Annotated in this window: 62 protein-coding genes (2 of these 62 only partly in view); 48 read left to right on the forward strand and 14 right to left on the reverse strand. The window is 67.1% G+C overall.

Features of this window, described 5'->3' with window-relative positions:
- The 3 genes in view from CDA09_RS20795 to CDA09_RS23425 are tightly spaced (at most 44 nt apart) and all read right to left on the reverse strand, a layout consistent with a single transcriptional unit that may run on beyond the window.
- Positions 1-118 carry the start of a helix-turn-helix domain-containing protein gene (locus CDA09_RS20795; RefSeq protein ID WP_121430387.1) on the reverse strand. It extends 335 nt beyond the left edge of the window, so the window shows 118 of its 453 coding nt (coding positions 1-118); its start codon is at positions 116-118; its stop codon lies beyond the left edge, outside the window.
- Positions 115-435, reverse strand: coding sequence for a DUF4258 domain-containing protein (locus CDA09_RS20800; protein WP_121430388.1), 321 nt, complete (start codon positions 433-435; stop codon positions 115-117). Before CDA09_RS20800 ends, CDA09_RS20795 begins: the two co-directional genes overlap by 4 nt.
- A gap of 44 nt (positions 436-479) precedes the next feature.
- Complete coding sequence (locus CDA09_RS23425) at positions 480-623, reverse strand: hypothetical protein (protein WP_164844451.1); 144 nt, start codon at positions 621-623, stop codon at positions 480-482.
- On the opposite strand from CDA09_RS23425, the gene CDA09_RS20805 reads away from it, so the two are divergent.
- From CDA09_RS20805 to ilvA, 18 genes are all read left to right on the forward strand, one after another.
- On the forward strand, positions 613-2,286 hold the full coding sequence (locus CDA09_RS20805) for a putative bifunctional diguanylate cyclase/phosphodiesterase (RefSeq protein WP_121430389.1): 1,674 nt from the start codon (positions 613-615) through the stop codon (positions 2,284-2,286). The genes CDA09_RS23425 and CDA09_RS20805 overlap by 11 nt on opposite strands.
- 185 nt (positions 2,287-2,471) lie before the next feature.
- Complete coding sequence (locus CDA09_RS20810) at positions 2,472-4,112, forward strand: acyl-CoA synthetase (protein WP_121430390.1); 1,641 nt, start codon at positions 2,472-2,474, stop codon at positions 4,110-4,112.
- A gap of 291 nt (positions 4,113-4,403) precedes the next feature.
- Positions 4,404-5,159, forward strand: coding sequence for an ABC transporter ATP-binding protein (locus CDA09_RS20815; RefSeq protein ID WP_121430391.1), 756 nt, complete (start codon positions 4,404-4,406; stop codon positions 5,157-5,159).
- Positions 5,152-5,880: an ABC transporter ATP-binding protein gene (locus CDA09_RS20820; RefSeq protein WP_121430392.1), complete on the forward strand. Its 729-nt coding sequence runs from the start codon at positions 5,152-5,154 to the stop codon at positions 5,878-5,880. Before CDA09_RS20815 ends, CDA09_RS20820 begins: the two co-directional genes overlap by 8 nt.
- A gap of 31 nt (positions 5,881-5,911) precedes the next feature.
- Positions 5,912-7,129 carry an ABC transporter substrate-binding protein gene (locus tag CDA09_RS20825; RefSeq protein WP_121430393.1) on the forward strand — a complete coding sequence of 406 codons (1,218 nt, stop codon included), beginning with the start codon at positions 5,912-5,914 and terminating at the stop codon, positions 7,127-7,129.
- Between the two features lie 86 nt (positions 7,130-7,215).
- Positions 7,216-8,100, forward strand: coding sequence for a branched-chain amino acid ABC transporter permease (locus CDA09_RS20830; protein ID WP_121430394.1), 885 nt, complete (start codon positions 7,216-7,218; stop codon positions 8,098-8,100).
- A 70-nt stretch (positions 8,101-8,170) separates the two neighbouring features.
- Entirely contained in the window at positions 8,171-9,100 is a 930-nt protein-coding gene (locus tag CDA09_RS20835) for a branched-chain amino acid ABC transporter permease (protein WP_121430395.1), read from the forward strand.
- 106 nt (positions 9,101-9,206) lie between these two features.
- The gene (thiL, locus tag CDA09_RS20840; protein WP_121430396.1) at positions 9,207-10,166 is read left to right on the forward strand and encodes a thiamine-phosphate kinase; all 960 of its coding nucleotides are present in this window, start codon (positions 9,207-9,209) and stop codon (positions 10,164-10,166) included.
- A gap of 21 nt (positions 10,167-10,187) precedes the next feature.
- On the forward strand, positions 10,188-10,667 hold the full coding sequence (locus CDA09_RS20845) for a phosphatidylglycerophosphatase A family protein (RefSeq protein ID WP_121430397.1): 480 nt from the start codon (positions 10,188-10,190) through the stop codon (positions 10,665-10,667).
- Between the two features lie 5 nt (positions 10,668-10,672).
- Entirely contained in the window at positions 10,673-11,152 is a 480-nt protein-coding gene (locus tag CDA09_RS20850; RefSeq protein ID WP_121430398.1) for a CinA family protein, read from the forward strand.
- 85 nt (positions 11,153-11,237) lie between these two features.
- On the forward strand, positions 11,238-12,272 hold the full coding sequence (gene recA, locus CDA09_RS20855; protein WP_121430399.1) for a recombinase RecA: 1,035 nt from the start codon (positions 11,238-11,240) through the stop codon (positions 12,270-12,272).
- A gap of 14 nt (positions 12,273-12,286) precedes the next feature.
- A complete protein-coding gene (gene recX, locus CDA09_RS20860) occupies positions 12,287-12,736 on the forward strand; it encodes a recombination regulator RecX (RefSeq protein ID WP_121430400.1) in 450 nt (149 codons plus the stop codon).
- Positions 12,723-13,445 (forward strand): LPS export ABC transporter ATP-binding protein, encoded by a 723-nt coding sequence (gene lptB, locus CDA09_RS20865; protein ID WP_121430401.1) that lies wholly within the window; start codon positions 12,723-12,725, stop codon positions 13,443-13,445. The genes recX and lptB overlap by 14 nt, the downstream gene beginning before the upstream one ends.
- 17 nt (positions 13,446-13,462) lie before the next feature.
- The gene (locus CDA09_RS20870) at positions 13,463-14,905 is read left to right on the forward strand and encodes an RNA polymerase factor sigma-54 (RefSeq protein WP_121430402.1); all 1,443 of its coding nucleotides are present in this window, start codon (positions 13,463-13,465) and stop codon (positions 14,903-14,905) included.
- A 17-nt stretch (positions 14,906-14,922) separates the two neighbouring features.
- Positions 14,923-15,249 (forward strand): ribosome hibernation-promoting factor, HPF/YfiA family, encoded by a 327-nt coding sequence (gene hpf, locus CDA09_RS20875; protein WP_121430403.1) that lies wholly within the window; start codon positions 14,923-14,925, stop codon positions 15,247-15,249.
- A 136-nt stretch (positions 15,250-15,385) separates the two neighbouring features.
- A complete protein-coding gene (gene ptsN / locus CDA09_RS20880) occupies positions 15,386-15,871 on the forward strand; it encodes a PTS IIA-like nitrogen regulatory protein PtsN (RefSeq protein ID WP_121430968.1) in 486 nt (161 codons plus the stop codon).
- Entirely contained in the window at positions 15,840-16,781 is a 942-nt protein-coding gene (gene hprK, locus CDA09_RS20885; protein WP_121430404.1) for an HPr(Ser) kinase/phosphatase, read from the forward strand. Before ptsN ends, hprK begins: the two co-directional genes overlap by 32 nt.
- Positions 16,782-16,876: 95 nt before the next feature.
- Positions 16,877-18,397, forward strand: a complete 1,521-nt coding sequence (gene ilvA / locus CDA09_RS20890; protein WP_121430405.1) for a threonine ammonia-lyase, biosynthetic — start codon at positions 16,877-16,879, stop codon at positions 18,395-18,397.
- Here ilvA and CDA09_RS20895 read toward each other — a convergent pair.
- The gene (locus CDA09_RS20895; protein ID WP_121430406.1) at positions 18,376-18,993 is read right to left on the reverse strand and encodes a 5-formyltetrahydrofolate cyclo-ligase; all 618 of its coding nucleotides are present in this window, start codon (positions 18,991-18,993) and stop codon (positions 18,376-18,378) included. The two genes, ilvA and CDA09_RS20895, sit on opposite strands and share 22 nt — an antisense overlap.
- Positions 18,994-19,032: 39 nt before the next feature.
- On the opposite strand from CDA09_RS20895, the gene CDA09_RS20900 reads away from it, so the two are divergent.
- From CDA09_RS20900 to CDA09_RS20915, 4 genes are read left to right on the forward strand one after another with little or no spacing between them, the layout of a single operon-like run.
- On the forward strand, positions 19,033-20,964 hold the full coding sequence (locus tag CDA09_RS20900) for a lytic transglycosylase domain-containing protein (protein WP_121430407.1): 1,932 nt from the start codon (positions 19,033-19,035) through the stop codon (positions 20,962-20,964).
- A 31-nt stretch (positions 20,965-20,995) separates the two neighbouring features.
- On the forward strand, positions 20,996-21,964 hold the full coding sequence (locus CDA09_RS20905; protein WP_121430408.1) for a complex I NDUFA9 subunit family protein: 969 nt from the start codon (positions 20,996-20,998) through the stop codon (positions 21,962-21,964).
- A gap of 43 nt (positions 21,965-22,007) precedes the next feature.
- A complete protein-coding gene (locus CDA09_RS20910) occupies positions 22,008-22,664 on the forward strand; it encodes a glutathione S-transferase family protein (RefSeq protein WP_121430409.1) in 657 nt (218 codons plus the stop codon).
- Entirely contained in the window at positions 22,664-23,914 is a 1,251-nt protein-coding gene (locus CDA09_RS20915; protein ID WP_121430410.1) for a multifunctional CCA addition/repair protein, read from the forward strand. Before CDA09_RS20910 ends, CDA09_RS20915 begins: the two co-directional genes overlap by 1 nt.
- A gap of 21 nt (positions 23,915-23,935) precedes the next feature.
- Here the strand turns inward: CDA09_RS20915 and CDA09_RS20920 are convergent, their stop codons facing one another.
- Entirely contained in the window at positions 23,936-24,130 is a 195-nt protein-coding gene (locus tag CDA09_RS20920) for a DUF2905 family protein (RefSeq protein ID WP_121430411.1), read from the reverse strand.
- Between the two features lie 220 nt (positions 24,131-24,350).
- Here CDA09_RS20920 and CDA09_RS20925 point away from each other — a divergent pair, with 220 nt between their 5' ends.
- The gene (locus CDA09_RS20925; RefSeq protein ID WP_121430412.1) at positions 24,351-25,157 is read left to right on the forward strand and encodes an alpha/beta hydrolase; all 807 of its coding nucleotides are present in this window, start codon (positions 24,351-24,353) and stop codon (positions 25,155-25,157) included.
- A 231-nt stretch (positions 25,158-25,388) separates the two neighbouring features.
- Positions 25,389-25,577: a hypothetical protein gene (locus CDA09_RS20930; protein ID WP_286164271.1), complete on the forward strand. Its 189-nt coding sequence runs from the start codon at positions 25,389-25,391 to the stop codon at positions 25,575-25,577.
- 90 nt (positions 25,578-25,667) lie between these two features.
- Here the strand turns inward: CDA09_RS20930 and CDA09_RS20935 are convergent, their stop codons facing one another.
- Positions 25,668-26,828, reverse strand: coding sequence for a class I SAM-dependent methyltransferase (locus tag CDA09_RS20935; RefSeq protein WP_121430414.1), 1,161 nt, complete (start codon positions 26,826-26,828; stop codon positions 25,668-25,670).
- 116 nt (positions 26,829-26,944) lie between these two features.
- Here CDA09_RS20935 and CDA09_RS20940 point away from each other — a divergent pair, with 116 nt between their 5' ends.
- The 6 genes from CDA09_RS20940 (at position 26,945) to CDA09_RS20965 (ending at position 34,553) form a co-directional block, all read left to right on the forward strand.
- Positions 26,945-27,691, forward strand: coding sequence for a pteridine reductase (locus tag CDA09_RS20940; RefSeq protein WP_121430415.1), 747 nt, complete (start codon positions 26,945-26,947; stop codon positions 27,689-27,691).
- Positions 27,692-27,748: 57 nt separating this feature from the next.
- Positions 27,749-28,699, forward strand: a complete 951-nt coding sequence (ttcA, locus tag CDA09_RS20945; protein ID WP_121430416.1) for a tRNA 2-thiocytidine(32) synthetase TtcA — start codon at positions 27,749-27,751, stop codon at positions 28,697-28,699.
- 124 nt (positions 28,700-28,823) lie between these two features.
- A complete protein-coding gene (locus tag CDA09_RS20950) occupies positions 28,824-29,678 on the forward strand; it encodes an FHA domain-containing protein (protein ID WP_121430417.1) in 855 nt (284 codons plus the stop codon).
- Between the two features lie 46 nt (positions 29,679-29,724).
- Complete coding sequence (locus tag CDA09_RS20955; RefSeq protein WP_121430418.1) at positions 29,725-30,144, forward strand: YqaA family protein; 420 nt, start codon at positions 29,725-29,727, stop codon at positions 30,142-30,144.
- A gap of 16 nt (positions 30,145-30,160) precedes the next feature.
- Positions 30,161-30,520, forward strand: a complete 360-nt coding sequence (locus CDA09_RS20960) for a RidA family protein (RefSeq protein WP_174718466.1) — start codon at positions 30,161-30,163, stop codon at positions 30,518-30,520.
- 145 nt (positions 30,521-30,665) lie between these two features.
- On the forward strand, positions 30,666-34,553 hold the full coding sequence (locus CDA09_RS20965; RefSeq protein ID WP_121430420.1) for a DUF3683 domain-containing protein: 3,888 nt from the start codon (positions 30,666-30,668) through the stop codon (positions 34,551-34,553).
- 21 nt (positions 34,554-34,574) lie between these two features.
- Here CDA09_RS20965 and CDA09_RS20970 read toward each other — a convergent pair whose 3' ends face one another.
- The 4 genes from CDA09_RS20970 to pyrE all read right to left on the reverse strand — a co-directional run bounded on the left by CDA09_RS20970 (position 34,575) and on the right by pyrE (position 38,804).
- A complete protein-coding gene (locus tag CDA09_RS20970) occupies positions 34,575-35,363 on the reverse strand; it encodes an NAD-dependent deacylase (protein ID WP_121430421.1) in 789 nt (262 codons plus the stop codon).
- Positions 35,360-37,435: a molybdopterin-containing oxidoreductase family protein gene (locus CDA09_RS20975; RefSeq protein WP_121430422.1), complete on the reverse strand. Its 2,076-nt coding sequence runs from the start codon at positions 37,433-37,435 to the stop codon at positions 35,360-35,362. Before CDA09_RS20975 ends, CDA09_RS20970 begins: the two co-directional genes overlap by 4 nt.
- Positions 37,436-37,552: 117 nt before the next feature.
- A complete protein-coding gene (locus CDA09_RS20980; RefSeq protein WP_121430423.1) occupies positions 37,553-38,179 on the reverse strand; it encodes a hypothetical protein in 627 nt (208 codons plus the stop codon).
- Positions 38,157-38,804 (reverse strand): orotate phosphoribosyltransferase, encoded by a 648-nt coding sequence (gene pyrE / locus CDA09_RS20985; RefSeq protein ID WP_121430424.1) that lies wholly within the window; start codon positions 38,802-38,804, stop codon positions 38,157-38,159. Before pyrE ends, CDA09_RS20980 begins: the two co-directional genes overlap by 23 nt.
- A 31-nt stretch (positions 38,805-38,835) precedes the next feature.
- On the opposite strand from pyrE, the gene CDA09_RS20990 reads away from it, so the two are divergent.
- From CDA09_RS20990 to CDA09_RS21020, 7 genes are all read left to right on the forward strand, one after another.
- The gene (locus tag CDA09_RS20990) at positions 38,836-39,618 is read left to right on the forward strand and encodes an exodeoxyribonuclease III (RefSeq protein ID WP_121430425.1); all 783 of its coding nucleotides are present in this window, start codon (positions 38,836-38,838) and stop codon (positions 39,616-39,618) included.
- A 160-nt stretch (positions 39,619-39,778) separates the two neighbouring features.
- The gene (locus CDA09_RS20995; protein WP_121430426.1) at positions 39,779-40,090 is read left to right on the forward strand and encodes an ElaB/YgaM/YqjD family protein; all 312 of its coding nucleotides are present in this window, start codon (positions 39,779-39,781) and stop codon (positions 40,088-40,090) included.
- A 4-nt stretch (positions 40,091-40,094) separates the two neighbouring features.
- Positions 40,095-40,478, forward strand: coding sequence for a phage holin family protein (locus tag CDA09_RS21000; protein WP_121430427.1), 384 nt, complete (start codon positions 40,095-40,097; stop codon positions 40,476-40,478).
- A complete protein-coding gene (locus CDA09_RS21005; RefSeq protein ID WP_121430428.1) occupies positions 40,475-40,792 on the forward strand; it encodes a YqjK family protein in 318 nt (105 codons plus the stop codon). Before CDA09_RS21000 ends, CDA09_RS21005 begins: the two co-directional genes overlap by 4 nt.
- Positions 40,793-40,921: 129 nt before the next feature.
- Positions 40,922-41,479: a hypoxanthine-guanine phosphoribosyltransferase gene (locus CDA09_RS21010; protein ID WP_121430429.1), complete on the forward strand. Its 558-nt coding sequence runs from the start codon at positions 40,922-40,924 to the stop codon at positions 41,477-41,479.
- An 11-nt stretch (positions 41,480-41,490) separates the two neighbouring features.
- The gene (locus tag CDA09_RS21015; RefSeq protein WP_121430430.1) at positions 41,491-41,826 is read left to right on the forward strand and encodes a DUF1840 domain-containing protein; all 336 of its coding nucleotides are present in this window, start codon (positions 41,491-41,493) and stop codon (positions 41,824-41,826) included.
- A gap of 97 nt (positions 41,827-41,923) precedes the next feature.
- The gene (locus CDA09_RS21020; RefSeq protein ID WP_121430431.1) at positions 41,924-42,742 is read left to right on the forward strand and encodes an EAL domain-containing protein; all 819 of its coding nucleotides are present in this window, start codon (positions 41,924-41,926) and stop codon (positions 42,740-42,742) included.
- Positions 42,743-42,754: 12 nt separating this feature from the next.
- On the opposite strand, the gene maiA is transcribed toward CDA09_RS21020, so the two are convergent.
- Genes maiA through CDA09_RS21035 form a run of 4 tightly spaced genes read right to left on the reverse strand, consistent with a single transcriptional unit; the run spans position 42,755 to position 45,334 of the window.
- Entirely contained in the window at positions 42,755-43,237 is a 483-nt protein-coding gene (gene maiA, locus CDA09_RS21025; RefSeq protein WP_502697079.1) for a maleylacetoacetate isomerase, read from the reverse strand.
- Between the two features lie 14 nt (positions 43,238-43,251).
- On the reverse strand, positions 43,252-43,392 hold the full coding sequence (locus CDA09_RS23845) for a thioredoxin domain-containing protein (RefSeq protein WP_502697080.1): 141 nt from the start codon (positions 43,390-43,392) through the stop codon (positions 43,252-43,254).
- A gap of 23 nt (positions 43,393-43,415) precedes the next feature.
- The gene (locus CDA09_RS21030) at positions 43,416-43,655 is read right to left on the reverse strand and encodes a DUF2783 domain-containing protein (protein ID WP_121430432.1); all 240 of its coding nucleotides are present in this window, start codon (positions 43,653-43,655) and stop codon (positions 43,416-43,418) included.
- Positions 43,652-45,334, reverse strand: coding sequence for an FAD-dependent oxidoreductase (locus CDA09_RS21035; protein WP_121430969.1), 1,683 nt, complete (start codon positions 45,332-45,334; stop codon positions 43,652-43,654). The genes CDA09_RS21030 and CDA09_RS21035 overlap by 4 nt, the downstream gene beginning before the upstream one ends.
- Before the next feature lie 212 nt (positions 45,335-45,546).
- Between CDA09_RS21035 and CDA09_RS21040 the strand changes: the two genes are divergently transcribed.
- From CDA09_RS21040 to cas1e, 11 genes are all read left to right on the forward strand, one after another.
- Positions 45,547-46,341 (forward strand): IclR family transcriptional regulator, encoded by a 795-nt coding sequence (locus CDA09_RS21040; RefSeq protein WP_286164273.1) that lies wholly within the window; start codon positions 45,547-45,549, stop codon positions 46,339-46,341.
- 119 nt (positions 46,342-46,460) lie between these two features.
- Positions 46,461-47,447, forward strand: a complete 987-nt coding sequence (locus tag CDA09_RS21045) for a helix-turn-helix transcriptional regulator (RefSeq protein ID WP_121430434.1) — start codon at positions 46,461-46,463, stop codon at positions 47,445-47,447.
- Positions 47,448-47,513: 66 nt separating this feature from the next.
- Positions 47,514-50,123, forward strand: coding sequence for a CRISPR-associated helicase/endonuclease Cas3 (gene cas3 / locus CDA09_RS21050; protein WP_121430435.1), 2,610 nt, complete (start codon positions 47,514-47,516; stop codon positions 50,121-50,123).
- Positions 50,120-51,607, forward strand: coding sequence for a type I-E CRISPR-associated protein Cse1/CasA (casA, locus tag CDA09_RS21055; protein ID WP_164844452.1), 1,488 nt, complete (start codon positions 50,120-50,122; stop codon positions 51,605-51,607). Before cas3 ends, casA begins: the two co-directional genes overlap by 4 nt.
- A complete protein-coding gene (gene casB, locus CDA09_RS21060; protein WP_217351266.1) occupies positions 51,604-52,068 on the forward strand; it encodes a type I-E CRISPR-associated protein Cse2/CasB in 465 nt (154 codons plus the stop codon). Before casA ends, casB begins: the two co-directional genes overlap by 4 nt.
- A 12-nt stretch (positions 52,069-52,080) precedes the next feature.
- Entirely contained in the window at positions 52,081-53,322 is a 1,242-nt protein-coding gene (gene cas7e / locus CDA09_RS21065; RefSeq protein ID WP_121430437.1) for a type I-E CRISPR-associated protein Cas7/Cse4/CasC, read from the forward strand.
- Positions 53,323-53,331: 9 nt separating this feature from the next.
- Entirely contained in the window at positions 53,332-53,997 is a 666-nt protein-coding gene (gene cas5e, locus CDA09_RS21070) for a type I-E CRISPR-associated protein Cas5/CasD (RefSeq protein WP_121430438.1), read from the forward strand.
- A complete protein-coding gene (gene cas6e, locus CDA09_RS21075; RefSeq protein WP_121430439.1) occupies positions 53,984-54,577 on the forward strand; it encodes a type I-E CRISPR-associated protein Cas6/Cse3/CasE in 594 nt (197 codons plus the stop codon). The genes cas5e and cas6e overlap by 14 nt, the downstream gene beginning before the upstream one ends.
- 74 nt (positions 54,578-54,651) lie before the next feature.
- On the forward strand, positions 54,652-54,993 hold the full coding sequence (locus CDA09_RS21080) for a DUF7317 family protein (RefSeq protein WP_121430440.1): 342 nt from the start codon (positions 54,652-54,654) through the stop codon (positions 54,991-54,993).
- Entirely contained in the window at positions 54,977-55,459 is a 483-nt protein-coding gene (locus CDA09_RS21085; RefSeq protein WP_121430441.1) for a PIN domain-containing protein, read from the forward strand. Before CDA09_RS21080 ends, CDA09_RS21085 begins: the two co-directional genes overlap by 17 nt.
- Positions 55,460-55,461: 2 nt before the next feature.
- Positions 55,462-55,649 carry the 5' portion of a type I-E CRISPR-associated endonuclease Cas1e gene (gene cas1e, locus CDA09_RS21090; protein WP_121430442.1) on the forward strand. It continues 739 nt past the right edge of the window, so the window shows 188 of its 927 coding nt (coding positions 1-188); it begins with the start codon at positions 55,462-55,464; its stop codon lies off the right edge, out of view.

Below are 55,649 nucleotides of genomic sequence, written 5' to 3' on the forward strand. Positions count from 1 at the left end.
GTCCGTCGATATCATCGATTTCGAGGCAACGGCCGACGCCCTCGACTTCCTCGAACCGGTAGCCACTCGCCAGCCAGATGCCTTTCAATCCGCAGTCCTTGTATTCCAGCATCTTCATTCACCCTCGAAGGCGGTAGCGACGACGACCCATGCACCGTCTGGTTTTTGCTTGAGCACAACGCCGACCGTCAATCGCATCCCGGCACTGCGTCCGCTCACGTTGCATCGCCAGTCTCCGCGCACGTCCTGATGCAGCGGCTCGGACACGGTCCCGGTACGCAGCACCTGAATAATCTGACGCCGGCCGATCTTTCGCTGCTGCATCCGTTCTTCGGCGTGCAGCGAGAACAGCAGGCGGCGGCGCCCTTCCGCGGCCTCCTGCATCCATTGTCGAGCCTGGTGCTCGGAGGGCGGAAACGATTCAATCGGCGTCATACACCGTACATTGTATTGGTTAATCGACCAAATTCAAGATTGCTTCATGCACTGCGCAGCTGCACCACATTGGCGGGCGCAGTCACCTTCCGCGCCTCGATGCCGACGTATGACGTTAAGCAAATCCCGCCCTCGCCGCATTCGGCATAATGTCCGGATGTGTACGAGAGGCGGATCATGACGGTCATTCAAGACACCGAACAACTTGCCCACATCGTCTTCAGGAATGCGGCGGAAGGCATCGCGGTCACCGATGCCCGGGGACTCATCCTGGCGGTCAATGGCGCATTCACCGCGCTGACCGGATACACCGCGAGCGAGGCCGTGGGCCGCACGCCGGCGATACTGCGGTCGGGACGGCACGGGCGCGAGTTCTATGCGCGCATGTGGCTCGCGCTGCACGACGAGGGGCGCTGGCAGGGCGAGATCTGGAACCGCCGCAAGAACGGCGAGATCTATCCGGAGTGGCTGTCGATCAGCACCGTGCGAGACGAGGCCGGCGCCGTCCTTCACTACGTCGGCGTGTTCACCGACATTTCCCACATCATGGCGGAGCAGGAAAAGCTGCGCGACCTTGCCTACCACGACCCGCTGACGCGGCTGCCCAACAGGATGCTGCTGCGCGACCGCTTCGAGCAGGCGGCACGGCGCACCCTGCGTGACGCGCGCCAGCTTGCGGTGCTCATGATCGAGGCGTCGCCGCAGGGCAAGGTGTCGAACGACGCCTTCCTGATCGGCGCGGCGCAGCGCCTCGCCGCGCACGTGCGGGAAACGGACACGATCGCACGCTACGGCGAGAACGAGTTCCTGGTCCTGATCGAAGGCATCGACGGCCCGCGCGACGCCAGCGTGACCGCCGACCAGCTGCTCGCGGCACTCGAGAAGCCGCTCGCGGTGGACGGCCTCGACGTGTACGCGGCCGCCAACGTCGGCATCAGCCTGTACCCGCTGGACGGCTACACGCTCGACGACCTCGCCACTGCGGCCGACGCCGCGATGCTGCAGGCGCGCGCTCACCAGCGCCACGGCTACCACTTCTATTCGGCGGAAATGACCGCGTTCGCCAACGAACGCGCTGCCATCGAACGTCAGTTGCGCCGCGCCCTCGCCGACAACGCGCTGGAACTGCACTTCCAGCCGCAGTTCGAAGTCTCGGACGGTTCGGTGGTCGGCGTCGAGGCGCTGGTGCGCTGGACCGATCCCGAACTGGGGGTCGTCGATCCTGAACGCTTCGTCCCGATCGCCGAGGACAACGGCCTCATCCACCCGCTCGGCGAATGGGTGATGCGCAAGGCCTTCGCCCAGCATGCGGCCTGGCAGGCGGCAGGCATTGCGCCGCCGGTGCTCTCGATCAACATTTCGGCGCGCCAGCTGGCACGCATCGACTTCGTCGACAGCGTCGCCGCCCTCGTTGCCGAGACGGGCGTCTCGCCGCACACCCTGGAGTTCGAGTTCCGCGAGTCGGTGCTGTCGGATGTCGCGTACGTCGTCCCGGCGCTGGAGGCGCTGGACGGCATGGGCATCCGGCTGTCGATCGACGGGTTCGGCACCGGCTTCTCGCCGCTCGGCAACCTCAAGACGCTGCCGATCTCGAAGCTCAACATCGACCGCAGCTTCGTGAGCGGCATCGGCAGCGACCAAGGCAACGACACGATCGTGCGCACGGTGCTGGGCGTCGCCCATACGCTGGGCCTGCGCGTGATCGCGGAAGGCGTGGAGACGGAAGCCCAGGCGGAGTTCCTGCGCGAGCAGGGCTGCGACGAATTCCAGGGACATCTGTTCGGCGAAGCCGTGAGCGGCGACGACTTCGCACGCAACTTTGCGCGCAACTTCGCTCGCCCTCACGACTGAGGGCAGTCCGGCTCAGCCGGGCGGAAAGCCGCCGGTTCGAGGCGGAAGCGTTTGGCGGGCTCGGCAGATTTGGGTACATTTGCGCCCATCTGCTTCAGGACTCGGGCGGCCGGCAACCGGCAGCCCCTTCGGACAGGCGCCGGTGACGGCGTCATCGATCAACTATTCCAACAAAGAGGAAAATCGTGTCGAACAGTCCATATGACCAAGGCCTGGGCAAGAACGCGGCGAACTACGTGCCGCTCTCGCCCCTGAGCTATCTCGAGCGCTCGGCCTACGTGTATCCGCGGCGGACGTCGGTGGTCCACGGCGACCGCTCGTTCACCTGGGCGCAGACCTACGAGCGCTGCCGCCGGCTCGCGAGCGCGCTGGTGCAGAAAGGCATCGGCCGCGGCGACACCGTGGCGGTGATGCTGCCCAACGTGCCGGCGATGTACGAGGCGCATTTCGGCGTGCCGATGACCGGCGCGGTCCTGAACACGCTGAACACGCGCCTCGATCCGGATGCGATCGCCTTCATGCTGACGCACGGCGAAGCGAAGGTGCTGATCACCGACCCCGAGTTTGCGGCCATTGTCCGCCCCGCGCTCGAACGGCTCGAGGGGCCGAAGCCGCTCGTCATCGATGCGCTGGATGCCGAGTACCCCGGCACCGAGCGCTGCGGCGGGATCGAGTACGAGGACTTCATCGCCGGCGGCGACCCGAACTACGAATGGCACCTGCCGCGGGACGAATGGGACGCGATCGCGCTGAACTACACCTCGGGCACGACCGGCAACCCGAAGGGGGTGGTGTACCACCACCGCGGCGCCTACCTCAACGCGGCATCGAACATCATCAGCTGGGGCATGCCGCAGCATTCGGTGTATCTGTGGACGCTGGCGATGTTCCACTGCAACGGCTGGTGCTTCCCGTGGACGATGGCGGCCAATGCGGGCGTGAACGTCTGCCTGCGCAAGGTCGACGTCGCGCTGATCTGCGAGCTGATCCGCAAGCACACGGTCACCCACTTCTGCGGCGCGCCGATCGTGCACGGCATGCTGATCAACGCCCCCGAAGGGATGCGCGCGGGCATCGAGCACAAGGTGTCGGCGCTGGTGGCCGGTGCGGCGCCTCCGGCCGCGATCATCGAGGGCATGGAGCGCATCGGCTTCGACATCACCCATGTGTATGGCCTGACGGAAACCTACGGTCCGGCGTCGGTGTGCGCGAAGCATCCGGAATGGGACGATCTGCCGATCGACCGCCGCGCCGAGCGCAACGGCCGCCAGGGGGTGAGCTACCATCTGCAGGAGGCGATCACGGTGATCAACCCCGAAACGATGGAGCCCGTGCCGGCCGACGGCGAAACCATGGGCGAAGTGATGTTCCGCGGCAACATCGTCATGAAGGGCTACCTCAAGAACGACAAGGCGAGCGAGGAAGCCTTCGCGGGCGGGTGGTTCCACACCGGCGACCTCGGCGTGATGCAGCCCGACGGCTACGTCAAGATCAAGGACCGCTCCAAGGACGTGATCATCTCCGGCGGCGAGAACATCTCCTCGCTGGAGGTCGAGGACGTGCTGTACCGCCACCCCGCCGTGATGACCGCGGCGGTGGTCGCGAAGCCCGATCCGAAGTGGGGCGAAGTGCCGGCAGCCTACATCGAAGTGAAGGAAGGCGCGACGGTGACCGCGGAGGACATCATCGCCCACTGCCGTGAGCACCTCGCGCGCTACAAGGTGCCGAAGTACATCGAGTTCTGCGTACTGCCCAAGACTTCGACCGGCAAGATCCAGAAATTCGTGCTGCGCGAGCAGGCGAAATCGACATCCGCGATCGAGTGATCGACGACGACCGGATCGTGTCCGGGCAAGCCGCCGTTGCGTCCGCGACGGCGGCTTTTTTCTGCCTCGCCCGCCCGCAGATCAAGCAGGCATGCGGGTTCACCCCTAGTCCGCACACATTGACGCACCGATGCACGGGTGCTAACTTGTGACCGCAACAATCAATAATACATATTGATGCAACACGAATATTAATTGCCCGTTTCCCCGCCCGCGGGGCGTGCTTCAAGCGGCAACCCCGGCGGCAGTTTCAGCTTCGACCTATCGGAGAGGCAGGACCTGGAAGACGCGATGAGCACGGATTACATCCTTCAAACCCGTGATTTGACCAAGCAGTTCAAGGGGTTCGTTGCGGTCGACAGGGTCAATCTGCAGGTGCAGCGCGGGACGATCCATGCGCTGATCGGCCCCAACGGCGCGGGCAAGACGACGGTCTTCAACCTGCTGACCAAGTTCCTCACCCCGACGCGCGGCACGATCCACTTCAACGGCATCGACATCACGCCCGAGAAATCGGCGCAGATCGCACGGCGCGGCGTCGTGCGCTCCTTCCAGATCTCGGCGGTCTTCCCGCACCTGTCGGTGCTCGAGAACGTGCGCGTCGCGCTGCAGCGCAAGCTCGGCACGAGCTTCCATTTCTGGCGTCCAGCCAGCAGCCTTGACGTGCTGAACGGACGGGCGATGGAGTTGCTCGAATCGGTCGACCTGCAGTCCTTCGCGGACACCGTGACGGTGGAGCTGCCCTACGGGCGCAAGCGTGCGCTGGAAATCGCGACGACGCTCGCGCTGGAGCCGGAACTGATGCTGCTCGACGAGCCCACGCAAGGCATGGGGCACGAAGACGTCGGACGCGTCGCCGATCTCATCAAGCGTGTCGCGGCGGATCGCACGGTGCTGATGGTCGAGCACAACCTCGGCGTGGTGTCGACCCTGTGCGACACGATCACCGTCCTGCAGCGCGGCGCCGTGCTCGCGGAGGGGCCGTACGAGGTCGTGTCGGCCGATCCGCGCGTGCTGGAGGCCTACATGGGTACCGCACATGGCTAAGGCGAGCGCATTCCGGCCGGATTCCGAGATGCTGCGGGTGCACGACCTGCACGCCTTCTACGGCGAGTCGCACATCCTGCACGGCATCGATTTCCAGGTGAACCGCGGCGAGCTGGTGACGCTGCTGGGGCGCAACGGCGCCGGCCGCACCACCACGCTGAAAGCCATTCTGGGACTCGTCGGCAGGCGCACCGGCTCGATCATGATCAACGGCCACCAGGTCATCGACCTGCCGACCCACCGCATCGCGCACCTGGGCATCGGCTACTGCCCCGAAGAGCGCGGCATCTACGCGAGCCTGTCGACCGAGGAGAACCTGCTGCTGCCGCCCGCCGTGAATAGCGCCGGGATGTCGCTCGACGAGATCTACGAGATGTTCCCCAACCTCGAAGAGCGCCGCCACAGCCCCGGCAGCCGGCTGTCGGGCGGCGAGCAGCAGATGCTCGCGATGGCGCGCATCCTGCGGACCGGCGCGCACCTGCTGCTGCTCGACGAGATCACCGAGGGGCTCGCACCGGTGATCGTGCAGGCGCTCGGCCGCGTCATCGCCCAGCTCAAGGAGAAGGGCCTGACCATCATCCTGGTCGAACAGAATTTCCGCTTTGCGGCGCCGCTCGCGGACCGCCACTACGTCATCGAACACGGACGCATCGTCGAGAGTGTGAGCAAGGACGAACTCGACTCGAAGATGCCCCTGTTGCAGAAACTGCTGGGCGTTTGAACCGGCGGCACATAAAAGGAGGAGAGAGAGGATGAAGCGCAAGATTCTGGGTTCGGCGGTCGCAGCGGCGGTCGCCATGGTGCCGGCGCTGTCGCCCGCGGCGACGAAGGTCAGTGACGGCATCGTGAAGCTGGGCGTGCTCACCGACATGTCGGGCACCTATTCCGACCTGTCGGGTCCCGGCGCCGTCGAGGCGACGAAGATGGCAGTCGAGGATTTCATCGCGAAGGAGAAGCCCGACTTCAAGATCGAGGTGATCTCCGCCGACCACCAGAACAAGGCCGACATCTCGGCGAACAAGGCGCGCGAGTGGATCGACACCGCGAAGGTCGACGCGATCGTCGACCTCGTGACGACTTCGACCGCGCTCGCGGTGATGAAGGTCGCCAACGAAAAGAACCGCATCTCGCTCGTGAACGGCGCCGGCTCGACGCCGATCACCAACGAGCAGTGCAACGACACCACCGTGCACTGGGCCTACGACACCTACGCGCTGCCGGTCGGCACCGCGCGCGCGGTGGTCAAGCACGGCGGCAAGACCTGGTACTTCATCACCGCCGACTACGCCTTCGGCCACTCGCTCGAGAAGAACACTTCGGACGTCGTCATCAAGAGCGGCGGCAAGGTGCTCGGCAGCGTGCGCCACCCCTTCCCCGGCAGCGACTTCTCGTCCTTCCTGCTGAGCGCACAGGCCTCGGGCGCGCAGGTGATCGGCCTCGCCAACGCCGGTGCGGACACGATCAACTCGATCAAGCAGGCCAAGGAGTTCGGCATCACGCCCAAGCAGACGCTCGCGGGCCTCCTGATGTTCATCTCCGACGTGCATAGCCTCGGCCTCGATGCCACGCAGGGCATGTACCTGACGACCGGCTTCTACTGGGACCGCAACGACGAGACGCGCGCCTGGTCGAAGCGCTACTTCGAACGCATGAAGCGCATGCCGACGATGGTGCAGGCGGGCGACTACTCGGCCGTCTATCATTACCTGAAGGCGATCAAGGCTGCCGGCACCGACGAGGCCAAGGCGGTGATGGCGAAGATGCGCGAGATGCCGGTGAACGATTTCTTCGCGAAAAACGGCAAGGTGCGCATCGACGGCCGCATGGTGCATGACATGTACCTCGTGCAGGTGAAGAAGCCGTCCGAGTCGAAGTATCCGTGGGACTACTACCACATCCGCGAGGTGATCCCCGGCGACGAGGCCTATATCCCGCTGTCCGAGAGCAAGTGCCCGCTGGTCAAGAAGTAGGCACGCCAGCCCGGCCATGACCGCGGGATCGTGAGCGCCGCGCGCGCAAGACCCCGCGGCCGGCACCGATACCCGAGCGCGAGACCATGGACATTTTCGGCATCCCGATCCAGGCCCTGATGGGGCAGCTGCTGATCGGGCTCATCAACGGCTCGTTCTACGCGATCCTCAGCCTCGGGCTGGCGATCATCTTCGGCCTGCTCAACATCATCAACTTCGCGCACGGCGCGCTGTACATGATGGGGGCCTTCGGCGCGTGGATCGGCCTGACCTGGCTCGGACTCAACTACTGGGTCGCGCTGGTCGCCGTCCCCATCGTCGTCGGGGCGTTCGGGATGCTGATCGAGCGCACGATGCTCAAGCACCTGTACAAGCTCGACCACCTGTACGGGCTGCTGCTCACCTTCGGCCTCGCGCTGATCATCGAAGGGCTGTTCCGCTACCGCTTCGGCATCTCCGGCGAGAGCTACCCGGTCCCCGAACTGCTGTCGGGCGGCTTCAACCTCGGCTTCATGTTCCTGCCCAAGTACCGCGCCTGGGTCGTCGCGGTGTCGCTAGTCGTGTGCTTCGGCAGCTGGTTCATCATCGAGCGCACCAAGCTCGGCTCCTACCTGCGCGCGGGCACCGAGAACGCGCAGCTGCTGCAGGCCTTCGGCATCAACGTGCCGCTGATGATCACGCTCACCTACGGCTTCGGCGTCGCGCTCGCGGCCTTCGCCGGCGTGCTCGCGGCACCGGTGTTCCAGGTGAACCCGGTAATGGGCTCCAACCTCATCATCGTCGTGTTCGCGGTGGTCGTCATCGGCGGCATGGGCTCGATCATGGGCTCCATCGTCACCGGCCTCGGGCTGGGCCTCGTCGAAGGGCTGACGCGCGTGTTCTATCCGGAGGCCTCCGCGGTCGTGATCTTCGTCATCATGGGCATCGTGCTGCTGCTGCGGCCGGCCGGACTCTTCGGACGGGAGCGCTGACCGCCATGCCCCATCACCGCGCCCACCCGATCATTCCGGCGCACGGCGCCGCCGCACCGGGAATCGCTCCATGACAGGCAAACACATCGGCTGGATCGTCCTGCTCCTGCTCGGGCTGGCCGCGCCCTTCGTCGTCTACCCGGTGCTGGTGATGAAGATCCTGTGCTTCGCGCTGTTCGCCTGCGCCTTCAACCTGCTGCTCGGCTACACGGGCCTGCTGTCCTTCGGCCACGCCGCCTTCCTCGGCTCGGCCGGCTACCTGTGCGCCTACACCGTGCAGGGCCTCGGCCTGCCGCCCGAGCTGGGCCTGCTCGCCGGCACGGCCGGCGCCGCGGCGCTGGGCTTCATCTTCGGCAGCCTCGCGATCCGCCGTGCCGGCATCTACTTCGCGATGATCACGCTCGCGCTCGCGCAGCTCGTGTATTTCCTCGCGCTGCAGTTTCCCTTCACCGGCGGCGAGGACGGCATGCAGGGCATTCCGCGCGGCCACCTGTTCGGCTTCCTCGACCTTTCCGACACGCTGAACATGTACTACTTCGTGCTCGCAGTGTTCCTGTTCGGCTTCTGGGTCATCGACCGCGCGATCGACTCGCCCTTCGGCCAGGTCCTGCAGGCAATCCGCGAGAACGAGCCGCGCGCGATCTCGCTCGGCTACGACGTCGACCGCTACAAGCTGCTCGCCTTCGTGCTGTCGGCCGCGCTCGCCGGCCTCGCCGGCGCGACCAAGACCCTCGTGTTCCAGCTCGCGTCACTCACCGACGTGCATTGGCACATGTCCGGCGAAGTCGTGCTGATGACCCTGCTGGGCGGCGTCGGCACCGTCTTCGGCCCCATCGTCGGCGCAACGGTCCTCGTCAGCCTGCAGGACTACGGCGCGGAACTGGGCCAGTGGGTCACCGTGCTGACCGGCGCGATCTTCGTCGTGTGCGTGCTCGCCTTCCGCCGCGGCATCGTCGGCGAAGTCGCACTGCTGATCAAACGCTCCGGCATTCGCCCCTAGCGGCGGCTTTGCGGGGTCCCGCAGGCAAACCGTCACATGCGGGATTGGTCGCACCGGACCGGCCTGCGGTAAGCTTGCGCGCGATCCACCGCGCCGCATACCGCCCATGCCCTCCGAGTTCGACCTGATTCGTCGCCACTTCACGCGCCCCGCGCGCCACACCGATCTCGCGGTGGGCGACGATGCGGCGCTGCTCGCACCGCGCCGCGGCATGCAGCTCGCGGTGTCGACCGACATGCTGGTCGCCGGCACGCATTTCTTTGCCGACACCGACCCCGAAGCGCTCGGCTGGAAAACGCTCGCGGTGAACGTCTCCGATCTCGCCGCGATGGGCGCCGAACCGCGCTGGGCCGTGCTGGCGCTGGCGCTGCCCGCCGCCGACGAAGCCTGGATCGACGCCTTCGCACGCGGCTTCTTCGCCTGCGCCGACGCATTCGGCGTTGACCTCGCCGGCGGCGACACCACGCGCGGGCCGCTCACCCTGTGCGTCACGATCTTCGGCGAAGTCCCGGCCGGCGGCGCGATCACGCGCAGCGGCGCGCGCGCGGGCGACGACCTGTGGATCACCGGCGCCCCCGGACAGGCCGCGCTCGGGCTCGCGCACCTGCGCAATGAAGTCGCGCTCGGCCCGGATGCCGCACGCGCCTGTCTCGCCGCGCTGCACCGCCCGCAGCCGCGCGTCGCCTTCGGACAGGCCCTGCGCGGCCTCGCCGGCGCCATGCTCGACGTGTCCGACGGCCTGCTCGGCGACCTCGGCCACATCCTCGAATGTTCCGCCTGCGGCGCGCGCATCGACGTCACTGCCCTGCCGCTCGCCGCGCTGCATGCGCTGGGCGCCGACGACGCGCTGGCACGCCGTTGCCTGCTGTCGGGCGGCGACGACTACGAGCTCCTGTTCACCGCCCCCCCGGCACGGCGCGACCGCCTCGCCGCGCTCGCGCAGGAACATGGCCTGCCGCTTTCCCGCATCGGCAGCATCACCGCCAACACGGGCGAGCTGCTGCTGCGCGAAGCGGACGGGCGCGAACACCCCACGGCCCACCGCGGCTACGACCATTTCGCCTGACCTCCGCCTCGAAGGCCATCCATGCGCCCCACCTTCCGTCTGCTCCTGAGCCACCCCGCCCACTTCATCGCGCTGGGGTTCGGCGCGGGCCTTGCTCCGCGCGCGCCGGGCACCTTCGGCACGCTCGCGGCCTGGCTCCTCTTCCCGCTGCTGCGCACGCCGATTTCCGACTTCGTTTTCCTCGCGCTGCTCACGAGCTTCTTCGTCGCCGGCATCCTCGCCGCAGACCGCACCGGCCGTGCCCTCGGCGTGCCCGACCACGGCGCCATCGTGTGGGACGAGATCGTCGCCTTCTGGCTCGTGCTGTTCTTCGCCCCGACGGGCTTCACGTGGCAGGCCATCGCCTTCGTGCTGTTCCGCTTCTTCGACATCGTCAAGCCGCAGCCCATCCGCTGGGCCGACCGCCACGTCGGCGGCGGCTTCGGCGTGATGCTGGACGACCTCATCGCCGCCGGCTACGCGATCCTCGCGCTCGCGGTCCTCAAACGTTTCCTCGGATGACCTCCATGCCCGATGACGAACTCGAAGCGCTGTCGCGCCGGGTCGGCGACTGGCTCGCCGCGCGCGGCGCCACCCTCGCCTGCGCGGAATCCTGCACCGGCGGCTGGGTCGCCCAGATCGTGACCGCCACCGCCGGCAGCTCCGGCTGGTTCGACTGCGGCTTCGTGACCTATTCCAACGAGGCGAAGCAGGATCTCCTCGGCGTCGCCGCCGCGACCCTCGCCCGCAACGGTGCCGTCAGCGAGGAGACCGTGCGCGAGATGGTCACCGGCGCCCTCGCGCGCAGCCGCGCCCGCTTCGCGCTCGCCGTCTCGGGCGTCGCGGGCCCCGGCGGCGGCACGGCGGCCAAGCCGGTCGGCATGGTGTGTTTCGCCTGGGGAGAACGCGACGGAAAGCTGCGCAGCGAAACCGCCCACTTCGCCGGCGATCGCACCTCGATCCGGCGCCAGGCGGTGATCCACGCGCTCGCCGGATTGATGACATAATCATTTTCCGACCGTTACACGGGCGACCTGCAACACTCCAGCAATCTCTGTGCCATAATTCCCCAACGTTTTGAAAGGACAGGACATGGACGACAACAAGGCCAAGGCCCTCGCCGCCGCGCTCTCGCAGATCGAGAAGCAGTTCGGCAAGGGTTCGATCATGCGAATGGGCGACGGCAACGTCGAAAAGGACATCCAGACGGTCTCGACCGGCTCGCTCGGGCTCGACATCGCGCTGGGCCTCGGCGGACTGCCGCGCGGCCGCGTCGTCGAGATCTACGGCCCGGAATCGTCCGGCAAGACCACGCTCACGCTGCAGGTCATCGCCGAGATGCAGAAGATCGGCGGCACCGCGGCCTTCATCGACGCCGAACACGCGCTTGACGTCGGCTACGCCGAGAAGCTCGGCGTGAACATCCAGGACCTCCTGATCTCGCAGCCCGACACCGGCGAACAGGCGCTCGAGATCGCCGACATGCTGGTGCGCTCGGGCGGCGTCGATATCGTCGTCATCGACTCGGTCGCGGCACTCACGCCGAAAGCCGAAATCGAAGGCGAGATGGGCGACCAGCTGCCCGGCCTGCAGGCCCGCCTGATGAGCCAGGCGCTGCGCAAGCTCACGGCGAACATCAAGCGCACCAACACGCTGGTGATCTTCATCAACCAGATCCGCATGAAGATCGGCGTGATGTTCGGCAACCCGGAAACCACCACCGGCGGCAACGCGCTCAAGTTCTACGCCTCCGTGCGCCTCGACATCCGCCGCACCGGCGCGATCAAGAAGGGCGACGAGGTCGTCGGCTCCGAAACGCGCTGCAAGGTCGTCAAGAACAAGGTCTCGCCCCCGTTCAAGGAAGCGCACTTCGACATCCTCTACGGCGAAGGCATCTCGCGCGAAGGCGAGATCATCGACCTCGGCGTGCAGCACAAGATCGTCGACAAGTCGGGCGCGTGGTACGCGTACAACGGCGACAAGATCGGTCAGGGCAAGGACAATTCGCGCGAATTCCTGCGCGCGAACCCCGCGCTCGCGCGCGAGATCGAGAACAAGGTGCGCGTCACCGTCGGCCTCAAGGAATTGCCAGCCGAACCCGCGCAACCGGCCGTCGAAGCGGCCTGACGCCGGCCTCGCCCATGGCGGAGACCGGCCTGCGGGAACGCGCGCTGCGGCACCTCGCGCGGCGGGACCACTCGCGCGCGGAACTCGCCCGCAAGCTCGCCCCGCACGGCTCGGCCGAAGAGATCGGCGACGTGCTCGACCGCATCACCGAACTCGGCCTGCTCAGCGACGACCGCTTCGCCGAAGCGTGGGTGCGCGGCAAGGCCGCACGCTTCGGCACCTCGCGCCTGCGCAGCGAGCTCGCGCGGCGCGGCGTGGCGCGCGACACGATCGACGCCGCCATTGCCGCGGAGTCGGGCGAGGACGACACCGAGCGTGCGCGGGCCGTGTGGCGCGGCAAGTTCGGCGCGCCGCCCGGCGATGCGCGCGAATGGGCGCGGCAGGCGCGCTTCCTGCAAAGCCGCGGCTTCGGCACCGACGTGATCCGCAAGATATTGAAAGAGAATCCCGATGAATCTGCTTAAGGTCGCCGGACTGCAGAAGCGCTACAAGGCACGCACCGTCGTGCACGACGTCGGCTTCGAGGTCGGCAGCGGCGAAGTCGTCGGCCTGCTCGGGCCGAATGGCGCCGGCAAGACCACCTGTTTCTACATGATCGTCGGGCTGGTGCGCGCCGACGGCGGCGACATCCGCCTGGACGACGCCGAGCTCACGCACCTGCCCGTGCATTCGCGCGCGCGCCTCGGCCTCTCGTACCTGCCGCAGGAAATGAGCGTCTTCCGCAAGCTCACCGTCGCCGAGAACATCCGCGCCGTGCTGGAGCTGCAGGGCCTCGGCCGCGACCGCATCGACGAGCGCCTCGAAGAGCTGCTCGATGAGCTCGGCATCGCCCACCTGCGCGACAACACCGCCGTCTCGCTGTCCGGCGGCGAGCGCCGCCGCTGCGAGATCGCCCGCGCGCTCGCGACCGACCCGCGCCTGATCCTGCTCGACGAGCCTTTCGCGGGCGTCGACCCGATCGCCGTGCTCGACATCCAGAAGATCATCCGCTTCCTGCGCGACCGCGGCATCGGCGTGCTGATCACCGACCACAACGTGCGCGAGACGCTCGGCATCTGCAACCGCGCCTACATCATCAGCGAAGGGCGCGTGCTCGCGAGCGGGCGCCCGGACGACATCGTCGCCAACGAACAGGTTCGCCGCGTCTATCTCGGCGAGCATTTCCGTCTCTGAGCCACCGAAGCAGCGCCATGAAACCGTCCCTCCAGCTCAAGATCTCCCAGCACCTCACGCTGACGCCGCAGCTGCAGCAGTCGATCAAGCTGCTGCAGCTGTCCACGCTGGAGCTGAACCAGGAGCTGGAACGCTTTCTCCTCGAAAACCCCATGCTCGAACGCGAGGACGGCGACGGCAGCGACTTTTCGCCCGGCGCAGCGCAGGCCCCGAGCGGCACCACCGATTCCGGCAGCCAGTCAGAAACCCCTGCCGCCAGCGAGGAGCCCCAGGGCGAGAGCGAACCGGCCAACTTCGACGAGGCCGGCGAGTGGTCGAGCGCGAGCAGCGGTTCGTCGAACCGCGACGACGACGATACCGACTTCCAGGAGCTGCAGGCCGCCGGCACCAGCCTGCGCGACCACCTCGACCAGCAGGTGAGCCTGTCGCCGCTCTCCGATCGCGACCGCGCCCTCGTGCGCTTCCTCATCGAGGCGCTCGACGAGGACGGCTACCTCAACCAGTCGCTCGAGGAACTGCTGCCGCTGCTGCCGCCGGAACTCGAGTACGACCTCGACGACCTCACGATCGCGCTGCGCCACGTGCAGCACCTCGACCCGGCCGGCATCGGCGCGCGCAATCCGCAGGAATGCCTGAGCCTGCAGCTGCGCGCGATGCTCCCGGGGGCGACGCGCGACCTCGCGCTCAGGATCGTCGACGAATACCTCGACCTGCTCGCCGAGCGCAATTTCGTGCGCATCAAGCGCGCCACCGGCTGCGACGACGACGCGCTGCGCGCCGCGCACGCGCTGATCTGCGGCCTCGACCCGCACCCGGGCTCGCAGCACTCGGTGCAGGAGACGCGCTACATCCTGCCGGATGTCATCGTGCGCAAGCTGCGCGGCCGCTGGACGGTGTCGCTCAACCCCGAGGCGATGCCCAAGCTGCGCATCAATTCGCTCTATGCCAGCATCCTGCAGCAGAACCGCGGATCGGGTGGCGCGCTTACCAGCCAGCTGCAGGAGGCGCGCTGGCTGATCAAGAACGTGCAGCAGCGTTTCGACACGATCCTGCGGGTTTCGCAGGCCATCGTTGACCAGCAGCGACAGTTCTTCGATTATGGCGATGTGGCAATGCGACCTTTGACGTTGAGGGAGATCGCGGACCAGCTCGAGCTGCACGAATCGACGGTCTCGCGAGTCACAACGCAGAAGTTCATGGCCACACCGCGTGGCGTATTCGAGTTGAAGTACTTTTTCGGCAGTCACGTTGCCACCGACACCGGTGGGGCGGCTTCCTCCACGGCGATTCGCGCACTGATTCGCCAGCTGGTGGAGGCCGAAGACAGGAAAAAGCCCCTGTCCGACGCGAAAATTGCCGAATTGCTCGGTCAACAGGGTATCGTGGTAGCGCGGCGGACGATTGCCAAGTATCGCGAGTCCCTGAATATTCCGCCGGTCAGCCTGCGCAAGACGATCTGACAATACGAGGAAACATCATGAATCTCACCATCACCGGACATCACGTCGAAGTCACTCCCGCGATCCGCGAGTACGTGAACACCAAGCTTGACCGCGTCATCCGCCACTTCGACAACGTGACCAGCGTCAGCGTGATCCTGTCGGTGGATAAACTGCGGCAGAAGGCCGAAGTGACCCTGCATGTGCGCGGCAAGGACATCTACGTCGAGAGCGACGACGCGGACATGTATGCCGCGATCGACAGCATGGTCGACAAGCTCGACCGCCAGGTCCTCAAGTACAAGGACAAGAACTACGATCACGGCCACGACACGCTGAAGCATCAGCAGCCGACCGAACTGTGATCGTTTAACTCGCACCGGGGGTCCGGGGTGTGTTTATAATTCGCGCGTTTTCAACCCGCGCCTGCCGCACACCCCGAGCCTCCTCCCGCACCATCCCGGCAGCGGCAAGGGCCCTGTCGCGCAGGTGGTGATCCGCATGAGCCTCATCGCCGAACTCCTGCCCCCCTCGAACGTGGTCATCGACCTGGACGCGAGCAGCAAGAAACGCGTCTTCGAACAAGCCGGACTCCTGTTCGAAAACAATCAGGGCGTCGCCCGCAGCGTCGTCTTCGACAGCCTGTTCTCGCGCGAGCGCCTCGGCTCGACCGGACTGGGCCAGGGCATCGCGATTCCCCACGGCCGCATCAAGGGCCTGAAGGACGCCGCCGGCGCCTTCCTGCGCCTGTCGGCACCGGTGCAGTTCGACGCGCCCGACGGTCGCCCCGTCACCATGCTGTTCGTGCTGCTGGTGCCCGAACAGGCCAACGAGACCCACCTGCAGCTGCTGTCGGAGCTCGCGCAGATGTTCAGCGACCGCGACTTCCGCGATCAGCTGCAGAGCGCACCCGACGCCGCGACCATCCACTCGCTGTTCGCCTCCTGGGGCCCGCATGCGGCAGACCAGCGTCGCGCGGCTGTATGACCTGCACCGGGAACAGCTGGAGCTGACCCACGTCAGCGGCCGGCTCGACCGCGTCATTTCGGTCAACGAAGAACGCATCTGGCCGGCCGACCTCGTCGGCCACCTCAACCTGATCCACCCGACGCGCATCCAGATCCTGGGTGCCGCCGAACTCGCGTGGGCCGGCCGCCACTCGAGCGACAAGGTTGCCCACCACCTCACCGAGATCATCGGCGCGCGTCCCCCGGCCATCATCGTCGCCGACGGCTGCGCGATCCCCGAGCTGCTGCGCGGCATCTGCGAATACGCCGACGTCGCGCTGATCACGACGCCACAGCCGTCGGCGAGCGTGATCGACCAGTTGCGCCTTTACATGTCGCGCGAACTGGCCGAGAAGGTGTCCCTGCACGGTGTGTTCATGGACGTGCTGGGCATCGGCGTGTTCATCACCGGCAGCTCCGGCGCCGGCAAATCCGAACTCGCGCTGGAGCTGATCTCGCGCGGCCACGGCCTCGTCGCCGACGACATCGTCGAGTTCTCGCGCATCGCCCCGACCGTGCTCGAAGGGCGCTGCCCGGAGATGCTCAAGGATTTCATCGAGGTGCGCGGCCTGGGTATCCTCAACATCCGCACGATCTTCGGCGAGACCGCGTGCCGGCGGAAGATGCGCCTGCGCCTGATCGTGCATCTCGAGCGCCGCCTGCCCGGCCAGTCCGACCCCTCGCGCCTGCCGGTGCACCGCGAGACGCAGGGCATCCTCGGGGTGCAGGTGATCCGCACGACCCTGCCGGTCGCCGCCGGACGCAACATCGCGGTGCTGCTCGAGGCCGCCGTGCGCTCGACCATTCTGCAGCTGCGCGGCATCGACTCGACGCAGGAATTCATCGACCGCCAGCAGCGCCTGCTCGACGCCGACGGCGAAACCCTCTGATCGCCGGAAGGCCCTGCGCCGGCAGGGCTCTTGCCGCACTGCCGCATCGGCTGATACGCTCAAGGTCTTTGCGCCTCCCCGCAAAGGCTCCCCCCATGACTGCCGCAACACCGGATTACCTGGAGAAGATCCTCAATGCCCGCGTCTACGACGTGGCCGAGGAAACCCCGCTCGATCTCGCCACGAACCTCTCGGAGCGCGTGCATAACCGCATCTACCTGAAGCGCGAGGACATGCAGCCGGTGTTCAGCTTCAAGCTGCGCGGCGCGTACAACAAGATGGCACGCCTGCCGCCGCAGGCCCTCAAGCGCGGCGTGATCTGCGCCTCGGCCGGCAACCACGCCCAGGGGGTCGCGCTGTCGGCGCAGAAGATGGGCGTGCGCGCGGTGATCGTGATGCCGACCTCGACGCCGCAGATCAAGATCGACGCGGTCAAGGCGCGCGGCGGCGAGGTGGTGCTCGCGGGCGACTCGTATTCCGACGCCTACGCCCACGCGGTCGAGCTCGAGAAGGCCGAGAAGCTGACCTTCGTCCATCCCTACGACGACCCCGACGTGATCGCCGGCCAGGGCACGATCGGCATGGAGATCCTGCGCGCGCACCCGGATCCGATCCACGCGGTGTTCTGCGCCGTCGGCGGCGGCGGCCTGATCGCCGGTGTCGCGGCCTACATCAAGCGCCTGCGCCCGGAAACGAAGATCGTCGGCGTCGAGACCGTGGACGCCGACGCGATGACCCGCTCGCTCGCCGAGGGCCGGCGCGTCGCGCTCGACCAGGTCGGGCTGTTCGCCGACGGCACCGCGGTGAAGCAGGTCGGCGAGGAGACCTTCCGCCTGTGCCAGCAGTACGTCGACGAGATGATCCTGGTCGACAACGACGCGATCTGCGCGGCGCTCAAGGACGTGTTCGAGGACACGCGCTCGATCCTCGAGCCCTCGGGCGCCCTCGCGGTGGCCGGCGCGAAGGAGTACGCCAAGCGCCACAACCTGCACGGCAGGAGCCTCGTCGCGGTCGCCTCCGGCGCGAACATGAACTTCGACCGCCTGCGCTTCGTCGCCGAGCGCGCCGAGGTCGGCGAGCAGCGCGAGGCCGTGTTCGCGGTGACGATCCCGGAACGCCCGGGCTCCTTCCGCAAGTTCTGCAGCCTGGTCGGCAACCGCCACATCACCGAGTTCAACTACCGCTACGCCAACTCGCAGCAGGCGCACATCTTCGTCGGCGTCGCGGTGCATAACCGCGCGGAGGCGGCGCGCGTGGTCGAGATGCTGGAGCGCCACGAGCTGCCCGCGGTGGATCTCACCGACGACGAGATGGCGAAGAGCCACATCCGCTACATGGTCGGCGGGCGCGCGCCGCACGTGAACAACGAGCTGGTGTACCGCTTCGAATTTCCCGAGCGCCCCGGCGCGCTGATGAATTTCCTCACCAGCCTGCATTCGGACTGGAACATCAGCCTGTTCCACTACCGCAACCACGGCTCGGATTCCGGCCGCGTCCTGGTCGGCATGCAGGTGCCGCCCGAGGACAAGGGCGCCTTCCAGGGCTTCCTCGACCGCCTCGGCTACGACTACGCCGACGAGTCGGCCAACCCGGCCTACCGCATGTTCCTCGGCTGAGCGGCGAAGGCGCCGGCCTCGGTGACGATCCAGTCCATCGGGCGATCATGCGGCTGGGGCCAGACATCGTCGACACGGGCGAACTCGAAGCCCAGGCCCACCGCGACGGGATTCATCACCGCCAGCGTGCGGTCGAAGTATCCGCCGCCGTAGCCGACCCGGTAGCCGGCGGCATCGAAGGCATTGCACGGCACGAGAATCACGTCGGGCACGATCGGCGCGCCTGCCGCGGGATGCGGAATGCCGTGCCGGTCGAGCGGCATCGGCATGCCCGGCACCCAGCGGCGGAACACCATCGGGCCGGCCTGGTGCGGCACGACGGGCAGCACGGCGACGCGCGACGCATCGGCGGCCAGCCAGTGCGCGACCCACGCGCGCAGGTCGGGTTCGCCGCGGTAGGGCCAGCAGAAGCCCAGCGTCGTCGGTGCGAGGCGCGCGACGAGTCCGGAGAGATGCGCTTCGAAGTGGCGCATCAGCGCCGTGCGGTGCGTCGCCGTGAGCGCCTGGCGCGCGGCGATGGTGCGGGCGCGCAGCGCGCGGCGCTGCCCGGCGGGGTCGATGTCGGGGGCGGATTCGGGTGCGTGGGCGGGATTCACTGTGGTATGGTCGGGTAGATTGAAAGGGGATGTTAAGGGATGGCAAAGGGTTTGTGGGCCGCGCTGGCACTGGTGCTGGCGGGCCTGACGCAGGGGGCCCACGGGCAGGGCGGTGACGACCGCATCCTCGCGGCGCGCGACGCGGTGCGCAGCGGTGACCGCGCGACGCTGGAGCGTCTCGCCGCGGAACGCGAGCCGCACGTGCTCGATCCCTACGTGCGCTACTGGCGGCTCGTGAACATCCTCGGCCGCCCCGAAGCGCCGCCGGTCGACGAACTCAACGAATTCCTGCTGCGCGAAGCCGACAGCGTGCTCGCCGAGCGCCTGCGCAGCGACTGGCTGCGGCGCATGGCGCGCGAGTACGACTGGAGCGGCTTCCTCAAGGTCTACCCGGACCTGCGCGAGCCCGACGCCGAACTGCGCTGCGTGCAGCGCAACGCCCGGCTCGAACTGGGCGACCTGACGGTGGTCGACGAGGTGCGCGCGCGCTGGATGGAACTCGCGGACAGCCACAGCGCCTGCGAGCCGGTGTTCCGCACGCTGGTGCAGGCCGGCTACCTCGGCAGCGACGACCTGTGGTGGCGGGCGCGGCGCCAGATCGACAGCCGCAGCCCGTCGAATGCGCGCACCACCCTGTCGTGGATGAACGCGGCCGACGCGCCGGCGCTGGCCGATTTCGACCGCATGATGAAGAGCCCCGCCGCGTGGCTCGACCGCCTGCCGCCGAATTTCGCCGTCTCGCGAGCGAGTCGCGAACTCGCGCTGGCCGCGCTCGTGCGCATCGCACGCGAGGATGCCTCCTCCGCCTACGCGCGCTTCGCGCGCATCGAGGAGCGCTTCGGTGCGGACGAGCGGGCATATGTCTATGCGGTGCTCGGCCACCACGGCTCGCTGCAGGGCGTCCCCGCCGCCGTGCGCTGGTTCCGCGCCGCGGGCAAGACGCCGATGAGCGCCGAGCAGCGCGCGTGGCGGGTTCGCGCGGAGCTGCGCGTCGAGGACTGGCGCGGCGTGCAGGCGGCGGTCGAAGGCATGACTGCGGCCGAACAGGCGCAGCCGGAATGGACCTACTGGCTTGCCCGCGCATATGCCGCACAGAACCGTTCCCCGGAAGCCGCGGCGTTGTACGGCCGTATCGCGACGCTGCCGAATTTCTACGGCATGCTCGCCGCCGAAGAGCTGGGCAGCCTGTTCGCGCCTCCCGTGCGCAACGGCAACGTCACCGCCGAGGACATCGCGCGCGTCGACGCCGACCCGGGCCTGCGCCGCGCGCTCGCGCTGTACCGGCTCGATATGCGCACCGAGGGCATGCGCGAATGGAACTGGTCGCTGCGCGGACAGGACGACGGCTTCCTGATCGCCGCCGCACGCCTCGCGCTGCGCAACGAGATCTACGACCGCGCGATCAACACCGCCGAACGCACCGATCCGCAGGCGAACTACGACCTGCGCTTCCTCACGCCCTACCGCCAGCTGATCGAGCCGCAGGTGCGCCAGCAGGGCCTCGACATGGCCTGGGTGTACGGCCTGATGCGCCAGGAAAGCCGCTTCATCGCGCCGGCACGCTCGAGCTCGGGCGCGCAGGGCCTGATGCAGGTGATGCCCGCCACGGGCAAGTGGGTCGCGCGCAAGATCGGCCTCTCGGGCTATAACCAGGGCATGCTGGCCGACCCCAACACCAACGTGCTGCTGGGCACGAGCTACATGCGCCTGATCCTCGAAGACCTCGACGAGCATCCGGTGCTGGCATCGGCCGGCTACAATGCCGGACCGGGGCGCGCACGCAAATGGCGTGACGAACGTCCGCTCGAAGGCGCGATCTATGCAGAGACGATCCCCTTCGACGAGACCCGCGACTATGTGAAGAAGGTCATGACCAACGCCGTCATTTATGCGGCGATGCTGGAATCGAAACCGCAGTCGCTGAAGGCCCGGCTCGGGACGATCTCGCCGCGGCTCGGCACGGAACGCTAGACCCGCCACTCCTCGACTGGGAGGCAGCAGCATGAAAATGGAACGCGTCGTACTCGTCGGCGGCTCCGGCTTTGTGGGCCGCGTCATTGCGAACCGCCTGTCGCGCGAGGGCATCGACGTGCTGGTACCGACGCGGCGTTATGTCCATGCGGGCGAGCTGCTGCTGATCCCGACGGTCGAAGTCGTCGAGGCGGATGTCCATGATCCGGCCACGCTGGAGCGGCTCTTCGCCGGCGCCGATGCCGTGGTCAATCTCGTCGGCATCCTGCATTCGCGCCCGGGCAGCCCGTGGGGGCCGGATTTCGCACGCGCCCACGTCGAGCTCCCGCGCCGGATCGTCGCCGCCTGCCAGGCGGCCGGCGTCGCGCGCCTCGTCCACGTCAGCGCGCTGGGTGCTTCGGCGAACGGCCCGTCCGAATACCAGCGCTCGAAAGCCGCCGGCGAGGAAGCGATCCGCGCGGCGGGCGACGCGCCGGCGTGGACCATCCTGCGCCCGTCCGTCATCTTCGGGCGCGATGACAGCTTCCTCAACCTGTTCGTGCGCCTCGCGCAGCGCTTTCCGGTACTGCCGCTCGCCGGCGCCGACGCGCGCTTCCAGCCGGTGCATGTCGAGGACGTCGCCGAAGTCGTGTGCCGTTGCCTGACCGAGCCGTCGGCGCGCCGCCAGACCTTCGAGCTCGCAGGACCCAGGATCTACACGCTGCGCGAGCTCGTCGAGTATGTCACCGGGCTGTCGGGCCGGCCCCGCCCGGTGATCGGCCTGCCGGAGTGGCTCGCGATGCTGCAGGCACGGCTGATGGAGCTCGCGCCGCGGCCGCTGATGAGCCGCGACAACGTGCGCTCGATGCGCGTCGACAACGTCGCCGGCGGCCCCCCGCTGCCCTTCGGCATGACGCCGGCCGGACTCGAGGCGCTCGCACCGACCTGGATCGGCGACCGCCACCAGCGTGCCCGCTACTACCCGATGCGCAGCCGTGCGCGCCGCCCGCGCCACGGCTGAGCTTTTTCCGCAGCACCGAGCAGCACCCTACGGAGACGAGCGCATGAAACTGATCATCGGCAACAAGAATTATTCATCCTGGTCCCTGCGCCCCTGGCTCGCCGCCCGCGCCAGCGGACAGGTTTTCGACGAAATCCGCATCCCGCTCTTCATCGAAGGCAGCCGCGAACGCATCCTGCAGCACTCGCCCTCGGGCAAGGTGCCCTGCCTGATCGACCACGGCGTCGCGGTGTGGGACTCGCTGGCGATCTGCGAGTACCTGGCCGAGAAGGCGCCGAAGCTGTGGCCGGCCGATCCTGCGGCACGCGCGGTGGCGCGCGCGATCAGCGCGGAAATGCACTCGAGCTTCCAGGACCTGCGCCAGGCCATGCCGATGAACATCCGCAAGGATTACGCCGGCAAGGGCCGCTCGCCTGCGGTCGATGCCAACATCGCGCGCATCGAGGCGATCTGGAACGACTGCCGCGCACGCTTCGGCACGAAGGCAAATGCGGGCGGCCCCTATCTCTTCGGCGCCTTCTCGATCGCCGACGCGATGTACGCGCCGATCTGCTTCCGCTTCAAGACCTACGGCGTGCAGCCTGCGGGCGCGGCCGGCGAATACCTCGCCGCGATGCTCGCGCACCCGGCCATGCAGGAGTGGGAAGCGGCGGCGCGCGCCGAGAGCGAATCCATCCCTGCCGAGGACCTGTACGGCTGATGCGCTGCTATGTTGTCGGCGGGGCGGTACGCGACCGCCTGCTTGGCCTGCCGGTGCAGGACCGCGACTGGGTCGTCGTCGGCGCAACGCCCGACGAGATGCTCGCGCGCGGTTTCCGCCCGGTAGGCAAGGATTTCCCGGTCTTCCTGCATCCGCAGACCAACGAGGAGTACGCGCTCGCGCGCACCGAGCGCAAGAGCGGGCGCGGCTACACCGGCTTCGTCGTGCACGCCGCGCCGGACGTGACGCTCGAAGACGACCTGCTGCGGCGCGACCTCACGATCAACGCGATCGCCACGGACGAGGACGGCACGCTGATCGACCCCTACGGCGGCCAGGCCGATCTCGCCGCCCGCGTGTTCCGCCACGTGAGCCCCGCCTTCGCCGAGGACCCGGTGCGCATCCTGCGCGTCGCCCGCTTTGCCGCGCGCTTCGGCGATTTCAGCGTGGCGCCGGAGACGCTCGCGCTGATGCGCGCGATGGTCGACAACGGCGAGGTCGACCACCTCGTCGCCGAACGGGAGTGGCAGGAGCTCGCACGCGGGCTGATGGAAGACCGCCCCTCGCGCATGCTGCGCGTGCTGCGCGACTGCGGCGCGCTCGCGCGCATCCTGCCGGAAGTCGAGCGCCTGTTCGGCGTGCCGCAGCCGGTGGAGCACCACCCCGAGGTGGACACCGGTGAGCACGTGCTGCTGGTGCTCGATTACGCGGCGAAAACGCGGCAACCGCTCGCGGTGCGCTGGGCCTGCCTGATGCACGACCTCGGCAAGGGCGACACGCCCGCCGACATCCTGCCGCACCACTACGGCCACGAAGCGAAGAGCGCCACCCGCGCGCGCGCGGTGTCCGAGCGCCTGCGCGCGCCGGTCGACTGCCGCGACCTCGCGGTGATCTTCGCACGCGAGCACGGCATCCTTCACCAGGTGGACAAGCTGCGCCCGGAAACCATCGTCAAGGTACTCGAAACGGCCGATGCGCTGCGCCGGCCGGAGCGTTTCGCGCTGCTGCTGGAAGCGGCGGCCTGCGACTACCACGGCCGCCCCGGCCGCGAGGCCCCCTACACGCCGCGCGCGGACCGCTGGCGCGCCGCGCTCGCCGCCATCCAGGGCCTCGACGCCGGCGCAATCGCACACGCCTGCACCGACAAGGCGCAGATTCCGCAGCGCGTGCACGCCGCCCGCGTCGCCGCCGTCAAGGCGCTGTCCGCCCCGCCCCGCCCGGCTGCCGGGCGGAAACCGCCGACCGGATGAAACAATCGGTGCCCCGCGCAGTCACAAAATCTTCAAAAGCGCCCACGCGAGCAGCGACAACAGGATCGTGCTGGTAAACGGCAAATGGAAAGCACGCCCGAACAGGCGAAAATGCAGGTCGCCGGGCAGATGGCCGATTCGCAGCCGCGTCAGCCCGGGCTGGAACAAGCCGGTGACCAGCACCATCATGACGACCACCACGACCCACTTCAGCACGGACGCTCCAGCGCAAAACGAACATTAGACCCGGCCCGCCGCGCGCTCGCAATGCGCAGTCCGCACGCGGCTGCCTCATCTCCGACACCACGATGCCAAGAATGACCGACCACCCTTCCCGAGCGACACCCGCGCGGCATGACGCCGCCTCCGTCATCCCGCGCGGCGCGCGCAAACTCGCGCCCCTTTCGTCCGCGGCCGGTACGCCGGGGGTTCGCGCATGAACGCCCAGCGCTTCGGGGACCTCGAAGTCCTCGCACGCAGTCCGGCAGGCAAGCCGGCGTTCGCGACGCCGCTGCTGTTCATCCACGGAGCCTACACCGGGGCGTGGTGCTGGAACGAGCACTTCCTGCCGTATTTCGCCGACGCCGGCTATTCCTGTTACGCGGTATCGCTGTCGGGGCACGGCGGCAGCCGCAAGCGCGCCGCACTCGACACGCATTCGATCGACGACTACGTGCGCGACGTCGCCGAAGTTGTTTCAAGACTTCCGGCCGAACCGGTGCTGATCGGCCACTCGATGGGCGGCATGGTCGTGCAGAAATATCTGGAACGGGCAAGCGCGCCGGCCGCCGTGCTGCTGTGCTCGGTGCCGCCGCAGGGGCTCATGGGCTCCGCGCTCGGGCTGATGTTCACCCGCCCCAGTCTCATCAACGACCTCAACACCATGCTCAACGGCGGCCACCCCGAGCCCGAGAGCCTGCGCGAGGCGCTGTTCCACCAGCCCATCGCCGACGACGCGCTGATGCGCTACTACCGCCAGTGCCAGCCGGAGTCCCACCGTGCGATCTGGGACATGACGCTGTTCAACCTTGCCCAGCCCACCCGCATGCACCGCCCGCCGCTGCTGATCCTCGGCGCGGAGCACGACCACCTCATCCCGCCCGCGCAAGTGTCCATGACCGCGGCAACCTACGGCGAGCCCGCGCACATCTTTCCCGGCCTGGGGCACGGCGTGATGCTGGAGCAGGACTGGCGCCGGGTTGCCGACCACATCGCGGCGTGGCTTCCGACACAAATTGTTTGATCGCGCACTGGAAATCGTGTTTATTCCCATTCATGATGAAAGCAAGGATGGGAGGAGGCATCCTTGGCAGCTTCGGCGCGACGCCTGATTCCGCGGCACGCCGGAGTTGAAAACCAGGCACACGTCCGCACATACGGAGCACAGGGGTTCAGGAATCGGAGGCGGCTGCCGATAGATCACCCGGGTAGCCGATCACCCGAGCACGCAGCGGAGGCCAACATGGTGACCATCATGGATATGATGACGGGCAAGGCGATCGCGGAGCCGCCGGAAGAGTACGGCGACGAGGTGCTGAACGCGAACTGGCTGCCGCCGCAGCCGGAAGCGGCAGTGCAGTTGCAGGAAGTCGAACACGCCCCGGACGAGCCGGTCATCGACGTCGAGAGTTTCCTCGCAGCGGTGTACCGCTACCAGGAATGAACGACGCAGGGGTTGCGCGCGCGACCGGCCGGAACGGCGCGCGCGGCGGATTTCCCGCGCCGCAACGCGCGGGCGGCCTGCCTCATGCCGCTACAGCGCGTGCAGGCGGTCGCCGCGCATGAAGCCCAGCAAGGGCGCGTCGATGCCGCGCCCCAGCGCGAGCACCTTGAAAAGCTCCCCCATCTCCTGCGGCGTCGTCAGGCGCTGCACCGCGCGCGCGGCGCGGATGTAATCGGCGCTTTCCTCCGGCGCGCGCCGCGCGAGGCACTCCAGCACCCCGCAGTTGAACAGGAAGGCCGCCTGGTTCGTGTAGCCCATCACGTCCAGCCCGGCGTCGAAGGCGGCTTCGGCGGCCGCGGTGAAATCGACGAAGGCGGTGATGTCGTTGAGCCCCGGCCACAGGAAGGGATCGGCGTGCGCGTTGTGGCGGTAGTAGCACAGCAGCGTGCCGCTCGAACGCGAAGGCAGGTAGTACTCGGCGCGCGGATAGCCGTAGTCGATCAGCAGCAGCGCGCCGCGTTCGAGCCGCGCGGCCCATTCGCCGATCCACGCGCGCGCGGCCAGGTTGATCTCGGTGACATACTCGGCGCCGTCCGCGCGCGGCAGATCGAGCGCCGCCGCGGCCTTGGCGACCGCCCCGGTGGCGGGCGAATCGGCCCAGCGCAGCACGCCCTCGCCATCGACCGCGACGCCGCGCTCGAACAGGGCATCGCCGCGCGTCGCGACCAGATGCACCGGCATCACGTCGAGCACCTCGTTCGCGACCACCGCGCCGGCAAAGCGCTCGGGCAGCGCATCGAGCCATTTGACGCGCGACGCGAGATGCGGCGCGCGCGCCGCCAGCGTATCGAACTGGCGCTCGCGCAGCTCGCCCGAGACCTCGAGGATGCCGTAGCTTTCCGGCACGCAGCCGCGACGCTCGAGTTCCAGCAGCAGGTCGGCGGCGAGCAGCCCCGTGCCGGCGCCGACCTCGATCACGTGCGGCGCGGACGCGCGCATCACCTGTTCGACCTGCGCCGCAAGCGCCTGACCGAATAGCGGCGTGAGCTCCGGCGAGGTGATGAAGTCGCCGCCGGGGCCGAACTTTCGCGCCCCGCCGCTGTAATACCCGAGGCCGGGCGCGTAGAGCGCCAGCTCCATGTAGCGCGAGAACGGGATCCAGCCGCCCGCTTCGGCAATCGCGGCGGTGATCGTACGGAGAAGGCGCGTGCTCTGGTCGAGCGCGTCGACCGAAGGTTCGGGCAGGGACATGGGCGAAGTGAAACGGAAAACGCGTATTCTAACCGGCACACTGCAGTCCTCGTGCCCGCGGGCGGCCCGGCCGCAGGACCCGGAGCGCAGCAGGGCATTCTGAAACGCAACTCAAGATGAACGCACAAGATCGACCCGTCATCCTCATCACCGGCGCCGCGCGGCGCGTCGGCGCCGACATCGCGCGCACGCTGCACGCCGGCGGCGCGGACGTGGTGCTGCACTACCGCAGTTCGTCGGCCGACGCCGAAGCGCTCGCCGCCGAGCTGAACCGCACGCGCCCCGATTCGGCCTCGACGATCCGCGCCGACCTGAAGGACGACGGCGCCCCCGAGGCGCTCGCCGATGCGCTGCTGGCGCGCCACGGCCGCCTCGACGCGCTGGTGAACAACGCCTCGAGCTTCTTCGCGACGCCGCTCGGCCGGATCGACGCGGCGGCGTGGACCGACCTCATCGGATCGAACCTCAAAGGCCCGCTGTTCCTGTCGCAGGCCCTCGCGCCGGCACTGCGCGCGGCGCGCGGCGCGATCGTGAACATCGTCGACATCCATGCTGAGCGCCCCTTGCGCCATTACCCGCTGTACTGCGCGGCGAAAGCCGGCCTGCTGGGCCTGACCCGGGCCCTGGCGATCGAGCTCGCACCCGAGGTGCGCGTGAACGGCGTATCGCCCGGTCCGGTCGACTGGCCCGAGGACGGCCAGTTCACCCCCGCCGAACGGGACGAGATCGTGCGCCACACGCTGCTGGGCCGCCCCGGCAGCCCGGCCGACATCGCCCGCACGGTGCGCTTCCTGCTGCTCGACGCGCCCTACGTCACCGGGCAGATCCTCGCCGTCGACGGTGGCCGCAGCGCGCATCTCTGATCTGATGCACTCTGCCGAAAGGTATAATTCCGCTCGTTTTTGTCGCAGGATTCCGCCGTGAACGCCCCCACTGCTGCCACCGAGGCAGTCCTTTCGCCCGCCGACGCCCTCCCCGGCGCCCCCGCCGACGCGCGTTTCTCCAACACCTTCCTGCGCCTGAAGAAGAAGCTCGAACGCAGCGTCGGCAAGGCGATCGCCGACTTCAACATGATCGGCGAAGGCGACACCGTGCTCGTGTGCGTGTCCGGCGGCAAGGACTCCTACACGCTACTGTCCTGCCTGATGGCGCTGCGCGAGCGCGCGCCGGTCGATTTCCGCATCGTCGCGATGAACCTCGACCAGAAGCAGCCGGGCTTCCCCGCCGACGTGCTGCCGGGCTACTTCGAGTCGATCGGCATCGAGTACCGCATCGTCACCGAAGACACCTACTCGATCGTCAAGGACAAGATCCCCGAGGGCAAGACGACCTGCTCGCTGTGCTCGCGCCTGCGCCGCGGCATCATCTACCGCGTCGCGAAGGAGATCGGCGCCACCCGCATCGCGCTCGGCCACCACCGCGACGACATGATCGAGACGCTCTTCCTCAACATGTTCTTCGGCGGCAAGCTGAAGTCGATGCCCCCGAAGCTCGTCAGCGACAACGGCGAGCACGTCGTGATCCGGCCGCTCGCCTACTGCACCGAGAACGACATCGCCCGCTTCGCGCGTACGATGGACTTCCCGATCATCCCGTGCAACCTGTGCGGCTCGCAGGAGAACGCACAGCGGAAACAGATCAAGAACATGCTGCAGGCGTGGGGACGCGAGTTCCCGGGGCGCATCGAGTCGATCGCGACCGCGATGAGCCAGGTCGTGCCCTCGCACCTCGCGGACAACGGGCTGTTCGACTTCCGCGGCCTGACGCGCGACACGCCGGTCGCCGAAGGCGACATCGCCTTCGATCGTCCCGAGCTGCCGCTCAAGAACAACGTCATTTCCATCATGAGCGAATTCACGGACGAGGGCTGAGCGCCGATGACGCTGGCTTGCGCCGCCGGTGCCAGTTGACGACCTTCTTCCGGCCCGGAGAATACCCCTCAGCATCGTCCCGGCGGCCCCGCCGCCGGGACGCAACAGCAAGGAAACCCAGGTCATGGCCCAGCCGAACAAGGTGTGCGTCCTCGTCGCCGAGATCCCCGGAGTAGATCGGCTCACCGACGCCCTGGACGCCGCAGAAGCGCAACACGCGCTGGAACGCTGCCTGAATCGCATCGACCGCGCGATCGACGCGAAAGGCGGCACGGCGCTGCGCCGCGGCACGGCACGCATCCGCGCCATGTTTCCGCGCCCCGACGATGCCATTTTCGCCAGTTGCGAAATGCTCGAGCGCGTGCAGAGCCTGCCGCCGCTGCGCGGCCAGCGCATGACGATCTGCGTCGGCCTGCATTTCGGTGCGGACGAATCGGGCGAAGCCGAACTCGGCGCGATGCGCCTCGCCGAAGTCGCCAAGCCGGGGCACGCGCTGGCGAGCGACGCCGTCGTCGCGCAGTTGTCTGCGGCATCGCGCCAGTTCCTCGCCCCCACGCCGTCACGCAATCCCGCCCTCGCCGGGCTGGGCTTCACCGCCTTCGCGGTCGCGCGCCAACCGGCCGGCCAGGCCTCGGTGCCGGTCGAGCGGCCGTTCATGCAGCGCGCGTGCGTCCGCCACCACGGGGACACGCTGTTCGTCGACGAATCGCGGCCGGTCGTGCTGTTCGGCCGCGAGCTGGGCAACGACGTCGTGATCGCCGACCCGCGCGCCTCGCGCCAGCACGCGCGCATCGAGCGCCGGCGCGAGGGCTTCGTGCTGATCGACCAGAGCACCAACGGCACCTACTTCGCCGAGGACGGCGGCGCCGAGCGTTGCATCAAGGGGGAGGAGATCGTGCTCGCGGGCAGCGGCCGCATCGGCTGCGGCTTCATTGCGAACGACGCCGAGCGCGAGCTGGTGTTCATCGAGATCGTGTAAGCGCCCCGCCTAGGCCGCGGACGCCCCCCGGCGCGCGGCACCTCAGATGGACTTCCTTGCCCTGATCGACCCCGGCCCCGACGCCGGGCTGGCCGCCCTCTTCCTGTCGAGCTTCCTGTCCGCGACGCTGCTGCCGGGCGGCTCCGAGCTGGTCCTCGCCGGCGTGCTGAAGCTGCGCCCCGAGCAGCTCGCACCCGCGCTCGCGCTCGCGACGCTCGGCAACACGCTGGGCGGCATGAGCACCTGGGGCCTCGCACGCCTGCTGCCGCAACGCGCCGACACCACCCGTCTCGACTGGGTGCGCCGTCACGGCGCGCCGGTGCTGCTGCTGTCGTGGGCGCCCGTCGTCGGCGACGCGCTGTGCGCCGCCGCCGGCTGGCTGCGCCTCGCCTGGCTGCCCTGCCTGCTGTGGATGGGGCTCGGCAAGCTGCTACGCTACGCGCTGATCGCCTTTTCCGTCACCTGAAGCCCCACTTTTCATCATGAACATCCAGCGCCACGGCACCACCGCCCGTTATTCCGACATCGTCATTCACAACGGCACCGCCTGGATCGTCGAAGTCCCCGCCAGCGAGGACGCCGACGCCGCCACGCAGACGCGCGAGATCCTCGCAAGCCTCGACCGCCTGCTCGCCCAGGCCGGCAGCGCCCGCGACCGCCTGCTGTCGGCGACGATCTACCTCACCGACATGGCCGACTACGACGCGATGAACGCCGCGTGGGACGCGTGGCTGCCCGCCGGCACGGCCCCGTCGCGCGCCTGCGTGCAGGTCGCCGCGCTCGCGCGTCCCGGCTGGCGCGTCGAAATCGCCCTCGTCGCGGCGGCGTCGCCGCGGAACTGAATCTTCCTTGCCTGCGCCTGTCTCATCCACGCCGACACCCCGCAAAATCAAGCCCCTACAGGCTTAAAGGGCTTAAAGAAGCCTTCTATTGCACCGCAGTAAGTTACAATTTGCGGTTCACTGCCGTCCGGTACCGGAACATCTCATGACCCAACGCCTGCGCGAGATTCCCTACAACTACACGTCGTTCTCCGACCGCGAGATCGTCATCCGCCTGCTCGGCGACGAGGCGTGGCAGGCGCTGAACGCGCTGCGCGAGGAACGCGTGACCGGACGGTCGGCGCGGATGCTGTACGAAGTACTGGGCGACATCTGGGTCGTGCAGCGCAACCCCTACCTGCAGGACGATCTCCTCGAAAACCCCGAGCGGCGCAACGCGCTGATCGAGGCGCTGCGCCACCGGCTGGGCGAAGTCGAGAAACGCCGCGAGGAGAGCGCAGGTGACGACCCAGAACGCAGCGGGAAGGTCGCGAGCCTCGTCGTCGTCGCACACGCTGCCGTCGACCGCTTCGCCGCCTTCTTCACCGACACCGCGGCGCTGCGCCGGAAGACGCTGAAGGCGCTCACCCGCCACACCCGGCGCGACAACATCTGCTTCGACGGCCACGCACGCGTCTCGCACGTCACCGACGCGACCGACTGGCGCGTCGAATACCCCTTCGTCGTCCTCTACCCGGACACCGAGGAGGAGATGGCGCCGCTCGTGAAGAGCTGCATCGAGCTGGGCCTCACGATCATCCCGCGCGGCGGCGGCACCGGCTACACCGGCGGCGCCGTGCCGCTCGATGCGCGCTCGGCGGTGATCAACACCGAAAAGCTGATCGACCTCGGCACGGTCGAGGAAACGCTGCTGCCCGGCCTCGACGGCCGGCCGTCGCTGCCCTACATGACGATCCGCACCGGCGCGGGCGTCGTCACCGAACGCGTGTCGGAAGCCGCGGGCCTTGCGGGGCGCGTGTTCGCCGTCGACCCGACCTCGGCCAGCGCCTCGTGCATCGGCGGCAACATCGCGATGAACGCGGGCGGCAAGAAGGCCGTGCTGTGGGGCACGGCGCTCGACAACCTGGCGTGGTGGAAGATGGTCACGCCGGACGGCAACTGGCTCGAAGTCGAACGCCTGGACCACAACTTCGGCAAGATCCACGACCAGGAGACGGTGCATTTCCGCCTGCGCCGCTTCGACGCGAAGAGCTACGCGCTGCTGGGCGAAGAGACCCTGACGATGCCCGGCGCCTCGTGCCGCAAGACCGGCCTGGGCAAGGACGTCACCGACAAGTTCCTCGGCGGCGTGCCGGGCGTGCAGAAGGAAGGCACGGACGGCCTGATCGTCGCGGCGCGCTGGGTGCTGCACAAGATGCCGCCGGTCACCCGCACGGTGTGCCTGGAATTCTTCGGCCAGGTGCGCGAAGCCGTGCCGGCGATCGTCGAGATCACCGACTGGTTCAAGCCCGGCGCCGAAGGCAACCGCCTCGGCGTGCAGCTCGCCGGCCTCGAGCACCTCGACGAACGCTACGTGAAGGCGGTCGGCTACACCACCAAGGCGAAGCGCCACGGCCGCCCGAAGATGGTGCTGATCGGCGACATCGTCGGCCACGACGAGGCGTCGGTGATGACCGCAGCATCGGAAGTGGTGCGCATGTGCAACGTGCGCGCCGCCGAAGGCTTCATCGCGGTGAGCCCGGACCAGCGGAAGCGCTTCTGGCTCGACCGCTCGCGCACCGCCGCGATCTCGCGCCACACCAACGCGTTCAAGGTGAACGAGGACGTGGTGATCCCGCTGCCGCGCATGGGCGACTACTGCGACGGCATCGAGCGCATCAACATCGAGCTGTCGACGCAGAACAAGCTCGAACTGTGCGATGCGCTGTCCGAGTTCCTGCAGGGCGAGCTCCCGCTGCACCAGGGGGACGCGAACCTCTCCAGCGACGAACTCATCGGCGATCGCCGCCAGGCCGCGCTCGACTACATCGCGAGCGTGCGCCGCCGCTGGCAGTGGCTGCTCGACCACCTCGACCTGCCGCTCGCCGACGCCGAGGCACAGTTCGCCGAATACGGCGTGCACGCGGGCGAGCTGACGAACCGCGCCGCGAACCCGAAGCTCTTCCACCGCCTGCAGGACTACTCGGTGCGCACCTCGTGGAAGAGCGAGCTCAAGCCGCGCCTCGACAAGATCTTCGACGGCGTCGTGTTCCGCCCCGTGCTCGCGCGCATCGAGGAGGTGCACAAGGAAGTGCTGCGCGGCCGCGTCTTCGTCGCGCTGCACATGCACGCCGGCGACGGCAACGTGCACACCAACATCCCGGTCAACTCCGACCACTACGACATGCTGCAGACCGCCAACCGCGCGGTCGACCGCATCATGGCGCTCGCGCGCTCGCTCGACGGCGTGATCTCGGGTGAGCATGGCATCGGCATCACCAAGCTCGACTACCTCACCGACGAGGAGATGGCCAACTTCTGGGCCTACAAGCGGAAGGTCGACCCCGAGGGCCGCTTCAACCGCGGCAAACTCCTGCGCGGCGGCAACCTTGGCAACGCCTACACGCCCAGCTTCAACCTGATGGGCCACGAATCGCTGATCATGGAGCAGACCGAGATCGGCGACATCGCCTACGACATCAAGGACTGCCTGCGCTGCGGCAAGTGCAAGCCGGTGTGCTCGACGCACGTGCCGCGCGCGAACCTGCTGTACAGCCCGCGCAACAAGATCCTCAGCACCTCGCTGCTGATCGAGGCCTTCCTGTACGAGGAGCAGACGCGCCGCGGCGTGTCGCTCGCGCACTGGGCCGAGTTCGAGGACGTCGCCGACCACTGCACGGTGTGCCACAAGTGCGAGAAGCCCTGCCCGGTCGATATCGACTTCGGCGACGTGTCGATCAAGATGCGCAACCTCCTCCGGAAGCAGGGCAAGAAGAGCTTCAACCCCGGCAAGGCCGCGGCGATGGCCTTCCTGACTGCGAAGGACCCGGCGACGATCAAGCTGATCCGCGCGGGGATGATCGACCTCGGCTACAAGGCGCAGCGTTTCGCGCACACGATCGGCAAATCGCTCGGCCTGATCCAGCAGCAGGTGAAGGCACCGCCCGCGACCCTGCACAAGGCGCCGGTGCGCGCTCAGGTGATCCACTTCATCAACAAGCCGATGCCCGGCAACCTGCCCAAGCGCACCAGCCGCGCGCTGCTCGACATCGAGGACGACAAGGTCATCCCGGTGATCCGCAACCCGCAGGTGAAGCGCGACGAGTCGGAAGCCGTGTTCTACTTCCCCGGCTGCGGCTCGGAGCGCCTCTTCAGCCAGGTGGGCCTGGCGACGCAGGCGATGCTGTACCAGGTCGGCACGACGACCGTGCTGCCGCCCGGGTATCTGTGCTGCGGCTACCCGCAGACCGCGGCCGGCGAGGAGGACAAGGGCCAGCAGATCACGACCGACAACCGCGTGCTCTTCCACCGCGTCGCCAACACGCTGAACTACCTCGACATCAAGACCGTGATCGTGTCCTGCGGCACCTGCATGGACCAGCTGCAGAAGTACCAGTTCGAGAAGATCTTCCCCGGCTGCCGCCTGCTCGACATCCACGAGTACCTGATGGAGAAGGGCGTCAAGCTCGAAGGCATCACCGGCACCAAGTACATGTACCACGAGCCCTGCCACACGCCGATGAAGGTGCATTCGGGCATCAAGGTCGCGAACGAGCTGATGGGCACGCGCGTTGATCTGAGCGACCGCTGCTGCGGCGAATCGGGCACGCTCGCAGTCGCCCGCCCCGACATCTCGACCCAGGTGCGCTTCCGCAAGCAGCATGAGATCGAGAAGGGCGCCGCGGCCCTGCGCGACGGTGGCCACGATCCGGTCAAGATCCTGACCTCCTGCCCCTCGTGCCTGCAGGGCCTGACCCGCTACGCAAACGACGCAGGCGGCGTCGACGCGGACTACATCGTCGTCGAGATCGCCAAGCACATCCTCGGCGACAACTGGATGCCGGACTACGTGCAGCACGCCAACAACGGCGGCATCGAGCGGGTGCTGCTGTAAGGGGTATTCCCCGCGCCCCCGCTAATCCTCCAGCGGCCGCTCCGGATGCAGCCGTCGCCACAACTCCGGCATCGCCTCGGCGGCGCGCAGGCGCAGGCGGTGCGTAACGATGCTGCTGACTTCGGTGTCGCCGGGGTTGATCTCGACGCTGGGCACGCCGACCTCGCGCGCCCACCATACCGGCCCCGAGATATAGGGGAAGACGCTCGTAGTGCCGATCGAGACGATCAGGTCGACGCCGGCCGCGATCAGCGTCTCGAGCCGGCGCAGACCCTCCTCGGGCAGCATCTCGCCGAACAGCACGACGTCGGGCCGCAGCACGCCGCCGCACTTCGGGCACGGGGGCGGCAGCTGCAGGCCGGCGTAGTCGGTGACGCTGCGCTGGTGCTTGCACTCCATGCAGCGCAGGTGATGCACGGTGCCGTGGATTTCGATCAGGTTGCGCGAGCCGGCGTCGCGGTGCAGGCCGTCGACGTTCTGCGTGAGCACCCACACGCCGGGCTTCTCGTGCTCCAGCGCGGCGATGATGCGGTGCGCGATGTTGGGCTGCGCGCCGCGGCAGTTGGCCTCGATCTGCGCGATGTACTTCCACGCGATGTCGGGACGGCGGCTCATCATTTCACCCGACAGCGCCTTCTCGATCGTCAGCCCTTCGTCGGTGAGGCGCTCGTGGTACAGCCCGCCGATGCCGCGGTAGGTCGGCAGGCCGGAGTCGGCCGACATGCCGGCACCGGTGATGAAGAGGATGCGCCCGGCGTCGGCGATGAGCTGCGCGACGCGGTCGAGGGTTTCGGCTTCGGCGACGCTCATGCTTTCGCCACCTCGACGAGGCAGTCGTAGAACGTCGGTCCGCCGCCGATGTCGGTCAGCGCGGGCGAGGTCACCGCGTTGGCGTTCTCACCGTCACCCGAGAGCTTGCGCCACCACACCGACGGGCACACGACGACGCCCGGGCGCACGCGCTCGGTGACGACCGCCTGCGCATGGAAGGCGCCGCGGTCGTTGAAGATGCGCAGGCGCTCGCCCGCGGAGATGCCGCGCTGCGCCGCGTCGTCGGGATGGAGCTCGAGCTTCGGTCCGCCCTCCTGCTCGCGAAAGCGCGGCAGGTTGGCGAAGCTGCTGTTGAGGAAGTTGCGCGCCGGCGGCGAGATCATCGCCAGCGGATAGCGCGCGGCGAGCGCGGGATTGCTCACCGGCGACTCGTGCGGCGGCACCCAGTTCGGCAGCGGGTCGAAGCCGTCCCGCGCGAGCGACTCCGACCGGAACTCGCACTTGCCCGAAGGCGTCGGGAAGTTGCCCTGCGCGAAGGGCGCGAAAGGGCGCGGCAGGTTCAGCCGCACCCAGCCCTTTGCGCGCAGCGTCGCCGGGTCCAGGCTCAGCGCGCGGTTGTCGCGCCGATTGAACGCCTGCGCGGTGATCTCGTCGTCGGACTCGCACAGCGCCGCGTCGGTGAAGCCGAGCCGCGCGGCGAGCAGGCGGAACACCTCGCTGTTGGGCTTCGCCTCGCCCAGCGGCGCGATCGCCGGCTCGTTCGTCAGCGCGTACAGGTGGCCGTAGGCCTTGTGCACGTCGCGGTGTTCGAGCTGGCTGGTCGCGGGCAGCAGGATGTCGGCGTAATCGGCGGTGTCGGTCTGGAAGAGCTCGTGCACGACGCAGAAGAGATCCTCGCGCGCAAAACTTTCGCGCACGCGCGTGCCGTTCGGGAGACCCGCCACGGGGTTGGAGTTGTACACGTACAGCGCGCGGATCGGCGGGTCGTCCGCCGTGAGGAGCGCATCGCCGAGCGTCGCCATGTTGATCGTGCGCGGCGGGCGGGCGTGGTGCGCCGCATAGAGATCCGGGCGTTCCAGCGCCTGCTGGTCGACCGGGAAGTTGCCCGAAGTAGATAGCAGCGCGCCGCCCGCCGGATGGCGCCACGCACCGGTAAGCGCGGGCAGACAGGCGATATTGCGCATCACGCTCGCGCCGCCGGCGCAGCGGTTGAGGCCGTAGTTCAAGCGGATCGCCGCCGGCTTCGTGGCACCATACTCGCGCGCGAGGCCGCGGATCGCGGCGGCCGGCAGGCCCGTCGGCGGCGCCGCCCATTCCGGCGTGAAATCCTTGACGCGTTCGGCGAGCGCGTCGAAACCCACGGTGTGCGCAGTGATGTAGTCGCGGTCGATCAGGCCGTCGGCGATCAGCACCTGCATCATCGCGAGCGCCAGCGCGCCGTCGGTGCCGGGCCAGGGCGCGAGGTGCAGGTCGCACTTCTCCGCCGTCGGCGAGCGCCGCGGGTCGATGCACACGAGCTTCGCGCCGCGCCGCTTCGCCTCCTGGATGTAGCGCCAGCCGTGCAGGTTCGAGACGACCGGGTTGCCGCCCCAGATGAGGATCAGCTTGGCGTCGACGATCGCCTCGGGGTCCATGCCCACCGAAGCGCCCATCGTCGCCTTCCAGCCCGCCGCGCCGGCCGAGGCGCAGATCGTGCGATCGAGCAGCGACGCGCCGAGGCGGTGGAAGAAGCGGCGGTCCATGCTCTCACCCTGCACCAGGCCCATCGTGCCGGCGTAGCTGTAGGGCAGGATCGCGCGCGGGTCGTCGGCCGCAATGGCGGCGAATTTTTCCGCGATGGTGTCGAGCGCCTCGTCCCACGAGATGCGCTCGAAGCGTCCCTCGCCCTTACGCCCGACGCGCTTCATCGGGTGCCGCAGGCGCTGGTCGGAATACACGCGTTCGAGGTAGTGCGCGACCTTGGTGCACAGCGCGCCGTTGGTGAACGGCAGGTCGTCGGCGCCGCGGATTTTCACCGCGCGGCCGTCCTCGACGGTGACCTCCATCGCGCAGGTGTCGGGACAGTCGTGCGGACAGGCGGCGCGGACGACCTTGCTGACAGCATTGCTCATGACCACTCCTGAATCACCACGGACCGCGCGAACGCATGCCGGCCCACAACCCTCGCGAACGGCAATCCCTGCATTCCGCCCGCCCACCGGCCGGACGTGGCCGGCCTTCCGGCACGCTCAGCGCTTCGCGGCCGCGCTGCTCAGTTCGAGATAGCGGGCACGATCGGCTTCGAAGCGAGCGCGCGTCGCTTCGAGTGCGCGCGTCCTTTCCTCGATGGTCCGGTTGTGCGACGCGAGTTCGCTGTCGATCGAACGCAGGTTGGCCGCGAGGTCACGCGGCAGGTCGCGTCCCTTGAAGAGCTCGGCGTCCTTCTCGAAGCGCAGGCGCTTCGAGCGCAACTCCTTGTCGCGCTTGCGCGCCTCGTCGATGGCACGCTGGATGTCGGCGACCTCGCGATCGCGGCGGCGGTCGAGGTCATCGACGCTCGGGTAAGTCTCCAGCAAGGCCTGATCGAAGCGGCGCTGCTGGGCGTGACGCGCCTCGTCGTCCTGCCTCTGCCGCTCCGCCGCGTTGCGCCGGGAGATTTCGTCCGCACTCAGGGGCGCGGCGATTTGCCGCTTGATCGTGCCCTGCGGCCCCATCTCGCGATACGAGCGGCCGTAGCACGCCTGCGGCAGCACGTCGCCGCACTGGCGCCGGCCGTCGGCGTCCTCGCAGCAATACACCTTCGCCCCCGCCGTGTTCGCCAGCGTCAGGCCCAGCAGAAGTGCCGCGAGGACTTCAAGACTGCGTCGCGATGCCATACATCTTCCGGTACGCCTGCACGGCGTCGAGGTTGGCGGCGAGGTCCGGGCTGTCGCCGAGGTAGCCGATCAGGTCTTCCAGCGTCGCGACGGCAACGACCGGGATGCCGAAGGATTCGCGCACTTCCTGCACCGCCGATTTCTCGCCCTTGCCGCGCTCCATGCGGTCGAGCGCGATGACGACGCCGGCCGGCTCGGCGCCCGCGCCGCGGATGATGTCCACCGACTCGCGCACCGAGGTGCCGGCCGAGATCACGTCATCGAGGATCAGCACGCGCCCCTCGAGCGGCGCCCCGACGAGGGTGCCGCCTTCGCCGTGGTCCTTGGCCTCCTTGCGGTTGAACGCGAAGGGCAGGCTCACGCCCTGCTCGGCGAGGCGGATCGCGACGCCCGCAACCAGCGGGATGCCCTTGTAGGCCGGCCCGAAGAGCATGTCGCACGGCACGCCCGCGGCCACGATCGCGCGTGCATAAAAGCCGCACAGTTCGCGGAACGAGGCGCCGTCGTCGAACAGCCCGGCGTTGAAGAAATACGGCGAGTTGCGCCCCGCCTTGGTCACGAAGGACCCGAATCGCAGCACGCCCTTGTCGCAGGCCAGCGCGATGAAATCCCGGCTAAAATCCACGCTTTACATCCAGTTCAGGGTATCCGGCAGAATGTTACGCATCATCACCCTAAACCTCAACGGCATCCGCTCGGCGACGACCAAAGGCTTCCTCGACTGGCTCGCCGGGCAGGATGCGGACATCGTCTGCCTGCAGGAGCTGAAGGCACAGGCGGGCGACCTGAGCGAGGCGATGCGCGCGCCGGCCGGCTACACCGGCTATTTCCACCACGCGGAAAAGAAAGGTTACAGCGGCGTGGGCCTGTACGCACGGCGCACGCCCGACCGCATCGTCGAAGGCCTCGGGATTGCCGACATCGACGCCGAGGGACGCTTCCTGCAGCTCGATTTCGGCCCACTGTCGGTGGTGTCGCTGTACCTGCCCTCGGGATCGAGTTCCGAGGAGCGCCAGCAGATCAAGTTCAGCTTCATGGAACGCTTCCTGCCGCACATGGAGCGGCTCCACGCGAGCGGCCGCGAGGTCGTGATCTGCGGCGACTGGAACATCGCGCACCAGGAAATCGACCTCAGGAACTGGAAATCGAACCAGAAGAACTCCGGCTTCCTGCCCGAGGAGCGTGCGTGGATGACGCAGGTGCTCAACGGGCAGGGCTGGGTCGACGTCTACCGGCGCCTGTACCCGGACACGACCGACGCCTGCTACACGTGGTGGTCGAACCGCGGCCAGGCCTGGGCGAAGAACGTGGGCTGGCGCCTCGACTACCAGCTCGCGACGCAGGCCTTTGCCGCGACGGCGCGCGAGGCGCGGGTCTACAAGGATCAGCGCTTCTCCGACCACGCGCCGCTGATCATCGACTACGATTGGACCGTCTGAGGCCCGCCCGAGGCCGGTCGACCACCGTCCGGTCGCTGCGCCACCCGGTCACGGCGCTACGCCTTTAGCATTTGCCTTCGGGCATGAATGGGATTAGCCTGATTCCGAGCCTGAGCACGCGCGCCATGCCGTGCTGCCATCCACATACGGAGGTTGAAGAATGTCCAACAACGCCGACATTTCCCGCGACAAGCTCCTTTCCGACTTCAAGGTGGTGATCAGCGACGCCGAGGAGTTGCTGAAGCTGACCGCCGGCCAGGCAGGCGACAAGCTCGGCGAGGTCCGCAACCGCCTGGGCGACCGCATGCTGGCGGCCAAGGACCGCATTGCCGACATGGAGGCCGCAGCGGTGGAGCGGGCCAAGAAGGTTGCCCACGCGACCGACGACTACGTGCAGAAGAATCCGTGGCAGTCGGTCGGTATCGCCGCCGGCGTCGCCTTCCTGCTGGGACTGCTGGCCGGCCGTCGCTGACGCCGTGGCCGGGGAACGCAAGCAACGCCTGGCGGGGAGCCTGCGCGGCTTCCTGGATGCCGGTCTCGCGACCGCGCAGACGCGGCTGGAGTTGCTCGCCGTCGAGGCGCAGGAAGAGAAGCTGCGCCTCGCCTCCCTGCTCTTCAACATCCTGTTGAGCGCGGTGTTTCTCGGCTTCGGGGTCGTGTTCCTGGCGGTGTTCCTCACGGTCCTGTTCTGGGACGATCATCGCCTGCTCGCGCTGGGCCTGGGCGTGGTCGCCCTGCTCGCGGCGGGGGTGCTGACGGCGCGCAATGCGGCGCGCGAAATGAAGCGCGGGAGCCGGCTGTTCGCGGCGAGCCTGGGCGAGCTCGCACGCGACCGCGACGCGCTGCGGCCGCGCGAATGAATCCGCGGCAGGTCGAACTCGCGCTGAAGAAGCAGCGCCTGCAGTTCGCCGCCGAACGCCAGCGCGAAGCCTTCGTCGCCGGCCTCGAACGCGTCGAGCCCCTGCTCGATGTCGTCGACCGTGCCCGCGACCGCGCGCAGGGACTGCGCGAGCACGTGCCGCTGCTGTCCGCGCTGGCGGTCGCGCTTGCGCTCTTCCGGCCGCGCTTGGCGCTGCGCGTGGCACGCCGCGCCTGGCTCGGCTGGGTGCTGTACCGCAAGCTGGGACGCGGGGTCGAGCCGCTGCTCGGCTTCCTGCGGCGCTTCGCCGGCTGATGCCACGCGGCCGGCGGGTGCGGCTCGCACCGTGCAACGCGACGCCGTCGGGCCGGTCCAACGCAGGGACGCAGGGCAAACCCTCCGGTAGAATTCGTTCCGTTTCGAAACGACAGCAGGAGAGGCGCGATGGCGGTCGATCTGGATGAAATCATCCGCGTGCGCGAAGAGGCCGATTGCCTGGCCGACGGCGCCACGGTGAATGCGGCGCTGGACCGCATGGCGGCGGAAATCACCGCGCAGATGCGCGACAGGAACCCGATCGTGTACGTCGTGATGAACGGCGGCATGATCCTGGCAGGCCAGATCCTGCCGCGCCTGCCGTTCCCGCTCGAGCTCGCCTATCTGCACGCGACGCGCTACGGCCACGCGCTGAAGGGCGCGAACCTCGACTGGCGCATGCGGCCGACGCAGGACCTGCGCGGGCGCGCGGTGCTGGTGCTCGACGACATCCTCGACGAGGGGCACACGCTGCACGCGATCCTCGAATACCTGAAGGGCGAAGGGGCCTCGGAGGTGCGTTCGGCGGTGCTCACGCACAAGCTGCACGACCGCAAGGCCTATCCGGGCATGCGCGCGGACTTCACCGGACTGGACGTCGCCGACCGGTTCCTGTTCGGCTGCGGCATGGACTACAAGGGCTACTGGCGCAATGCGCCGGGCATCTACGCGGTGAAGGGACTCTGAGGAAGGCAACCATGCTGATCACGTTCAAGTCGGCCGCCGGCGCCGACGTCATCATGTTCGGTGACATCGCGAAGCGGCTCGTCGGAATCCTCGGCAAGGATCCGCAGGATGCGAAGGGCATCGTCACCGTCGAGCAGCTGCCCGGCGCGATCGTGCGCATGCGTACCGCGATCGATGAAGACAAGGCACTCCACAAGGCCGCTGCACAGGATGACGACGAGGACGACCCCGATCCCGAGCGCCACGGCATGGCCGCGCCGGTGAGCCTCGCGCAGCGCGCGTGGCCGCTGCTGGACCTGCTGCAGCTCGCACAGAAGGAAGGGGTGCCAGTCGTCTGGGGCGTCTGACCCGTCGCCTCGCCGAACCGTCACGGCCGGAAGACATACGACCCGAAACAATTGCCCTGCCTTATAATGAGAATTCATCTCATTCTCTTTATTACGCATGACTATGCGGCTGCCTGCGCCAAAACTGCTCAATCTCATCCAGGAGCGCCGCTACGGCGTCGAGTATCAGCCGCTCGTCGCGCTCGCCGACGGGCGCGTCATCGGCTATGAAGCGCTCGCCCGCTTCTATGCCAGCGACGGCGGCCAACTTTCACCGCAGCAGGTTTTCGACTCGCTCCACGCCAGCCCGCTGAGCCTGTTCCAGGTCGAATACGAGATGAAACGGCTGCAGCTGGCGCACGCGCCGGCGGGCGATCACCTGCTGTTCGTGAACCTCGACCCGGATGCCTTCCAGGCGGGCCTCGGCGAGGGGCCGCATCCGCTTGTCGAACTGCTGTCCGCACATCCCGGCCTCGTCATCGAAATCATCGAGAACAGCAGCATCAACGACGCCGAGATCAGCCACGCGATGACGTCGGCTTTCGCAGGGACGTCGGTCGGACTCGCGCTCGACGACATCGGCGCCCCCGCCACGATGCTGTCCCTGCCGATCTTGCTGACCGTCGGCTTCCTGAAGTTCGACCGGTCCTGGGTCTGCCATCCCGATGACAAGATGCGCTGCGCGGCGTTGAAACATCTGGTCGCCTTCGCGCACGACTGCGGCAAGCGGACGGTCCTGGAAGGCATCGAGGACGCATCGCAGCTGGAATTCGCGGCGGCGCTCGGCTTTGATTACGTGCAGGGCTTTCTCTACCGGCCGCTGTTTCACCACACCGGTTGCCTCGCTCATTGCGCTTCCGGCCCGGCTGCGGCGTCGGCGTGCCGGCCGTGCAGCCGTGCGGCCGTGTCGCTCGAGGGAGTCGCCCCGGTCGGTTGATTGGCGACGCCGCTACTGCGCGTCCGGCTGCTGCGCCGGAGCGGCGAGGCGGAAGGCGTCGAGCGTCTCGCAGGCCTCGACGATGCGCAGCACGGTCGGCATCGCATCGAGCTTCGCACCGAAGCGGCGCGCGTTGAACACCTGCGGCACGAGGCAGCAGTCGGCGACACCGGGCGTGTCGCCGTGGCAGAAGCGGCCGGTGCGCGGGTGACGCAGCATCGCCTCGACCGCCGCGAGGCCGACCTCGACCCAGTGGCGGTACCACGCGTCCCTGTGCACGTCATCGACGCCCAGCTCGCGCTTCAGGTACTGCAGCACGCGCAGGTTGTTGAGCGGGTGGATGTCGCACGCGATCGCCTGCGCAAGGGCGCGCACGCGCGCGCGACCCGGCGCATCGGCGGGCAGCAGCGGCGGATGCGGATGCGTCTCGTCGAGGTATTCGATGATCGCGAGCGACTGCGTCAGCAGCTGGCCGTCGTCGTCGAGCGCGGGCACGAGTCCGGCGGGGTTCAGCGCGAGGTATTCCGGCGGTGCTGACCGCCGTCCTTCACCAGGTGGATCGGCACAGCGTCGCAGGCGAGGCCTTTCAGGTTCAAGACGATGCGCACGCGGAACGCGGCGGAGCTGCGGAAATAGGTGTAGAGCTTCATGCGCCGACCTGGCGGGTGATCGTTCAGCGGGCGGGCGGCATGACCTGGTCGCGCGCGATCTTCATCGCCTCACGCAGCACCGAGATGTCGCCGATGTGGTTCGCCAGCAGCAGGATCAGGCTGGCATTCGCCATCGCGCTCTGCTCGTCCGTGAGGTCGCGATGCAGGTCGATGAGGACTTCGTAGAAGTCGTCGCCGGGGCTGAATGCGTGGAAGTAGCGCTTGCCGGGGGTGAAGAAGTTCGGGTCGGTATTGAGGCTCATGGTGGCGTCCCTAAGGCGTTGCAGGTGGCGCGGGCGAGCGCGGCGCGCACGCGTGCGGAGTCGAAACCGCGCCAGCGCGCAGCGACGTGCTGGTCGGGGCGGATCAGGTAGGTGGTACCGGGCTTGAGGTCGTAGCGCTCGCGGATCCGCCCCTTCGCGTCGAGCAGCGTCTTCAGCCCGCCCGGCGCCGTGCCGCGCTCGGCGACGACGAGTGTCTCGACCGGAATCGCGCCTTCGGCGAGCGCCGCGAACGCCGCGGCGGTGGCGACATCGACATCCGCCGCGTCCGGCATGCCGTACAGCAGCTGGAAGCGATTGCCCGCCGCCTGCAGCAGCCACCGCTCGCCACCGGCGCTCTCGATGGGCGCATCGTCCATCGGCGCGCCGGGCACCATGTTGCCGGCGAAGACTTCCGCGTCGGGCGTGTTGAGGCGCGACGCAGTGAGGACGCTCGGCACCGACAGCCGCCCGGAATTCACCAGCGCGCGCGCGAAGGGGTAGTCCTTCGCGAGGCCCAGCACGGCGTTGCGGAAGATCCGGCTGATGGCGCTCTTCGGCGTGATGAAATCGGTCGAACGCGTCGAGTTCATGATGTTCTCGTCGGCGGCGACGACGCGCTCCTCGGAGTAGGAGTCGAGAAGCCGCTCCGGCGCGCTGCCGTCCAGCACGAGCTTGAGCTTCCACACGAGGTTGTCGCTGTCCTGGATGCCGGAGTTCGCGCCGCGCGCGCCGAAGGGCGACACCTGGTGCGCGGCGTCGCCGGTGAAGAGGAGCCGCCCGTGGCGGAATTCGTGCATGCGGCGGCACTGGAAGGTGTAGACGCTGACCCATTCGAGCTCGAACTCGCGCTGCTCGCCGAGCATCGCCCGGATGCGCGGGATCACCTTCTCGGGCTTCTTCTCCTCCTCCGGGTCGACATTCCAGCCGAGTTGGAAATCGATGCGCCACACGTTGTCGGCCTGACGGTGCAGCAGCACCGACTGGTTCGGGTGGAAGGGCGGGTCGAACCAGAACCAGCGCTCGGCCGGGTAGTCCGCCTTCATCACGACGTCGGCGATCAGGAAGCGGTCCATGAAGATCCGACCCTCGATGTCCAGCCCCATCATGTGGCGGATCGGACTGCGCGCGCCGTCGGCGACGATCAGCCAGCCGGTGTCGATGCCGTAGGCGCCGTCGGGCGTCTCGACGCGCAGGCTGACGCGCTCGCCGTGATCGGTCACGGCGATCACGTTGTTCTTCCAGCGCAGGTCGATGTTCGGCAAGGACTGCGCGCGGCGCACGAGGTATTCCTCGAGGTAGTACTGCTGCAGGTTGATCATGCCCGGGCGGTGGTGGTCCGGCTCGGGGCAGAGGTTGAAGTTGAAGACCTCCTGCTCGCGGAAGAAGGTGCGGCCGACGTTCCACGACACGCCCTTCTGCACCATCTCCTCGGCGCAGCCGAGGCGGTCCATGATCTCCAGCGCGCGCTTCGCGTAGCACACGCCGCGCGAGCCGATCGACACCGTGTCGTCGTTGTCGAGCAGCACGACCGGCACGCCGTGGATCGCGAGATCGATCGCCGCCGCGAGTCCCACGGGACCGGCGCCGACGACCACGACCGGATGGCGTCCGTCGCGGCGTTCGGCAATCTCCGGCGGGCGGCGGTACTCGAACTTCGGGTACTGGTACGAACTCAGCACGGGCGTCTCCTCCTCGATGTCGCACTTTCCGGCGTTGCCTTCTGTGGGGCGTGTCACCGGTAATTTTCTATCGCATCCGTCCTGCAGCACGCAGGGATGAATCATCCTAGATGTCAGTTTGTTAACCGTCAATTCATTTGCTATCGTTGAATTGAAAGCAGCATGCAGCGCCCCCGCTGCTGCTAAGATTCGCCCCCATGGGAGACAACAGATTGGACAACGAAACACTCGAAGAGCGCCCGAGCGGCAAGAACGCCGACCGGCGCGGCATCCAGTCGATCGAAGTCGGCGGCGCGCTGCTGCAGGCGCTGGTCCGTCATGATGCGCCGATGATCCTCAAGGATCTCGCCCGCGAGGCGGGCATGCCGCCAGCCAAGGCCCACCCCTACCTCGTGAGCTTCGGCAAGCTCGGCCTGGTCGAACAGGATCCGGTGACCGGCCGCTATGGGCTGGGCGCCTTCGCGCTGCAGATGGGCCTGTCGGCGCTGCACGGCGTGAGCCCGCTGCGGGTCGCGACGCCCGAGGCGGCGCGGCTGTCCGACGAGATCCAGCAGAACGTCGCGGTCGCCGTGTGGGGCAACCACGGCCCGACCATCGTCAGCATCGAGGAATGCAGCCGGCAGGTGCATGTGAACATGCGTGTCGGCACGGTCATGGATCTCCTCACCTCCGCCACCGGCCGCACCTTCGCCGCCTTCCTCCCCGCACGCATGACGACCGCCCTCATCGAGGACGAATTCGCCCGCCAGGCCCTCACGCGCGAACAGCTCGAGGCCGAGTTCGCCGAGATCCGCCGCGAGCGCCTCGCCCGCGCCCTCGGCAAACCGATCCCCGGCATCAACGCCTTCACCGCCCCGATCTTCGACCATAACGGCCACCTCGCGCTGGCAATCACCGCGATGGGCCCCGCGGCGAGCTTCGACCCGGCATGGGACGGCGCGGTGGCGACGAAGCTGCGCGCGTGTGCAAAGGCGATTTCGGCACGGCTGGGAAAGACAGAGCCCTGAGCGGATAGCGAACCGCGCGCTGCACCGCTCGCAGCCGTTCAACCAAGACAAGGGCATTCTTCACCGCCTCGCGGGGGGCGTGATCGCTATGATTGCGTCACGTCACCCCCGAGGCTGCAGTGAGCCAGACCGACCGCATCATCCGCATCCGCAAGTTCCTCGACGAACGGCGCTCCGTGAGCCGCCGCATGCTGCTGGAAACGCTCGAGGTCTCCCCGGCCACCCTCAAGCGCGACATCGCCTTCCTGCGCAACGTCATGAACATCCCGATCGCGTGGGCCCCCGAGCTCGGGGGCTACCGCCTCGATCCCCGCTTGACCAGCGGCGCGCAGTACGAACTGCCCGGCCTATGGTTCTCCGACAAGGAAATCCACGCGCTGCTGACGATGCAGCATCTCCTCGCCAACCTCGACCCCGGCGGGCTGCTCGCCCCGCACGTGCAACCGCTCGTCGCCCGCCTCAACAAGCTTTTGGGCGCCACCGACCATCCCGCCGACGAAATCCGCCGCCGCGTGCTGATCGTCGGCATCGGCAAGCGCAGCCTCAAGCTCGCCCACTTCGAGAACATCGGCTCCGCACTGCTGCGCCGCAAGCGCCTCGCCATCCGCTACTACGCCCGCGGCCGCGACGCCGAGACGGCGCGCGAAATCTCGCCGCAACGCCTCGTCCATTACCGCGAAAACTGGTACCTCGACGCCTGGTGCCACTTGCGCGGCGCGTTGCGCAACTTCGCCGTCGACAGCATCCGCCAGGTCGAACTCCTCGACACCGTAGCGAAAGACATCCCCAACCAGACCCTCGACACCGTCCTCGGCCCCGGCTACGGCATCTTCGCTGGCAATGAATTGCGGTGGGCGCGGCTGCGCTTCTCGGCGGAACGGGCACGCTGGGTCGCGACCGAACACTGGCACCCTCAGCAGCGCGGCGCATTCGAGGCGGATGGCAGCTACGTGCTCGAAGTGCCGTATGCCGATCACCGGGAACTGATGATGGATGTGCTGAAGCACGGGACGCATTGCGAGGTGCTGGGGCCGGAGGGGTTGCGGCGGGTGGTGGCGGCGGAGGTGGCGGGGATGGCGAAAATATATGATGAAGGAAAATCGTGAGAGGCTCATCCTGTGAGCCCGGCAAGGCCGACAATCGGTGCCAACGACATTGGAAGGCAGGATTCGATGAGCATTCCGGAATACTTTCGGTACTGGGGCAAGGCGCGGCCACAGGACGGTGGCGAGGCCGGATATCACTTGCTGCCGTATCACTGCCTGGACGTCGCTGCCGTCGCAGCCGTCTGGTGGAATTCCAGTGCAAATCTCCGGCGTCAGTTCAAGGTGCTTGTCGATGACGAAATCGACGAACCCCAGTTGCGCGCCTGGATATTCTTCTTTGTCGCTTTGCACGACCTGGGCAAGTTCGACGTGCGGTTTCAAATGAAGTCTGCCGAGGCGCTCGCTGCGCTACGGCCAGAATGGCATGCAAAAGATTTGCCCTACCGCGCCGATGCCGAGCGATACGGACACGGAGAATATGGACTGCGCTGGTTCATCCGGGAGTATCCGAACCTGCTCGGCATGGACAAACAGAACGAGGAAGTCGTCGACGCGTGGGTGCCCTGGCTCGCAGCGGTCGCGGGACATCACGGCAAGGTGCCCCGCCACCGCGAGCGGGCGCGCCAGCCAGATGCAGAAGATTGGATCGTCCAGCGCGACCACGACGCCCGCCGCGCCTGGTTCGACACCCTCGAGGAAATCTTTCTCAAACCTTGCGACCTGAGTCTTGCCGACCTTCCGCCGCCGCTCCAGCGCGACGACGCCGCCTACCTTGCCGGCTTCTGCGCCATATGTGACTGGCTAGGCTCGAACGAGGAGTGGTTCGAATATCGCGCGAGTAGCGGGAATGTCGTAGCGTATTTCAACGAACGAGTCGCGAAGATCGAGCGCGAGCGCCTCATCGAACGATGCGGCCTGGCCGCCCACGCAGCGCCGTACCGTGGCGTGAAGGCCCTTCTCGGGGCTGAAGAGTCGCCGCGCCAGCTCCAGACTTTGGTCGACGAACTGCCTGTGAACGCCGGCCTGACGCTTGTAGAGGCACCGACCGGCTCGGGCAAGACCGAGACCGCCCTCGCCTATGCATGGAGGCTACTCGATGCCGGCATTGCCGACAGCATCGTCTTCGCCCTCCCCACTCAGGCGACGGCAAACGCGATGTGGGAGCGGCTCAACCGTTTTGCAGACACCCTTTTCGGGAAGGGCTCGAATCTCGTGCTGGCCCACGGCAAGGCGCGCTGGCATGAGGGCCACAGACACCTGAAAGAGGCCGCGCGGCAACGGAGCGCGCAGGAGGACGAGGACATTCGGGTCCAATGCGCGGAGTGGCTCGCTGAAAGCCGCAAGCGCGTCTTCCTCGGGCAGATCGGCGTGTGCACGATCGACCAGGTTCTGCTTTCCGTGCTCCCGCTGCGGCACAAGTTCGTCCGCGGTTTCGGAGTCATGAAATCCGTGCTGATCGTCGACGAAGTGCATGCCTACGATCACTACATGTACGGCTTGCTCGACGGCGTCCTGCGGCAACAGCGGCGAGGCGGCGGCAGCGCGATCCTCCTGTCCGCCACCCTGCCGCACGGCCAGCGTCGCCGCCTTTGTGAAGCTTGGGGGTCAACCGAACCGCCGGTCGCAGACGCGCCCTACCCGCTCCTCACACATGTCGATGCAACCGGCAGCGTTTCCTTCATCAAGCTGGAAGATCCCGTCCGGCACCCGCCGTCGCGCGCCGTCGCCATCGAAACCCTCGCGCTCGCGGGACTCCTTCCCGACGACGCGCTCATCTCGCGCGTCATCGCCGCCGCCCATGCGGGCGCCCGCGTCGCCATCGTCTGCAATCTGGTGAACGATGCGCAGAGACTCGCCGGCGCGCTACGCGCCGCGACCGACATCCCCATAGACCTCTTTCACGCTCGCTTCCGCTTCATCGACCGCCAGGCGCGCGAGCAGGCGGTGCTTGCACAATATGGCCGCGACGCCGCGCGGAACTCCGGGCGCATTCTCGTGGCGACGCAGGTGGTCGAGCAAAGCCTCGACCTCGACTTCGACTGGCTGATCACCCAGATCTGTCCGGTTGACCTGCTCTTCCAACGCATGGGGCGACTTCACCGCCACATGCGGGTGCGCCCGGGAGGTTTCGAAAGCCCGCATTGCACAATCCTCGCCCCACCGGATAACGACTACGGACTGCACAAGGTCGTCTACGGAAACACGCGCGTCCTGTGGCGCACGCAGCAGCTCATTGGCGCGGACAAAGTCTCGTTCCCAACGGCGTATCGCGAATGGATCGAACGCGTGTACGAGCGTGATGACTGGAGCGACGAACCCGAAAACATCGCCTTCGAATACGACAAGTTCCACGTCGAGCAGAAGGCCAAGTTCGACCACGCGCAAGTCATCGCGAACGACGACATGAATCCGCTCGCCGACAGCGACGAGAACGTCCGCGCCCTGACACGCGACGGCGAAATGTCGCTCTCGGTCGTCCTGATCGACGCCGAAGGCCGATTGATCGGAGAACGGGACCCCATCGACGAGGCGGATGAATGGGAACGGCGCGAGCGTATCGCCCTGAGCGCGGTGGGCGTACCTGCGAGTTGGAAGGGTTCCCTGCCCGAATCGGACGAAGACGGCCTGATCTGGTTAAAGGTCAGCCCGGTCTCGGATGGCGAATGGTTTGGTGTCGGCGTGAATGCCGGCTTTCGGTACAGCAGTGAATATGGTCTGGAAAAGGAGGAGGCGTGAATCTCTATACCGATGCGTGGATCCCCGTGCGTGGCAGCACAGTCCCGCTGAGCCTCAGGCAGTTGCTGTGCGAACCCGACGAGAGGCAGTTGTCGCTTCCTCGGGACGACTTGGAGCTCGCGTGCCTGCAACTCCTGATTTCGCTGGTGCAGGTCGCACTACCTCCGCCAGACCGGCAGTCTTGGCGCAAGCGGATGGAAACACCCCTTGCCGAGGCCGAGTACAACAATGCGGTCGCATCGCTTATGGAGTGGTTCGATCTCGACCACCCGACCCATCTGTTCATGCAGACACGCGGCGTTTCCGCGGCCGAACCCACACCGATCCAGAAGCTGATGGTCGGCCTACCCGAGGGCAACAATCACAGCTTCTTCAACGCTCCAGGCGAGGTGCAGCATCTTTCACCGGCTGCTACCGCTATCGCGCTGTTCAACCAGGCAGCCACCGCCCCGAACTTCGGCGGCGGGTTCAAGGGTGGCCTCCGCGGCACGCCGATCACCACTCTGGTGGCAGGGGATGATCTACGACAGACCGTCTGGCGCAACGTCCTCAGTGAGGAGCGCCTCCGGCGGATGCTGCCGTGGTACGAAGAGACGAAACGGCAAGCGCCGGTTTGGGTCGAGCCAATCCGGGAGAAGGAGAAGATTCAGTTCAACCAGATCGGTCTGCTGCGAGGGCTGTTCTGGCAGCCTGCGCACATCGAGTTGATCCGGTCGCCGGCTCCGGCAGTGTGTGATTTTCTTGGAGGCCCGGAGCAGTCGGGATATAGCGGCTTCAATAAGGAAAAATTCGTATTCGACGTCGTCGGCCTGTGGCCACATCTGCATAGTCCGAGCGAGTTCGAGATCAAGAAGGATGAGCGCAGCGACCGCTTTCTCGCCTTCACGACGACGGCACCGGCATGGACGCAGTGCTCTCGATTCCTTTTCAGTCAGGACGACGGCAAGTCCGGTCACCGCCCCGCAGCTGTCGTCGAGCAGTGGCGTGCGGATGGTAGCGGCGAGCTTCGGCTCATCGTCGGCGGATATCGGAACAAGCAGGCGTCGATCCTGCAGCGGCGGCACGAGTTCTTCAGCATCGGTGATGGCTGGCAAGACGAATGTGGCCAGGACGCGATCGAATGGGCGGTGAGTCGCGCGCTGGACTGCAAGAGCCTCTTGCGCGGCAAGCTCTATTCGGTGGTGAAGGGCAATCGCGAAAAGGGCATCAAGGCACTGGGCGTCGATATCCACGAGGCCGCCGAAAACCACTTCTACCAGCGGACCGAATCTCTAATCCACGCTTGGTTGCGCACCATGACCCGTGCCGAGCGGCGGGCGGAGAAGACTGCTCTGCTCGATCAACTCGCCGACCGCTGTCTGCAGATCTTCCAGGAAGCGACGCATCCCTACTGCCGCAATCCGGCACTGGTGCGCACTGTCGCGCTCGCCAGGCGCGGTCTTGCCGCGGAACTCAAGAAAATGAAGGAGGCCACCGCATCATGAGCGATAAGCAAACATTGGCACTGCCGGACTTCGTCGAGCTGTACAAGCGTTATCGCAGCATGGCAGACCGAGACGGCGACTTCCGTTCGCAACTCGGCAAACGCGTCGGCGCTCCGGACGAGTTGGGAATGCGTCCGGCCTTCTATAGGCTATTCCCAGGCACCCGCCCTCAGTCGTGGGCCGAACGCGTCGTCTTCTTTCTTCCGTTCTGCCGTCATGCAGACGATGCAAAGCCGCTCGGCGCACAACTGGCTGCCGAACGAGTATCCGAGGCACGTCTCTTTCAGGTCATCCGGGCCGATGAACCGAACGACCTGATCCAACTGCGGCGGCTTGTCCAGCATGTCGAGCCGTCCGTCGATTGGACCGAATTCGGACGCCTCCTGTATTTCTGGAACGAGCGCGCCAAGCGCACGCTGCTCGAAGACTTCTTCATCCATCAACCCGCCAAGGCGAAGTGAAAGGGAGCAAACATGAACAAGAATTTCATCAATTTCCACGTCCTGATTTCCCATAGCCCCTCGTGCCTGAACCGGGACGACATGAACATGCAGAAGACCGCGGTCTTCGGCGGCGTGCGCCGCGTGCGCGTTTCCAGCCAGAGCCTGAAGTATTGGCTGCGCAATAGCGACTACTACAAACGCATTTTTGGCAAGCCGTCTGTCCGCACCAAACGTCTCGATTTGGCAATTCCGTGGCTTGTCGAGGAACTTGGGAAGGAATTCGAGCCAGATCTGATTCGGAAGGCAGCCACTGCATTCGTGCGGTCGGCGAAGAAATCCGACGCAAGTGAGGTGGTTGATGTCGAGGAAGAGGAGGAAGGGAACGGAGCGAAGGGCGATAAGAAGTTGGCTGTTGCCCCGTGGGTAGTTGCCGAAATGAAAGTGATCTGCTCCGTTATCGAAGCTGTAGAACGTGATGGCCTAACGGACGATGAACGGGAAAAAGCGCTTAAGCGCGTTGGAAAAATGGTGGGCAAGGGTAATGACCGGCGGGCGCTGACTGAGGCCGACTGCCTTCGCGAAGGAATCGAGCAAAAAATCCAAAGGCATCTGAACGAAAGTTCTCAGGCCATTGCAACTGCACTGGGTTCTGCTATGGATGTTGCACTATCAGGCCGGATGGCTACGAGCGGTCTTATGACGTCCATCGACGGTGCACTTGCTGTGGCGCCTGCGATTACTACCCATGCCGCGGAGTCGGACATCGATTGGTTTACGGCGGTTGATGATCTTGTTGATGTGGGATCAGGTCACCTTGATACACAGGAGTTTTCGGCAGGTGTCTTTTATCGTTACGCGAGCCTGAACCTCCAGCAATTGCAGAATAACCTTGGCGGCGGGAGCCGTGACCAAGCACTGAAAGTTGCCGTGCATGCACTGCACCTTCTGGCCACGGTCGTACCGAGCGCCAAGCAGCAATCCTTCGCAGCTCACAATCTGGCCGACTTCGCCATGGTGAGTGTATCGGACCAACCGATTTCCCTCGCAAACGCCTTCGAGAGATCCGTCAAAAATCAAGACGGCTTCCTCAAGCCTTCTGTGACAGCGCTCCTGAGTTACTGGGACAAGATTCACCGTGGCTATGGAATAGACGAACGTACAGCGGTCTTTGATCTGACCGAAACTTCCGGTGGTCCCGGTGGCCCCGACTTGGCACGTAAAGCAACCTTGCCTGATCTCGAGAAGTGGCTATTGGGCGACGGTCTGGTTTGAGGTCCTGCCATGGCTAATTTCCTGATCCTGCAACTCGACGGCGTCCTGCAGGCGTGGGGCGACCATAGCTTCGAGGATTACCGACCCACGGTCGGCTTTCCGACCCGCTCGGGCCTGCTCGGACTGCTCGCGGCCTGTCTCGGCATCGACCGGGGAGATACCGCCGGCTTGACTGACCTGGACCACAGCGTCTGGTTCACCGTGAGGGCGGAAGATCGAAGCGAGGACGCGCCCGCCCATAAACTCACCGACTACCACACGGTCCTCGAAGCCCGGACTGTCGATATCCGCAAACCACGAAAGTTTCCGGTCGAATCTCGGCGCGAATACCTGTGCGATGCCATATTCAGCGTCGCAGTCGAGCAAGCCGGCGCTGTAGTCACGCTCGACCACATTGCCGCCGCCCTGCAGCGCCCAGTATTCACGCCGAGCCTCGGCCGCCGCTCCTGCCCCTTGTCACGACCGCTGTTCGCTGCACGACTAGCGGCTGATAACCCGGCCCACGCCTTGCAGCTCTGGTCTCCGCGCGGCGGAACGCTTTACAGCGACTCCCCGGCACTCGCCAGCGACCGAGAGTTGCGCCTGCGCGACGTTCCCCGCTACGGGCGGGTGCGGCAATTCGGCACGCGGCGCGTGTTCGTCAGCGTCGAAGGAGCAGGCCATGTACCTGAGTAAAGTGCAGCTCGACTGGAAGGACACGCGCAATCCCTACGACTGGCATCGTGCCTTATGGCGCCTGTTTCCCGAGCAACCCGAGGAGAAGCGGGCCTTCCTCTTTCGGGTCGAACAGCAGCGCCCGGGACAAGGCGCACTGATCCTACTGCAGTCGCCCACAGCTCCTTATCCCTACGACGCCGCCACGCGCGTCATTGCCGAGCCCAAACGGCTCGACCTCTCGGCCATGACGGAAGGGTTATCGCTGCGCTTCCGGCTGATGGCGAATGTCATCAAGACCATTCGTGACAGCGAGGATACTGAGCGGCCCATCCGTGTCCCGTTGATCAAGGAAGAGCAGCAACTGGAATGGCTGAGGCGCAAGCTTGCCGATTCGGCGGTGATTGAAGCCGTGACGATCACACCGAACACGCCGCTTTTCTTCAGGCGGAAGGGACAGGCTGGCAAACTCGCGACGATCACCTTCGATGGACGGCTACGCGTTTTCGATCCAGACGGCTTTCAGCGTTTGATGGAGAGCGGCGTCGGTGCCGCGAAGAGCTTCGGTTGCGGCCTACTGAGCGTGGCACGCGGCGCATGACGAAGCCCATGGCGAGGCGGGAAGCCCCAGAAATTGTGCTATCTTTTGATAGCACAGTTCCTCGGGAGGCCACTATGGAAACCTTCACCGTCCGCGACCTGCGCGAGCGCACCGGGGAGCTGATCCGCGGTGCCGAGGCGGGCAAACTGTCCGTCGTCACCAAGCACGGCAACCCGGTCTTCGTTGCCGTGCCCTTCGACGACGCCTTGCTGGAAAGCGGGGTGCGGACTTCGCTGGCAATCAAGCTGTTCGACGAGGGCACGCTGACGCTGGCGCAGGCCGCGAAGTTTGCCGGACTGGGCATTGAGGAGATGATCGAACGCATGGGCGCTGCGGGCGTCGCGGTCGTGCAGCAGACGCCGAACGAGCTCAACGATGAGCTCGACGTGATCGCAAATCATGGTCGCCGCCGATAGCGGCCCGCTGATCGCATTGGCCCGACTGGATCTGCTCCGGTTGCTGCCCCGCCATTTCGACGAAGTACTGGTTCCGGGCGAAGTGTTCGCCGAATGCACCGTCCATCCGCAGCGCCCCGGCGCTCGGGCCATTCTCTCAGCGCGCGAGTCCGGATTGTTCGAGTGCGTCGAGGTGACCGGCACGGAGCAGTTCGCCGCCGATCATCTGCTCGACGCGGGCGAAGCGGCTGCGCTGATCCTCGCGCGCGACCGCGCCTGCCCTGCCCTCGTCGATGAACGCAAAGGGCGACGCGTCGCCCGCCAGCTGGGCATACCGGTCGTGGGCACCGTCGGGATACTCCTTGTCGCGCGCAAGGCCGGCGATGTCGACGCCCTGGCTCCGCTTTTCGATGCGCTGTCCTCGTTCGGATATCGCGTGCCGACCGATCTGATGTGCGAAGCGTTGCGCCGCGCAGGAGAAATCTGAACGTGCTGCCACCCCTCAAACCCATCGCCATCAAGGAGCGGATGTCGATCGTCTTCGTCGAGCGCGGCGAGATCGACGTCATCGATGGCGCCTTCGTGCGAGTCGACTGCGAAGGTGAACGTGTCCGTCCGGTCCTCACGCATATTCCGGTGGGTGGGGTTGCCTGCATCATGCTGGAACCCGGCACGCG

This window comes from Azoarcus sp. DN11, assembly GCF_003628555.1.
In the GTDB taxonomy this organism is placed as follows: Bacteria; Pseudomonadota; Gammaproteobacteria; order Burkholderiales; family Rhodocyclaceae; genus Aromatoleum.

Coding starts and splice junctions, on each gene's coding strand:
- CDA09_RS20800 (WP_121430388.1), bottom strand. CDS start 435: ATGACGCCGATTGAATCGTTTCCGCCCTCCGAGCACCAGGCTCGACAA.
- CDA09_RS20805 (WP_121430389.1), top strand. CDS start 613: ATGACGGTCATTCAAGACACCGAACAACTTGCCCACATCGTCTTCAGG.
- CDA09_RS23425 (WP_164844451.1), bottom strand. CDS start 623: ATGACCGTCATGATCCGCCTCTCGTACACATCCGGACATTATGCCGAA.
- CDA09_RS20815 (WP_121430391.1), top strand. CDS start 4,404: ATGAGCACGGATTACATCCTTCAAACCCGTGATTTGACCAAGCAGTTC.
- CDA09_RS20820 (WP_121430392.1), top strand. CDS start 5,152: ATGGCTAAGGCGAGCGCATTCCGGCCGGATTCCGAGATGCTGCGGGTG.
- CDA09_RS20825 (WP_121430393.1), top strand. CDS start 5,912: ATGAAGCGCAAGATTCTGGGTTCGGCGGTCGCAGCGGCGGTCGCCATG.
- CDA09_RS20830 (WP_121430394.1), top strand. CDS start 7,216: ATGGACATTTTCGGCATCCCGATCCAGGCCCTGATGGGGCAGCTGCTG.
- CDA09_RS20835 (WP_121430395.1), top strand. CDS start 8,171: ATGACAGGCAAACACATCGGCTGGATCGTCCTGCTCCTGCTCGGGCTG.
- thiL (WP_121430396.1), top strand. CDS start 9,207: ATGCCCTCCGAGTTCGACCTGATTCGTCGCCACTTCACGCGCCCCGCG.
- CDA09_RS20845 (WP_121430397.1), top strand. CDS start 10,188: ATGCGCCCCACCTTCCGTCTGCTCCTGAGCCACCCCGCCCACTTCATC.
- CDA09_RS20850 (WP_121430398.1), top strand. CDS start 10,673: ATGCCCGATGACGAACTCGAAGCGCTGTCGCGCCGGGTCGGCGACTGG.
- recA (WP_121430399.1), top strand. CDS start 11,238: ATGGACGACAACAAGGCCAAGGCCCTCGCCGCCGCGCTCTCGCAGATC.
- recX (WP_121430400.1), top strand. CDS start 12,287: ATGGCGGAGACCGGCCTGCGGGAACGCGCGCTGCGGCACCTCGCGCGG.
- lptB (WP_121430401.1), top strand. CDS start 12,723: ATGAATCTGCTTAAGGTCGCCGGACTGCAGAAGCGCTACAAGGCACGC.
- CDA09_RS20870 (WP_121430402.1), top strand. CDS start 13,463: ATGAAACCGTCCCTCCAGCTCAAGATCTCCCAGCACCTCACGCTGACG.
- hpf (WP_121430403.1), top strand. CDS start 14,923: ATGAATCTCACCATCACCGGACATCACGTCGAAGTCACTCCCGCGATC.
- ptsN (WP_121430968.1), top strand. CDS start 15,386: ATGAGCCTCATCGCCGAACTCCTGCCCCCCTCGAACGTGGTCATCGAC.
- hprK (WP_121430404.1), top strand. CDS start 15,840: ATGCGGCAGACCAGCGTCGCGCGGCTGTATGACCTGCACCGGGAACAG.
- ilvA (WP_121430405.1), top strand. CDS start 16,877: ATGACTGCCGCAACACCGGATTACCTGGAGAAGATCCTCAATGCCCGC.
- CDA09_RS20900 (WP_121430407.1), top strand. CDS start 19,033: ATGGCAAAGGGTTTGTGGGCCGCGCTGGCACTGGTGCTGGCGGGCCTG.
- CDA09_RS20905 (WP_121430408.1), top strand. CDS start 20,996: ATGAAAATGGAACGCGTCGTACTCGTCGGCGGCTCCGGCTTTGTGGGC.
- CDA09_RS20910 (WP_121430409.1), top strand. CDS start 22,008: ATGAAACTGATCATCGGCAACAAGAATTATTCATCCTGGTCCCTGCGC.
- CDA09_RS20915 (WP_121430410.1), top strand. CDS start 22,664: ATGCGCTGCTATGTTGTCGGCGGGGCGGTACGCGACCGCCTGCTTGGC.
- CDA09_RS20925 (WP_121430412.1), top strand. CDS start 24,351: ATGAACGCCCAGCGCTTCGGGGACCTCGAAGTCCTCGCACGCAGTCCG.
- CDA09_RS20930 (WP_286164271.1), top strand. CDS start 25,389: ATGGATATGATGACGGGCAAGGCGATCGCGGAGCCGCCGGAAGAGTAC.
- CDA09_RS20935 (WP_121430414.1), bottom strand. CDS start 26,828: ATGTCCCTGCCCGAACCTTCGGTCGACGCGCTCGACCAGAGCACGCGC.
- CDA09_RS20940 (WP_121430415.1), top strand. CDS start 26,945: ATGAACGCACAAGATCGACCCGTCATCCTCATCACCGGCGCCGCGCGG.
- CDA09_RS20950 (WP_121430417.1), top strand. CDS start 28,824: ATGGCCCAGCCGAACAAGGTGTGCGTCCTCGTCGCCGAGATCCCCGGA.
- CDA09_RS20955 (WP_121430418.1), top strand. CDS start 29,725: ATGGACTTCCTTGCCCTGATCGACCCCGGCCCCGACGCCGGGCTGGCC.
- CDA09_RS20960 (WP_174718466.1), top strand. CDS start 30,161: ATGAACATCCAGCGCCACGGCACCACCGCCCGTTATTCCGACATCGTC.
- CDA09_RS20965 (WP_121430420.1), top strand. CDS start 30,666: ATGACCCAACGCCTGCGCGAGATTCCCTACAACTACACGTCGTTCTCC.
- CDA09_RS20970 (WP_121430421.1), bottom strand. CDS start 35,363: ATGAGCGTCGCCGAAGCCGAAACCCTCGACCGCGTCGCGCAGCTCATC.
- CDA09_RS20975 (WP_121430422.1), bottom strand. CDS start 37,435: ATGAGCAATGCTGTCAGCAAGGTCGTCCGCGCCGCCTGTCCGCACGAC.
- CDA09_RS20980 (WP_121430423.1), bottom strand. CDS start 38,179: ATGGCATCGCGACGCAGTCTTGAAGTCCTCGCGGCACTTCTGCTGGGC.
- CDA09_RS20990 (WP_121430425.1), top strand. CDS start 38,836: ATGTTACGCATCATCACCCTAAACCTCAACGGCATCCGCTCGGCGACG.
- CDA09_RS20995 (WP_121430426.1), top strand. CDS start 39,779: ATGTCCAACAACGCCGACATTTCCCGCGACAAGCTCCTTTCCGACTTC.
- CDA09_RS21005 (WP_121430428.1), top strand. CDS start 40,475: ATGAATCCGCGGCAGGTCGAACTCGCGCTGAAGAAGCAGCGCCTGCAG.
- CDA09_RS21010 (WP_121430429.1), top strand. CDS start 40,922: ATGGCGGTCGATCTGGATGAAATCATCCGCGTGCGCGAAGAGGCCGAT.
- CDA09_RS21015 (WP_121430430.1), top strand. CDS start 41,491: ATGCTGATCACGTTCAAGTCGGCCGCCGGCGCCGACGTCATCATGTTC.
- CDA09_RS21020 (WP_121430431.1), top strand. CDS start 41,924: ATGACTATGCGGCTGCCTGCGCCAAAACTGCTCAATCTCATCCAGGAG.
- CDA09_RS23845 (WP_502697080.1), bottom strand. CDS start 43,392: ATGAAGCTCTACACCTATTTCCGCAGCTCCGCCGCGTTCCGCGTGCGC.
- CDA09_RS21030 (WP_121430432.1), bottom strand. CDS start 43,655: ATGAGCCTCAATACCGACCCGAACTTCTTCACCCCCGGCAAGCGCTAC.
- cas3 (WP_121430435.1), top strand. CDS start 47,514: ATGAGCATTCCGGAATACTTTCGGTACTGGGGCAAGGCGCGGCCACAG.
- casB (WP_217351266.1), top strand. CDS start 51,604: ATGAGCGATAAGCAAACATTGGCACTGCCGGACTTCGTCGAGCTGTAC.
- cas7e (WP_121430437.1), top strand. CDS start 52,081: ATGAACAAGAATTTCATCAATTTCCACGTCCTGATTTCCCATAGCCCC.
- cas5e (WP_121430438.1), top strand. CDS start 53,332: ATGGCTAATTTCCTGATCCTGCAACTCGACGGCGTCCTGCAGGCGTGG.
- cas6e (WP_121430439.1), top strand. CDS start 53,984: ATGTACCTGAGTAAAGTGCAGCTCGACTGGAAGGACACGCGCAATCCC.
- CDA09_RS21080 (WP_121430440.1), top strand. CDS start 54,652: ATGGAAACCTTCACCGTCCGCGACCTGCGCGAGCGCACCGGGGAGCTG.
- CDA09_RS21085 (WP_121430441.1), top strand. CDS start 54,977: ATGGTCGCCGCCGATAGCGGCCCGCTGATCGCATTGGCCCGACTGGAT.